53 protein-coding genes and 1 tRNA gene (1 of these 54 running past the window's edge) are annotated in these 56,333 nt (G+C 62.6%); 25 read left to right on the top strand and 29 right to left on the bottom strand.

All coding sequences use genetic code 11. The features are described 5' to 3' along the window. Both K7H91_RS15290 and K7H91_RS15285 read right to left on the bottom strand, forming a co-directional pair. Positions 1–363: the 5' portion of an RNA polymerase sigma factor gene (locus K7H91_RS15290; protein ID WP_330166013.1), read on the bottom strand. 204 nt of this gene lie to the left of the window's left edge; only the first 363 of its 567 coding nucleotides appear in the window; its start codon is at positions 361–363; its stop codon lies off the left edge, out of view. A 5-nt stretch (positions 364–368) separates the two neighbouring features. After that, positions 369–527 (bottom strand): NepR family anti-sigma factor, encoded by a 159-nt coding sequence (locus K7H91_RS15285; RefSeq protein WP_230721132.1) that lies wholly within the window; start codon positions 525–527, stop codon positions 369–371. A gap of 206 nt (positions 528–733) precedes the next feature. Here K7H91_RS15285 and K7H91_RS15280 point away from each other — a divergent pair, with 206 nt between their 5' ends. Then, on the top strand, positions 734–1,528 hold the full coding sequence (locus tag K7H91_RS15280) for a response regulator (RefSeq protein WP_230721128.1): 795 nt from the start codon (positions 734–736) through the stop codon (positions 1,526–1,528). A gap of 111 nt (positions 1,529–1,639) precedes the next feature. Next, a complete protein-coding gene (locus K7H91_RS15275) occupies positions 1,640–1,804 on the top strand; it encodes a DUF1328 domain-containing protein (protein WP_018064841.1) in 165 nt (54 codons plus the stop codon). Between the two features lie 123 nt (positions 1,805–1,927). Here K7H91_RS15275 and K7H91_RS15270 read toward each other — a convergent pair whose 3' ends face one another. Continuing rightward, entirely contained in the window at positions 1,928–2,128 is a 201-nt protein-coding gene (locus K7H91_RS15270) for a CsbD family protein (protein WP_230721127.1), read from the bottom strand. Positions 2,129–2,405: 277 nt separating this feature from the next. Between K7H91_RS15270 and K7H91_RS15265 the strand changes: the two genes are divergently transcribed. Continuing rightward, positions 2,406–4,130: a CHASE domain-containing protein gene (locus tag K7H91_RS15265; RefSeq protein WP_230721126.1), complete on the top strand. Its 1,725-nt coding sequence runs from the start codon at positions 2,406–2,408 to the stop codon at positions 4,128–4,130. A 56-nt stretch (positions 4,131–4,186) separates the two neighbouring features. On the opposite strand, the gene K7H91_RS15260 is transcribed toward K7H91_RS15265, so the two are convergent. Continuing rightward, positions 4,187–4,271 (bottom strand) — tRNA-Leu (locus tag K7H91_RS15260). A gap of 171 nt (positions 4,272–4,442) precedes the next feature. On the opposite strand from K7H91_RS15260, the gene K7H91_RS15255 reads away from it, so the two are divergent. Further along, positions 4,443–5,024, top strand: a complete 582-nt coding sequence (locus tag K7H91_RS15255) for a YqaA family protein (protein WP_230721125.1) — start codon at positions 4,443–4,445, stop codon at positions 5,022–5,024. Between the two features lie 39 nt (positions 5,025–5,063). Then, positions 5,064–5,567 (top strand): disulfide bond formation protein B, encoded by a 504-nt coding sequence (locus K7H91_RS15250; RefSeq protein ID WP_230721124.1) that lies wholly within the window; start codon positions 5,064–5,066, stop codon positions 5,565–5,567. Between the two features lie 15 nt (positions 5,568–5,582). On the opposite strand, the gene K7H91_RS15245 is transcribed toward K7H91_RS15250, so the two are convergent. After that, entirely contained in the window at positions 5,583–6,575 is a 993-nt protein-coding gene (locus tag K7H91_RS15245; protein WP_230721123.1) for a KpsF/GutQ family sugar-phosphate isomerase, read from the bottom strand. Between the two features lie 55 nt (positions 6,576–6,630). Continuing rightward, the gene (locus tag K7H91_RS15240; RefSeq protein ID WP_230721131.1) at positions 6,631–7,845 is read right to left on the bottom strand and encodes a ubiquinone biosynthesis hydroxylase; all 1,215 of its coding nucleotides are present in this window, start codon (positions 7,843–7,845) and stop codon (positions 6,631–6,633) included. A 99-nt stretch (positions 7,846–7,944) separates the two neighbouring features. Between K7H91_RS15240 and tesB the strand changes: the two genes are divergently transcribed. From tesB to K7H91_RS15225, 3 genes are all read left to right on the top strand, one after another. After that, entirely contained in the window at positions 7,945–8,841 is an 897-nt protein-coding gene (tesB, locus tag K7H91_RS15235; RefSeq protein ID WP_230721122.1) for an acyl-CoA thioesterase II, read from the top strand. A 332-nt stretch (positions 8,842–9,173) separates the two neighbouring features. Then, complete coding sequence (locus K7H91_RS15230; RefSeq protein WP_018064835.1) at positions 9,174–9,524, top strand: P-II family nitrogen regulator; 351 nt, start codon at positions 9,174–9,176, stop codon at positions 9,522–9,524. 22 nt (positions 9,525–9,546) lie between these two features. Further along, complete coding sequence (locus tag K7H91_RS15225; RefSeq protein ID WP_230721121.1) at positions 9,547–10,881, top strand: ammonium transporter; 1,335 nt, start codon at positions 9,547–9,549, stop codon at positions 10,879–10,881. 662 nt (positions 10,882–11,543) lie between these two features. Here the strand turns inward: K7H91_RS15225 and K7H91_RS15220 are convergent. Both K7H91_RS15220 and K7H91_RS15215 read right to left on the bottom strand, forming a co-directional pair. Continuing rightward, positions 11,544–12,101 (bottom strand): HNH endonuclease, encoded by a 558-nt coding sequence (locus K7H91_RS15220; protein ID WP_230721120.1) that lies wholly within the window; start codon positions 12,099–12,101, stop codon positions 11,544–11,546. Positions 12,102–12,216: 115 nt separating this feature from the next. Further along, positions 12,217–12,861, bottom strand: a complete 645-nt coding sequence (locus K7H91_RS15215) for a DNA-3-methyladenine glycosylase family protein (RefSeq protein WP_230721119.1) — start codon at positions 12,859–12,861, stop codon at positions 12,217–12,219. A gap of 40 nt (positions 12,862–12,901) precedes the next feature. Here K7H91_RS15215 and gluQRS point away from each other — a divergent pair, with 40 nt between their 5' ends. Then, positions 12,902–13,780 carry a tRNA glutamyl-Q(34) synthetase GluQRS gene (gluQRS, locus tag K7H91_RS15210; RefSeq protein WP_230721118.1) on the top strand — a complete coding sequence of 293 codons (879 nt, stop codon included), beginning with the start codon at positions 12,902–12,904 and terminating at the stop codon, positions 13,778–13,780. Here the strand turns inward: gluQRS and K7H91_RS15205 are convergent. Beyond that, positions 13,745–14,659: a YihY/virulence factor BrkB family protein gene (locus tag K7H91_RS15205; RefSeq protein ID WP_230721117.1), complete on the bottom strand. Its 915-nt coding sequence runs from the start codon at positions 14,657–14,659 to the stop codon at positions 13,745–13,747. The two genes, gluQRS and K7H91_RS15205, sit on opposite strands and share 36 nt — an antisense overlap. A gap of 81 nt (positions 14,660–14,740) precedes the next feature. On the opposite strand from K7H91_RS15205, the gene K7H91_RS15200 reads away from it, so the two are divergent. From K7H91_RS15200 to K7H91_RS15185, 4 genes are all read left to right on the top strand, one after another. Further along, the gene (locus tag K7H91_RS15200) at positions 14,741–15,574 is read left to right on the top strand and encodes an SDR family oxidoreductase (RefSeq protein ID WP_230721116.1); all 834 of its coding nucleotides are present in this window, start codon (positions 14,741–14,743) and stop codon (positions 15,572–15,574) included. A gap of 11 nt (positions 15,575–15,585) precedes the next feature. Beyond that, on the top strand, positions 15,586–16,095 hold the full coding sequence (locus K7H91_RS15195) for an O-acetyl-ADP-ribose deacetylase (RefSeq protein WP_230721130.1): 510 nt from the start codon (positions 15,586–15,588) through the stop codon (positions 16,093–16,095). 140 nt (positions 16,096–16,235) lie between these two features. Beyond that, positions 16,236–16,433, top strand: a complete 198-nt coding sequence (locus K7H91_RS15190) for a twin transmembrane helix small protein (RefSeq protein WP_018064827.1) — start codon at positions 16,236–16,238, stop codon at positions 16,431–16,433. Positions 16,434–16,527: 94 nt separating this feature from the next. Continuing rightward, entirely contained in the window at positions 16,528–17,094 is a 567-nt protein-coding gene (locus K7H91_RS15185) for a cob(I)yrinic acid a,c-diamide adenosyltransferase (protein ID WP_230721115.1), read from the top strand. Between the two features lie 14 nt (positions 17,095–17,108). On the opposite strand, the gene K7H91_RS15180 is transcribed toward K7H91_RS15185, so the two are convergent. Beyond that, complete coding sequence (locus K7H91_RS15180) at positions 17,109–17,285, bottom strand: hypothetical protein (RefSeq protein WP_230721114.1); 177 nt, start codon at positions 17,283–17,285, stop codon at positions 17,109–17,111. Here K7H91_RS15180 and K7H91_RS15175 point away from each other — a divergent pair. From K7H91_RS15175 to K7H91_RS15165, 3 genes are all read left to right on the top strand, one after another. Further along, complete coding sequence (locus K7H91_RS15175) at positions 17,284–18,033, top strand: electron transfer flavoprotein subunit beta/FixA family protein (RefSeq protein ID WP_230721113.1); 750 nt, start codon at positions 17,284–17,286, stop codon at positions 18,031–18,033. The genes K7H91_RS15180 and K7H91_RS15175 overlap by 2 nt on opposite strands. 14 nt (positions 18,034–18,047) lie before the next feature. Next, the gene (locus K7H91_RS15170; protein WP_230721112.1) at positions 18,048–18,977 is read left to right on the top strand and encodes an electron transfer flavoprotein subunit alpha/FixB family protein; all 930 of its coding nucleotides are present in this window, start codon (positions 18,048–18,050) and stop codon (positions 18,975–18,977) included. Positions 18,978–19,059: 82 nt separating this feature from the next. Beyond that, complete coding sequence (locus tag K7H91_RS15165; RefSeq protein WP_230721111.1) at positions 19,060–19,482, top strand: secondary thiamine-phosphate synthase enzyme YjbQ; 423 nt, start codon at positions 19,060–19,062, stop codon at positions 19,480–19,482. A 42-nt stretch (positions 19,483–19,524) separates the two neighbouring features. Here the strand turns inward: K7H91_RS15165 and K7H91_RS15160 are convergent, their stop codons facing one another. Both K7H91_RS15160 and K7H91_RS15155 read right to left on the bottom strand, forming a co-directional pair. Then, positions 19,525–20,232 carry a DUF1062 domain-containing protein gene (locus tag K7H91_RS15160; protein WP_330166012.1) on the bottom strand — a complete coding sequence of 236 codons (708 nt, stop codon included), beginning with the start codon at positions 20,230–20,232 and terminating at the stop codon, positions 19,525–19,527. A 292-nt stretch (positions 20,233–20,524) separates the two neighbouring features. Further along, the gene (locus K7H91_RS15155) at positions 20,525–21,379 is read right to left on the bottom strand and encodes an SDR family oxidoreductase (RefSeq protein ID WP_230721110.1); all 855 of its coding nucleotides are present in this window, start codon (positions 21,377–21,379) and stop codon (positions 20,525–20,527) included. A 261-nt stretch (positions 21,380–21,640) separates the two neighbouring features. Here K7H91_RS15155 and ampH point away from each other — a divergent pair, with 261 nt between their 5' ends. Continuing rightward, entirely contained in the window at positions 21,641–22,744 is a 1,104-nt protein-coding gene (ampH, locus tag K7H91_RS15150) for a D-alanyl-D-alanine-carboxypeptidase/endopeptidase AmpH (RefSeq protein ID WP_230721109.1), read from the top strand. Between the two features lie 51 nt (positions 22,745–22,795). On the opposite strand, the gene K7H91_RS15145 is transcribed toward ampH, so the two are convergent. From K7H91_RS15145 to K7H91_RS15095, 11 genes are all read right to left on the bottom strand, one after another. Further along, a complete protein-coding gene (locus K7H91_RS15145; RefSeq protein ID WP_230721108.1) occupies positions 22,796–23,890 on the bottom strand; it encodes an ABC transporter ATP-binding protein in 1,095 nt (364 codons plus the stop codon). Between the two features lie 11 nt (positions 23,891–23,901). Continuing rightward, complete coding sequence (locus K7H91_RS15140; RefSeq protein ID WP_230721107.1) at positions 23,902–24,783, bottom strand: carbohydrate ABC transporter permease; 882 nt, start codon at positions 24,781–24,783, stop codon at positions 23,902–23,904. A 3-nt stretch (positions 24,784–24,786) separates the two neighbouring features. Continuing rightward, positions 24,787–25,857: a carbohydrate ABC transporter permease gene (locus K7H91_RS15135; protein ID WP_230721106.1), complete on the bottom strand. Its 1,071-nt coding sequence runs from the start codon at positions 25,855–25,857 to the stop codon at positions 24,787–24,789. Between the two features lie 313 nt (positions 25,858–26,170). After that, positions 26,171–27,436, bottom strand: a complete 1,266-nt coding sequence (locus tag K7H91_RS15130; protein ID WP_230721105.1) for an ABC transporter substrate-binding protein — start codon at positions 27,434–27,436, stop codon at positions 26,171–26,173. 402 nt (positions 27,437–27,838) lie between these two features. Next, positions 27,839–28,819 carry an aldo/keto reductase gene (locus tag K7H91_RS15125; protein WP_230721104.1) on the bottom strand — a complete coding sequence of 327 codons (981 nt, stop codon included), beginning with the start codon at positions 28,817–28,819 and terminating at the stop codon, positions 27,839–27,841. A gap of 97 nt (positions 28,820–28,916) precedes the next feature. Beyond that, a complete protein-coding gene (locus K7H91_RS15120) occupies positions 28,917–29,798 on the bottom strand; it encodes an aldo/keto reductase (RefSeq protein ID WP_230721103.1) in 882 nt (293 codons plus the stop codon). Positions 29,799–29,957: 159 nt separating this feature from the next. Next, positions 29,958–31,079 (bottom strand): transporter substrate-binding domain-containing protein, encoded by a 1,122-nt coding sequence (locus K7H91_RS15115; protein ID WP_230721102.1) that lies wholly within the window; start codon positions 31,077–31,079, stop codon positions 29,958–29,960. 20 nt (positions 31,080–31,099) lie between these two features. Then, positions 31,100–32,251 (bottom strand): calcium:proton antiporter, encoded by a 1,152-nt coding sequence (locus K7H91_RS15110; RefSeq protein WP_230721101.1) that lies wholly within the window; start codon positions 32,249–32,251, stop codon positions 31,100–31,102. Positions 32,252–32,428: 177 nt separating this feature from the next. Continuing rightward, complete coding sequence (locus K7H91_RS15105) at positions 32,429–36,595, bottom strand: translocation/assembly module TamB domain-containing protein (RefSeq protein ID WP_230721100.1); 4,167 nt, start codon at positions 36,593–36,595, stop codon at positions 32,429–32,431. Between the two features lie 104 nt (positions 36,596–36,699). Then, positions 36,700–38,622, bottom strand: coding sequence for an autotransporter assembly complex protein TamA (locus tag K7H91_RS15100; RefSeq protein WP_230721099.1), 1,923 nt, complete (start codon positions 38,620–38,622; stop codon positions 36,700–36,702). A 209-nt stretch (positions 38,623–38,831) separates the two neighbouring features. Next, on the bottom strand, positions 38,832–39,113 hold the full coding sequence (locus K7H91_RS15095) for a glycine zipper domain-containing protein (RefSeq protein ID WP_230721098.1): 282 nt from the start codon (positions 39,111–39,113) through the stop codon (positions 38,832–38,834). 414 nt (positions 39,114–39,527) lie between these two features. Between K7H91_RS15095 and hemA the strand changes: the two genes are divergently transcribed. Together hemA and K7H91_RS15085 are read left to right on the top strand one after the other, a co-directional pair. Next, entirely contained in the window at positions 39,528–40,742 is a 1,215-nt protein-coding gene (gene hemA, locus K7H91_RS15090; protein ID WP_230721097.1) for a 5-aminolevulinate synthase, read from the top strand. 122 nt (positions 40,743–40,864) lie between these two features. Continuing rightward, positions 40,865–41,980 carry a serine hydrolase domain-containing protein gene (locus tag K7H91_RS15085; RefSeq protein WP_230721096.1) on the top strand — a complete coding sequence of 372 codons (1,116 nt, stop codon included), beginning with the start codon at positions 40,865–40,867 and terminating at the stop codon, positions 41,978–41,980. On the opposite strand, the gene dxr is transcribed toward K7H91_RS15085, so the two are convergent. Then, positions 41,970–43,133, bottom strand: a complete 1,164-nt coding sequence (gene dxr / locus K7H91_RS15080) for a 1-deoxy-D-xylulose-5-phosphate reductoisomerase (RefSeq protein ID WP_230721095.1) — start codon at positions 43,131–43,133, stop codon at positions 41,970–41,972. The genes K7H91_RS15085 and dxr overlap by 11 nt on opposite strands. 196 nt (positions 43,134–43,329) lie before the next feature. On the opposite strand from dxr, the gene K7H91_RS15075 reads away from it, so the two are divergent. Next, on the top strand, positions 43,330–44,211 hold the full coding sequence (locus K7H91_RS15075) for a 3-hydroxybutyryl-CoA dehydrogenase (protein ID WP_230721094.1): 882 nt from the start codon (positions 43,330–43,332) through the stop codon (positions 44,209–44,211). Between the two features lie 4 nt (positions 44,212–44,215). Here the strand turns inward: K7H91_RS15075 and cueR are convergent, their stop codons facing one another. Next, the gene (cueR, locus tag K7H91_RS15070) at positions 44,216–44,614 is read right to left on the bottom strand and encodes a Cu(I)-responsive transcriptional regulator (protein WP_230721093.1); all 399 of its coding nucleotides are present in this window, start codon (positions 44,612–44,614) and stop codon (positions 44,216–44,218) included. 126 nt (positions 44,615–44,740) lie between these two features. Here cueR and K7H91_RS15065 point away from each other — a divergent pair, with 126 nt between their 5' ends. After that, positions 44,741–45,145 (top strand): GFA family protein, encoded by a 405-nt coding sequence (locus K7H91_RS15065; RefSeq protein ID WP_230721092.1) that lies wholly within the window; start codon positions 44,741–44,743, stop codon positions 45,143–45,145. Between the two features lie 4 nt (positions 45,146–45,149). Here K7H91_RS15065 and K7H91_RS15060 read toward each other — a convergent pair whose 3' ends face one another. Both K7H91_RS15060 and K7H91_RS15055 read right to left on the bottom strand, forming a co-directional pair. Continuing rightward, positions 45,150–46,019 (bottom strand): NAD(P)-dependent oxidoreductase, encoded by an 870-nt coding sequence (locus K7H91_RS15060; protein ID WP_230721091.1) that lies wholly within the window; start codon positions 46,017–46,019, stop codon positions 45,150–45,152. Position 46,020: 1 nt separating this feature from the next. Further along, positions 46,021–47,604 (bottom strand): peptide chain release factor 3, encoded by a 1,584-nt coding sequence (locus K7H91_RS15055; protein ID WP_230721090.1) that lies wholly within the window; start codon positions 47,602–47,604, stop codon positions 46,021–46,023. Between the two features lie 331 nt (positions 47,605–47,935). Between K7H91_RS15055 and dut the strand changes: the two genes are divergently transcribed. From dut to cysK, 3 genes are all read left to right on the top strand, one after another. Next, a complete protein-coding gene (dut, locus tag K7H91_RS15050) occupies positions 47,936–48,394 on the top strand; it encodes a dUTP diphosphatase (RefSeq protein ID WP_230721089.1) in 459 nt (152 codons plus the stop codon). Between the two features lie 102 nt (positions 48,395–48,496). Next, positions 48,497–49,765: an MgtC/SapB family protein gene (locus K7H91_RS15045; protein ID WP_230721088.1), complete on the top strand. Its 1,269-nt coding sequence runs from the start codon at positions 48,497–48,499 to the stop codon at positions 49,763–49,765. A gap of 157 nt (positions 49,766–49,922) precedes the next feature. After that, a complete protein-coding gene (cysK, locus tag K7H91_RS15040; RefSeq protein WP_230721087.1) occupies positions 49,923–50,891 on the top strand; it encodes a cysteine synthase A in 969 nt (322 codons plus the stop codon). Positions 50,892–50,974: 83 nt separating this feature from the next. Here cysK and K7H91_RS15035 read toward each other — a convergent pair whose 3' ends face one another. Continuing rightward, positions 50,975–51,883: a response regulator gene (locus K7H91_RS15035; protein ID WP_230721086.1), complete on the bottom strand. Its 909-nt coding sequence runs from the start codon at positions 51,881–51,883 to the stop codon at positions 50,975–50,977. Continuing rightward, positions 51,876–55,250: an ATP-binding protein gene (locus K7H91_RS15030; RefSeq protein ID WP_230721085.1), complete on the bottom strand. Its 3,375-nt coding sequence runs from the start codon at positions 55,248–55,250 to the stop codon at positions 51,876–51,878. Before K7H91_RS15030 ends, K7H91_RS15035 begins: the two co-directional genes overlap by 8 nt. Before the next feature lie 165 nt (positions 55,251–55,415). On the opposite strand from K7H91_RS15030, the gene K7H91_RS15025 reads away from it, so the two are divergent. Next, positions 55,416–56,234, top strand: a complete 819-nt coding sequence (locus K7H91_RS15025) for an aspartyl/asparaginyl beta-hydroxylase domain-containing protein (protein ID WP_230721084.1) — start codon at positions 55,416–55,418, stop codon at positions 56,232–56,234. Positions 56,235–56,333: the final 99 nt, after the last annotated feature.

Genomic DNA, 56,333 nt, shown 5'->3' with positions numbered 1-56,333 from the left:
CGCCTCGCGCTGGTCGCTCGGCAGCTTGTTCAGCGCTTCGCGGAAGTCCCGAAGGTCCATCGCGCCATATTGCGCGGGATGGGTGGAAAGCCGCTCGGTGAAGACATTGTCGGAATCCTGAATCTCACGACCGCTCTTGCGCATCTGGCTGTAGAACTCGTTGCGCAGGATGGTGAACAGCCAGGCCTTGATATTGGTGCCCTCGGCAAAGCTGTCCTGCTTGGCCCAGGCCTTCATGATCGTGTCCTGAACCAGATCGTCGGCGAGGTCCTGATGGCCGCAGAGCGAGACGGCGAAGGCGCGCAGGCTGGGCACCGTCTTCAGCATATCCCGCTTGAAACTCGTATCTTCGACTGTTGCCACGGCGGTTACCCCTTTTTTCTGGGCGTGGATGCGGCCTCGGCCGCGTCCAGACGCTCGAGAAGATCGAGAAACCGATCTGGGATTTCCTCCTGTTCGACAGCATTGTAGAGAGCCTTGAGGCGTCTGCTGATCGCCTCCTCGGGACTCTTGGCCGTACCGGGCATGTTCGAACCTTGTTCAAGGTCGCTATTGTTCTTCACCAGTTTTCGCCTCGTTCCATTCCACCGATTCCATTCAAGCCAAAAACGCGGCCCAAAATAAAATGTTCCGCTCTTCGGGAACTTTTTTTCGTCTCCCGCATTCTTGCTTCTTGAGGAATGCTCTAAAAGAGATACCCGCAACGACCTATCGAGGCAGGAGACTACCAGACATGTCGCTTTCAACACGTATCGCCGCCCATCTTCCCTACCTTAGGCGTTACGCACGTGCCGTTACAGGCTCCCAGACATCGGGCGACGCCTATGTTGCCGCCGTACTCGAAACGCTGATTGAAGACGTTTCGCTCTTTCCGGAGGACGGCGACGATAAGGTCTCGCTTTATAAACTCTTCTCTCAGCTTTTCAGTTCCACAACGATCGAAATCGAGGAAATCGAATCGCCCTTTTCCTGGGAAAAGCGCGCCGCGGCCAATCTCATGGCGCTGCCGGCCAAACCCCGCCAGGCCTTTCTGCTGATCTCGCTCGAAAACTTTTCCCATGAGGAAACGGCTCAGATTCTGGACGTCGAGAGCGACAGCGTTTCCAACCTCATCGATGAGGCTTCTTCGGAAATCGCGCGTCAGGTGGCGACCGATATCATGATCATCGAGGACGAGCCGCTGATCGCCATGGATATCGAGCAGATGGTGGAAAGTCTGGGCCACCGCGTCACCGGCATTGCGCGCACCCACGCCGAAGCCGTGGACCTGTTTAAATCCTCGCGCCCGCGCATGGTGCTCGCCGATATCCAGCTCGCCGACGGCAGCTCGGGCATCGACGCGGTCAACGATATTCTGGCGGCCGAATCGCTGCCGGTGATCTTCATCACCGCCTTCCCGGAAAGGCTTCTGACGGGCGAACGTCCGGAGCCGACCTTCCTGGTCACCAAGCCCTTCAATCCCGACATGGTCAAGGCGCTGATCAGCCAGGCGCTGTTCTTCCAGGAACATCACGAACAGGCGGCATAAGCCTTAAAACTTCCGTAAGCATGAGGGCGGCTTCGGTCGCCCTTTTTCTTTGGAACCGGAACTCCGGTGGCGCCTGGGCGTTTTCCTTCTACAAACACAAGGAGAATTTCCATGCTTTACTATGCCGTTGTTTTCCTGGTGATAGCCCTGGTCGCTGCCGCGCTTGGTTTCGGCGGCATCGCCGGCGCTTCAGCAGGTATCGCGCAGATTCTGTTCTTTCTGTTTCTGCTGTTCTTCGCCGTCGCGGTCATCGTGAACTTCGCGCGCAGCCGCTAACAACAGAGTTTCCTCCCCAAAGCGGGCCGCCTGATGGCGGTCCGTTTTTTGTTGTCTTTTCCGGACAGAAAAAAGGGCGGGAGCGCTTCAGCGCTCCCGCCCGAAAACTTTTCAGTCACGTTATCAGTTTGAACTGTTCATCCAGTTATCGACGTCGCGTTCGGCCTCGTCGCGCTCCTTGCCGTAGCGCTCCTGAATCTTGCCCACGAGTTTTTCGCGGTTGCCGGCAACGACATCGAGGTCGTCATTGGTCAGCTTGCCCCAACGGGCCTGCACTTCGCCGGTGAACTGCTTCCAGTTGCCTTCGATACGGTCCCAATTCATAAGCCTGCTCCTTTCAGCTTAGCTTTTCTATGTCCGGTAAACGCGTCACCCGTTCGGGGTGTTCCATCCCTCGCACGAAGATTGACAACCCTTCGAAAATTAGGAATGTACGGAAGCAGGCACTGAGTGCCGGTGCGCACAAGCAAAATGAAACAAATGCTTCATCGGTCACGTGCTTCTTTCGGCACATTTACGCAAACAACCGAAGTCGTTTCACTTTCCTGGCGCGTATGGGTGAAATTGGCCGGCCGTAAGCCGGTCGGGCTGTGAAGAAGACATGCGATTCGACAAGGCAGACAACGGCACTGTTTCGACCATCAGCCGCATCCTTCCCGCGCTGGTGTTTCTGGTGGTCGCCATTATCGGCATCGGCATGTCGTTTTCGATCTACCGGGCGTCCGAGGTCGAGCGCCGCGCCAAGTTCGAGGTCGTGGCGGGCGACGCCACTGACCGGATCGTCAACCGTTTCTATCAGCACATGTCGCTCCTGGAGGCGACCAAGGCGTTTTTCGAGGCGACGGACGGCAATATCGACCGTCCTGCTTTCCGCACCTATGTCGGCGGTCTGGATACCGAAGGGCGCTATGACGGCATCCAGGGCATCGGCTTTGCCCGGATGGTCTATGCCGGGAACGAGGGCCGCGCCGAGGACATGATCAGCCGCGCCTATGGCGAGAACCACCCGATATGGCCCGAGACCGACCAGGACTACCGCGCCGCGATCGTGATGATCGAACCGGACAATGAGCGCAACCGCGCCGCCATCGGCTACGACATGTACAGCGAACCCGTGCGCCGCGACGCCATGGCCAAGGCCTTTGCCACCGATACGCCGCGCGCCAGCGGGCCGGTGGAGCTGGTGCAGGAAATCACCGAAGACAAGCAGGCCGGCTTTCTGCTCTATTTGCCGTTCAAGATGGATCGCGGCGAGAACAATGCGGACGGCAATCTGCCGCTTTCCGGGTTTATCTATGCGCCGTTTCGCGCCGGCGATCTCTATCGCGCGGTTATGAACGCCTCGCCGGCGCTGCCCGTGGCCATCCACGCCTACGACAAGGATGCGCCCGAAATTCCCTTGTTCGAATCCGCGACCTATGATGCCGCTTTGGAGCGTAGCGCGCTCACCTCGTCCCGCGAGGTCGATATTGCCGGCAGGACGTGGGTGCTGGAGATGACGCCGAGCGCGGCATTCGAAAAGGCCGCCTTCGATATCACGCCCTTTGTCGTCGGCTGCGTGGCGCTGCTTCTGGCGGTTGCCCTCGCCCTTGCCGCGCAGTGGCAGATCAAGGCGCTGGCCGCGGCCCGCGAGGTTCAGCGCGTAACCGAGAAATCCCTGCAGGAGCGCGAGCTGATGCTGCAGGAGATGAAGCACCGGATCAAGAATTCGATTGCCCGCATGCTCGCGATCGCCCGCCAGACGGCCCACCATTCGGAAAATCTCGAGCAGTTCGTGGAATCCTATTCCGCCCGACTTCAGGCCATGTCGACGGCGCAGGACGTGCTGACCCGTTCGCGCTGGCAGCGCGCCGACCTGAAGGAGTTGCTGAACAAGGAACTGGAACAGGTGTTCGGCAATGGCGAATCGCATTACGAGGTCTACGGCCCGAGTGCGGAGATCGACGAGAAGGCGACCCAGGCCTTCAGCCTCACCTTCCATGAACTGGCCACCAACGCGCTCAAATATGGCGGCATGTCGGGCGACGGCGCGGGACTGAAGGTCTCGTGGAGCTTTCAGGGCACAGGCGCCGAGCGCAAGCTGAAGCTGATCTGGGAGGAAACCGGCGCAGGACCCGTCGCGCCCCCGGAACGCAAGGGCTTCGGCACCCGCCTGATCGACGCCAACATCATCGGCGAGCTGAACGGCACGATCGACCGCCAGTACGGCGAGGATGGCCTGAAGATCGAGATCACCTTCCCGAACCCCACCAAGCGGACAGCGCCGCGCCGCTCCCGCTGGCGCCGCACCCGCCGCGCGCGGCTGGCGGAAAAGAAGGGCGAGTGAGCCGCTGCGCGGGACCGATTGGTGCCGCGTTTCGAATTAGCGATGTGCGGGAAAGATGGTGCCCCTTGCCGGAATCGAACCAGCACTCCTTTCGGAACCTGATTTTGAGTCAGGCGCGTCTACCAGTTCCGCCAAAGGGGCCCTTTGCCTCGTCTGAAGGCAGGCATGGCGGAATATAAGGAGATCGGGCCGGGCGTCAACACGCTTCTGACGCCGGGCATGCACAAATTTGAGCCATGCGGCTCTTGAGTGATGGACATGGCGGGCCGGAGACAGCATTCTCCGGCGACGCAAATCAACCCCGGACGTTCCATGCTGCGCAGACTTTACAACTGGACGCTTTCGCTTGCCGCCAATCGCAATGCCGAACGCGTTCTTTTCGGGATATCATTCGCCGAAAGCTCGTTCTTTCCGATCCCGCCGGATGTGCTGTTGATCCCGATGGTGATCGCCCGGCCGGCAAAGTGGTTCCGGATCGCGCTGATTTGCACGCTGGCATCGATACTCGGCGCGATCGCCGGCTATCTGATCGGCATGTTCCTGTTCGAGCAGGTTGCCCGCCCGATCCTCGATTTCTACGGCAAGCAGGATTCGTTCGACCGGGTGGCCGAATGGTACAACACATGGGGCGGCTGGGGCGTGCTTTTTGCCGCCATCACGCCCTTCCCCTACAAGGTGCTGACGCTGTTTTCCGGCGCCACGGGCCTCAACTTCGGCATCTTCCTTCTGGTCAGCGTGATCGGGCGGTCGTTCCGGTTCTTTCTGATCGCCTGGCTGCTCAATCGTTACGGCCCGCCGATCCGTGATTTCATCGAGAAATATCTCGGTCTTCTTTTCACCCTATTCGTCGTTCTTCTGGCGGGCGGGTTCTATCTGGTCAAATATGTGTTCTAGAGCATTTCGCGCGCTTGCGGCGCGCTTCAAGAGGGTTATATGTCCGCGCGTTCTTTCTCCCGCATTCCGATCAGCCTGACGCTGTCGACGCTCGCCATGGCCGTCACGGTCGGGACGGCGCTCGGCTTCGAGCATCTCGGCGGTTACATTCCCTGCCATCTCTGCCTTCTGGAGCGCAACCCCTATTATATCGGCGTGCCGGTCGGCATTCTCGGCCTTCTTGCCTGGCGCTTCGGCATGCCGCGCCTTGTCGCGCGGCTGGCGCTCCTCGTCATTGCCGCGCTGATGGTCTGGGGCATGGTCATGGGCGTCTATCACGCCGGCGTTGAATGGCACTGGTGGGCCGGGCCGTCCGATTGCTCAGGCTCGATGGCCGGTGTCACCACGAACGCCATGGACCTGCTCGGCGATCTCAACAGCGTCACCGGCCCGAAATGCGACGAGGCGGCGCTGCGCGTGCTCGGCCTGTCCTTCGCTGGCTGGAACGTGGTCGCAAGCCTGGCGATCGCGGCAATCGCGCTCTGGGGCGCACGCGGGAAATAAGCCGGGCAGATTGACTCAGGCCGCGCCGATCCGCAGGAAATCGTGGAAGTGGACGATGCCGAGCGGGCGGTTGTTGTCGTCGACCACCATCAGCGCGGAAATATTGTGCTTTTGCAAAAGCGCCATGGCGGCGGAGACCAGCATGGTCTTTCCGACCGTCTTCGGCGCCGCGGTCATCACGTCTTCCACCGCGAGCTTGCTCATGTCGCGGGCAAGATTGCGGGCGAGATCGCCATCGGTGATGATGCCGGCGAGTCGTCCATCCTCCGTCAGCACGCCGACGCAGCCGAAACGGCGCTGCGACAGCACCATGATCGCCTCCGGCAGCGGCGTGCCCGCGGGCACCAGCGGCACCTCATCCCCGACATGCATGATATCGGCGACATGGGAGAGCAGCGCGCCGAGCTTGCCGCCCGGATGATAGATCTTGAAATCGACCGCGGAAAAGCCGCGCGCCTCCAGAAGCGCGATCGCCAGCGCATCGCCCAGCGCGAGCTGCATCGTGGTGGAGGTCGTGGGCGCAAGCCCGTGCGGACAGGCCTCTTCCGCCTTCGGCAGGTCGAGCACGATATCCGCTGCCAGCGCCAGCGAGGATTGGCGGCCCGAGGTGATCGCGATCAACGGAATGGCAAAACGCCGCGTATAGGCGACCAGGGCAGTCAGCTCGCTGCTTTCCCCGCTCCATGACAAGGCGAGCACGGCATCCTTCTGGGAAATCATGCCCATGTCGCCGTGATTGGCTTCGGCGGGATGCACGAAGAAGGCCGGCGTGCCGGTGGAGGCGAAGGTGGCGGCGATCTTGGTGCCGACATGGCCGCTCTTGCCGACCCCCGAGACGATCACATGCCCCGCCGTCTGCCTGAGCAGCGCCACGGCCTTTTCGAACGGCTCGGCCAGCCCGTTGCCGAGCGCCGCCGACAGGGCCTCCAGTCCCTTGCGTTCAAACTCAAGCGTCCTCAGCCCCGAAAGGGCCGCCTCGCCCAAAGCATTTTCATTCACATCCGCCATGCCACGCTGTTAGCGCCTTTGCTTGGTACAATCAATACTATGGCTGAAGGCGCGCTCAGAGCGGTTCGCCCGCCAGCAGCTTCGGCAGGTCTCGAGCCGTCCGGCCCGAGGCTTCCTCGATGAAATAGCGCTTCAGCCGGGGCATGCGATCGACCACGCCGAGGCCGAAATCGCGCGCCATGCGCAACGGGCCGATATCGTTGGAAAACAGCCGGTTCAGCACATCGGTGGTCATGCCCATGCGCACCGTGTCGAACCGCCGCCAGCGCTGATAGCGCTCCAGCGTGTCGAGCGCGCCGATATCGAGGCCATTGCGATCCGCCTCGACGATGGTCTGGGCAAGGGCCGCGACATCCTTGAAGCCGAGATTGAGACCCTGGCCCGAAATCGGATGGATGCCGTGGGCTGCGTCGCCTGCCAGCGCCAGCCGCGGCGCGATGAACGAGCGCGACAGCGTGAGGCCCAGCGGGAAGGCGCGCCTGCCGCCGGCCAGCGTGAGTTTGCCGAGATGATGCCCGAAGCGGCGCTCCAGCTCGGCCTCGAACACCATGTCGTCGCTGTCGACGAGACGTTGGGCGTCTTCCGTGCGCTCTGTCCAGACCAGCGAGGAGCGGTTGCCGGTGAGCGGCAGAATGGCGAAGGGGCCCGCCGGCAGGAAATGCTCTTCCGCCCGGCCGTTATGCGGGCGCTCATGGGCGACGGTGGTGACGATGCCGGACTGGCCATAGTCGAATTTGACCGTCTTGATGCCGGCCATGTCGCGCAGCCTCGAGCGCACGCCGTCGCAGGCAACCACCAGCCGCGTCGCGATCTCCTCGCCGTCGGCAAGGGTGAGTTTCGCATGGCCGCCCTCGGCCGAAAAATCGGTTACGGCGGCGTCGTGGCGGATCGTGATGCCGAGCGTGTCTGCCGCGCGGCGCAACGCCCTGACCATGGCGACATTCGGGATCATGTAGGCGAAGGGGTCGCTCGCCTCACCGCGTTCGCCGAAGGTGAGGAACACCGGCTTGACCGGTTCGCCGGTCTCCGAATCGGTCACGATCATCTCGTTGATCGGCTGGGCGTGGTCCTTGATCTCGTCCCACAGGTCCAGCGTTTTCAGCATGTTGATCGCGGCTGCGATAATGGCCGAGGCGCGCTCGTCCTTTTCCCACACATGTTCCGGGGCCGCCTCCATCAGCTCGATCTCGAGATGGGGCGCCGCTTTCTTGACCGCGACCGCGACCGAGAGCCCGACATAGCCGCCGCCTACGATGACGATATCCTTCATGTCCCGATCCTTCCTGCGTCTCGCCATATCTCGCTCCTTCTCAGCAAAGCTGTTATAGGCCATTGCGATACTCATGGGATATATAGGGACCGCGTTCAAATGTCACAGCCCGGTAATGACCACGGCGGCAAGGCGCTCGCCGCTCTTCTCGATCTCGAGCGGCTCGAGGAGAACCTCTATCGCGGCCAGAGCCCTGCCACCACCTGGCAGCGCGTCTTTGGCGGTCAGGTCGTTGCCCAGTCGTTGGTGGCGACCCAGAGAACGGCTCCCGAAGGGCATCTCGTCCACTCGCTCCACGGCTATTTCATGCGTCCCGGCGATACCGAGGTGCCGATCATCTTCCAGGTCGAGCGGCTGCGCGATGGACGGAGTTTTTCGACACGCAGCGTGCGCGCGATCCAGCACGGTCAGCCGATTTTCATCATGACCGCCTCGTTTCAAACGGAAGAGGAAGGCTTTCAGCATCAGGATGCCATGCCGGATGTGCCGTCTCCCGAAGAACTGGCCTCGAGCGACATCATCAATGATTCGAAGAACGCGCCCGCGCCGGTGCGCAATTACTGGATGCGCGAGCGGCCGATCGAGATCCGTCCCGTCGATCTCGAAAATTTTCTCTGGCGCAAGAAGCCAGGCGGCCGGCAGAATATCTGGATCCGGGCCAACGGTCCGTCGCCGCACGGGCGTGACTATCAGGCGGCCTTTCTGGCCTATATGTCGGACATGACCCTGCTGGACGCCACGCTCTATCCGCATCAGAGCTCGGTCTTTTCAGACCATGTCCAGGCGGCAAGCCTTGACCACGCGGTCTGGTTTCACCGGCCGTTCGATATCGAGGACTGGCTGCTCTATTCGCAGGAAAGCCCTTCGGCGAGCGGCAGTCGGGGCTTTGCCCATGGCCGCATCTTCAGCCGCGACGGCACGCTGGTCGCTTCCGTCGCCCAGGAAGGCCTGATCCGCATACGCGATCGCGCGCGGCCGTTTTACAACAAGCCGTGACCGGGCGCGATCGACGCCGGAGCGGTTGAAAGTGCCCATATTGCGCGCATGCTGGGCCTTCTGATTGACGGCCTGAAGCGGCGCGGCTGATCCCCATTCCGGCATTTGCATAAAAAAAAGGCAATTGCCAAAAATAACGCACGGAATCGCCGCAACTTTGTGGCGGGCATTTCGTCGCACATATATCCCTGAAAATATCCCATTAATATCAATAATTTGTGACGTCAGTTCCAAACTGGCACGGTCTTTGTATGTCTGCGATAGGCCGCTGACGAATTTCTATTCGAGGGCGGTAAGGAGAACCGGCTTTTCGAAGCTGCGGGTAACAAAGGATGGGAAACCAGATGAAAATTGTGATGGCCATCATAAAGCCGTTCAAGCTGGATGAGGTGCGTGAGGCCCTCACCGCCGTCGGCATTCAGGGCCTGACCGTGACCGAAGTGAAAGGTTACGGCCGGCAGAAGGGGCACACCGAGATCTATCGCGGTACCGAATATGCCGTCAGCTTTCTTCCCAAGCTGAAGATCGAAGTCGCGGTCGCCGCCGATGTGGTCGAAAAGGCTGTCGAGGCGATCGCCTCCTCCGCCAAGACCGGACAGATCGGCGACGGCAAGATCTTTGTCTATTCCATCGAACAGGCCGTGCGCATCCGCACCGGCGAAACCGATTCCGAAGCGCTGTAAATCAGCAGGGGGTAATCAGTCTATGTCTTCCAAACTCAAATATATTGCGGGTTTTGCTGCCCTTGCCGCAGCGACCGCCGCCTTTCCTGCCTTCGCTCAGGAAGAGGCCGCAGAGGCCGTGGTTGAAGTGGCTTCGGGCGCGCCCGCCGCTGATACGGTCGTGATCTTCAACACCTTGCTGTTCCTCATCGGCGGCTTCCTGGTCATGTGGATGGCTGCAGGTTTCGCCATGCTGGAAATGGGCCTGGTGCGCAAGAAGAACGCTTCGATGCAGGGCCTGAAGAACATCGCCCTTTATTCCGTCGGCGGCATCATGTTCTGGTTCACCGGCTATAACCTGATGTATACCGGCGTCGACGGCGGTTTCATGGGCTCTTTCGGCCCCTATGTCTTCCCGGGCCCCGGCATGGATGACGGCGCTGCCGGCTATTCCGTCGCCTCCGACTGGTTCTTCCAGATGGTGTTCTGCGCCACGACCGCCTCGATCGTGTCCGGTACCGTTGCCGAGCGCATCAAGTTCTGGCCGTTCATCATCTTTACCGTCATCCTGACCGGTATTCTCTACCCGATCACCGGTTCCTGGCAGTGGGGCGGCGGCTGGCTTTCCGAAATGGGCTTCTCCGACTTTGCCGGTTCGACGCTGGTTCACTCGGTCGGCGGCTGGGCCGCTCTTGCCGGCGCGCTTGTTCTCGGGGCACGTACGGGCAAATATGCCGCTGACGGCTCGGTTCATCCGATGCCGGGCTCCAACATCCCGCTCGCCGTTCTCGGTACCTTCATCCTGTGGCTCGGCTGGTTCGGCTTCAACGGCGCTTCGCAGCTTGCCATCGGCTCGATTGCGGATGCCGGCGATGTCTCCAAGATCTTCGTCAACACCAACCTGGCCGCTGCGGCCGGCGCCGTTGTCACGATGATCCTGCTGCAGATCGTCTACAAGCGGGTCGACGTCACTATGGTGCTGAACGGCGCGCTGGCCGGTCTGGTCTCGATCACGGCCGAACCGCTGACGCCTTCCGTTCCGGCGGCCCTGTTCATCGGCGGTATCGGCGGCGTCATCGTCGTCGTCTTCGTCCCGCTGCTCGACAAGCTGAAGATCGACGATGTTGTCGGTGCGATCCCGGTTCACCTGATCGCCGGTATCTGGGGCACGTTCATCGTACCGCTGACCAATGACGGCACGTCCTTCGGCACCCAGATTGTCGGTATCGTCGCCATCGGCGCCTTCACCTTCATCGCGTCGTTCGTCATCTGGTTCATTCTCAAGGCAATCATGGGCATCCGTGTTTCGCCTGAGGAAGAAGAGATGGGTCTCGACAAGTCCGAGGTTGGCGTCGAAGCCTATCCGGAATTCATGTAATCCCAGCCGGGGCCGCCGTGCGGCGGCTCCAGACGATTTCAGGATGCATCGCAGAACCCGCCGGCCAGTCCGGCGGGTTCATTATTTTGTGGCGAGGCGAAATCCGCAGATATCCACGAAGCGTCACGAAACCTGACGATCGGGAGGCGCGCTGCTGCGAGGAGCCGATCGGTATTTTTTGACCGCATGATCGGCCCGAGCGGGAACTTTCCAGACCGCGGTTCCGTTCAGAACGAATGCGCCGGCTGCGATCGATGATCAAAACTTGTTATTGTCGTGGATGGGTGATTGCGTTTGTGGCGTGTGCCGGCTAGGGGAAATACCAAAAAAAGTCCAGGGGACAGGCAGGCGCTGGCTCTGCCGAGTTGGAAACACCGCAAGTTTTGGACTGAATGTGAAAAATCTCAGACTCTTCAAATGTTCCTGTCATCACCCTTTGCGGTTTGGAACGAAAAATTGTTCTTATTGCTTCAGGCCCACGCCGTTCTACAATCGCATTCCGTTTTGGGCAGCACTTCTGCTCGTCATTGCTGTGCTTTCCATGCAGCTTTTCGGTTTCGGTTTTGACGAAACGCTGAGCGCAGCCGAATCTGATGCTTCGGCAACCCAGAACATGGCTGGAGGCCTCTGAAACTGGATTTGCCGACGCGCAAGGCGCCTTGTTACGGTTCCAGTTCGCTGTCCCAGTAGAGATAGTCCAGCCAGCTTTCATGCAGATAGTTCGGTGGGAACTGCCGGCCGTTATTGTGCAGGTCCTGCACCGTCGGCTGGAAGGGTTTGTGGAAGGGGATCATGCCGGCCTGTTTGGGCAGACGGGATCCCTTTTTCAGATTGCACGGCGAGCAGGCCGCGACCACGTTTTCCCACGTGGTTTCGCCGCCGCGACAGCGCGGGATCACGTGGTCGAAGGTCAGTTCTTCGCGGCTGCCGCAATACTGGCACTGAAAGCGGTCCCGCAAGAAAACGTTGAAGCGGGTGAAGGCCGGGTGGCGCGAGGGTTTGATATAGGTCTTCAGGCACACCACGCTCGGCAGCCGCATCGAGAAGCTGGGCGACGACACGGCCTGATCATACTCGGCTATGATGTTCACACGGTCGAGGAATACGGCCTTGATCGCGTCCTGCCAGGACCAGAGCGACAAGGGGTAATAACTCAGCGGCCTGTAGTCGGCGTTCAGAACGAGCGCCGGCAAGGCCTGAGGCGAGACTGCAATCGTCAAGTTGCTCTCCTGATCGATTCGGCATCTGTCTCCTGTATATTAGGCTCGTTGTTACAGTATTGTGAAGCCTGATTAATCACCCCGTCTGTTTCGACTGCCAAATGCCGCAAAAACCTTATCCCACCGGGACGACGTCTCTTTTTGTCATCTGCGCGTAATGCGCCCAGAGAATTCGGGCGGCCACCGAACGATAGGGCCGCCAGTCCCGCGCAAGCGACCTGAGCGTCGCGGCATCGGGCCGTTCATTGAGCCCGAACGCGTCCGCTGCGGCAATGCGCAGGGCCAGATCGCCGGCCGGAAAGATGTCGACATGGCCAGCGCAGAACATCAGATAAACTTCCGCCGTCCAGACGCCGATGCCGCGATAGGCCGTCAGAAGCGCCATCGCCTCGTCCGCCGGCAGGGCGTCAACGGCGGCGAGATCGAGCGCGCCCTCGGCAATCGCCCTTGCGATGCCGTCGAGCGTCGCCTGCTTGGCGCGCGTCAGGCCGATGCCGGCATGGGCCTCGGGCGAAAGCGCCAGATAGGTCTCGGCCGTCAGCGGGTCGCAGGCGGCGCGAAGCCGCGCGAAAATCGCAGCGGCCGCCTGTTTGGAAATCATCTGGCCGGCCACCACCTCCGAAAGCCCGGCAAAACCCGAAGGCAGCAGGCGAAGCGGAATTTCGGGGCAGGTTGCGGCAAGGCCGGCAAGCAGGGGCGCATCCGCGCAAAGGTCCGCGAGCGCCGTTTGCAGGTCATCGCCATTGCGCAGCCGCTCCATCCGCCTTGCTCCTTTCCTTGAAAACCGGATAGTTCATCGCATGAAACACGTTACGGATCGACCCGTTTTCCGCTTCGCGCCGAGCTTGAACGGCTACCTGCATCTCGGCCACGCCTTGTCCGCCTTCGAAAACCAGCGGCGGGCAAAGGCTGTGGGCGGCAGGCTGCTGCTCAGGATCGAGGATATCGACCAGACCCGCGCGACGCCGGAGCTTGAGGCGGCGCTGATCGAGGACCTCGACTGGCTCGGCATCGCCTTCGAGCCCCCGCTCTTCCGCCAGTCGGAGCATTTTTCCGATTATCAGGCGATGCTTGACCGGCTGATCGTCGCGGGACTGGCCTATCCGGCCTTCATGACCCGCGGCGAGGTGCGCCGGCTGGTCGAGGCCTTTGAGGCGGAGGGAAGCGCCTGGCCGCGCGATCCCGATGGCGCGCCGCTCTATCCGGCCGCCGACCGGCTGCGCGGTGAGGAAGAGCGCCAGATGCTGCTTGCCTCAGGCAAGCGCCATGCCTGGCGGCTCGATATGGAAGCGGCGGTGGCCCGAATCGGCAAGCCGCTCTGCTGGCGCGAGGAAACGGAGGGCGGGGCCATCGATATTCCGGCCGATCCCGCGGTCTGGGGCGATGTGGTGCTGTCGCGTTCGGATGCGCCGTCGAGCTATCATCTTTCGGTGGTCACCGATGATGCGGCGCAGGGCATCACCCATGTGGTGCGCGGCCTCGACCTCTATCACGCCACCGCGATCCACCGCCTGCTACAGGAACTTCTGGGGCTTCCCGCGCCGGTCTATCATCACCACCGGCTGATTCTGGGACCCGACGGGCGCAAGCTATCCAAATCGAACGGCGATACCGCGCTCCGGCAGTTGCGCGCCGAAGGGCGGTCAGTGGCTGATATCCGTGTCCTTTGCGGGATCTGAATGCTTGGCCCTGCGCGAGCGGTGGCGGCTCCAGGGCGCGTGCTTGATCACCTTGTATTTCAAAAGCGCCGCGTTCACCTCCGCGCCTAAAAGCAGGATCACGCCGATCGAATAGAGAAACACCAGCAGGATCATCGGCGTGGCAAGCCCGGCATAGGTGGCGCTGTATTGCGCGAAGGTGCCGAGATAATAGGCGAAGCCGGAGGCGAAGATCGCCCAGAACACCAGCGTCAGAATGATGCCGGGGAGCACGTCGACCAGCCGGCGGCGGCCGGCCGCCAGAAACAGGTGCGCGATCACCAGCCCGAACATCAGCAACAGGAAGGTGCCCACGAGGCGGGCATTGGCAAGCGTCGTCAACCCGTTCTCCAGCCAGGGAAACCAGCGCTCGGCAAAGTGCAGCGCGATCGGCACCACCACGAACATGATGCTCAGAAAGGCGAAGATAATCGAGGCCAGAAGCACGAAGCCGAGGCTCTTGATCCTGAGCCACCACCACGTCCGGGTTTCCTCCACGCGGTAGGCGCGGTTGAGCGAAAGCCTGACGGCTTCCACGCCATTGGAGGCGAAATAGGCGGCGGCCAGCACCGAAACCGTCAGCAGTCCGCCGCGCGGCACGGTCAGCACCTGGCGGATCTGGTTGGAAACGGGCTCGGCGATCTCCTTCGGCCATGCGCCGACAATGGTGTTGATCGCGATGTCGGCGAACTGGTCGGCGCCGAGAAAGCCCGCCAGCGTGGTGCCGAAAATCAGGAACGGAAACAACGCAAGCAATGTGGAGAGCGCCACATGGCTCGCCATGGCCCAGCCGTCGTCCTCGCTGAAGTGGTAGAGCGCGTCATAGGCCACCTTGAAGGTCGTGCGGATCGGCTTTCTCATTATTGCTCCAAAAGGCGTTTCGCGGTCGGCTCGCGATCCTTATATAGGAAAGACAACGCATTCGTGTACCGGAGTATCTCATTGGCCGAGCAATCCACGATTATCATCACCGGCTGTTCCAGCGGCATCGGGGCCTGGTGCGCCCGCGCGCTGGCAAAGGATGGCTGGCGGGTATTCGCCACGGCGCGGAAGCCGGAGGATATCGCCGCCCTTGAAGCCGACGGCCTCGAGGCCCTCTATCTCGATTACACGGATCAGGCCTCGATCACCGCCCTTGTGGAGGCGGTGGCGGAGCGCACCGGCGGGCGCATCGATGGGCTGTTCAACAATGGCGCCTATGGCCAGCCGGGGGCCGTGGAGGATGTCTCCACCGATGTGCTGCGCGCGCAGTTCGAGGCCAATTTCTTCGGCTGGCACGAGTTGACGCGGCAGGTCGTGCCGTTCATGCGCGCCCAGGGCCATGGCCGCATCGTGCAGTGCTCCTCGATCCTCGGCCTGTTGCCCTATCGTTATCGCGGGCCGTATTCGGCTTCGAAATATGCGCTGGAGGCGATGTCGCTGACGCTGCGCATGGAGCTGGAGGGCACCGGCATCTTCGTGAGCCTGATCGAGCCGGGGCCGATCGCATCGCGCTTCACCGCCAATGCGCTGAAACATATCCACGACAATATCGATCTTGAAGGTTCCCATCACGCGGCCGAGTACAGGAAACAGCTTGCCCGCCTTGATGGTTCGGGACCGCCCAACAAAAGCCGGCTGGAACCGGACGCCGTCCACGCCGTTCTGCTTAAGGCGCTGACGGCCAAAAGGCCGCGCCCGCATTATCCGGTCACCACGCCGGCAAAGCAGGGTATGATCCTGAAGCGCATCATGCCCTCCGACTGGTTCTACCGGCTGATGGGACGGCTAAGCTGAGGCAGGACGATATTGGAAGGATTACCGTAGAACAGGGCGATATCACGGCTTACGACGTCGATGCGATCGTCAACGCGGCCAATGCCTCGCTGCTCGGCGGCGGCGGGGTGGATGGCGCTATCCACCGCGCGGCGGGGCCCGGGCTTCTGGCCGAATGCCGGACGGTCGGCGGCTGTCAAACCGGAGAGGCGAAGATCACCGGCGGCTATGATCTGAAGGCGCGCCATGTGATCCACACCGTCGGACCGGTTTGGCACGGCGGCGGTGATGGCGAGGCCGAAAAGCTGCGGCTCTGTTACCGAAATTCGCTGGAACTGGCCGCGGCGCATGCCTGCCGGACGATCGCCTTTCCGGCGATTTCCACCGGCGTCTACGGTTTTCCGGCCGAGAGCGCCGCGCGCATCGCGGTTGCGAGCGTCGTCAGCGGGCTTCAACGCCTGCCGTCCATCGAGACGGTCTTTCTGGTTGCCTTCAGCGCGGATGCCGCGCGCCTGCTCAGCGATGCGTTGCAGGCGCACTGAGCCGGCCCTTGCAAGCGCGGCTGTTTTGTCGTCTGATGGCACCGGTTTCCGAAGCATTCCGCTGTCAGCATCGGAATGCGGCAAGACAAAGAGATGGAGCGGGTCAGCGCTTTTGATGTGACCACGCTCCGGGAGAGAAAATGTCCACGGTATTCGTTTTCGCCACTGTCATCGTGATGCTGCTGGTGGTGTTCTTCCTGGCCCGCGGGCTCATCAACATGATGCTCGGCGGCAGTCCCCAGCATTCCAACAAGATGATGCAGGCCCGCGTCGCGTTCCAGGCGCTTGCCATCATCCTGATCATGATCACGCTTTGGTTGATGCAATCCGGTCATTGATTTCGCCCGGCAGGTCAAAATTACGTTGCACGGCCTTGCCTTTTGCAACCGGTTTCGCTCAATAGCGGCTGACTGAAAGAACTGCGACACAATCATGGTCAAACTGAACAAGATCTACACTCGCACCGGCGATGACGGCACCACCGGGCTCGCGGCCGGGCCGCGCCGAAAAAAAGCCGATGTCCGGATGGCGGCGATCGGCGATGTCGACGAGACCAACGCCGCGATCGGCCTTGCCCGGCTGCAGGAGGCCGGCGAATATGACGCGGCGCTCGCCCGCATCCAGAACGACCTGTTCGATCTCGGCGCCGATCTGGCAACGCCGGAGACTGGCGAGGCGCTCGGCTACGAGCCGCTCAGGATCGTCGACGCCCAGGTGGCGTGGCTTGAGGCCGAGATCGACCGTCTGAACGATGCGCTGTCGCCGCTGACCTCGTTCATTCTGCCGGGCGGCAGCGCGCTTGCGGCGCATCTGCACATGGCGCGCACGGTCTGCCGGCGCGCGGAGCGGGCGATGACGCGGCTTGCGGAGACGGAAGCCGTCTCGCAGCCGGCACTGCAATATATCAATCGCCTCTCCGACCTGCTGTTCGTCGCGGCCCGCCATGCCAATGGCCAGGGAGAGCGCGATGTGCTGTGGGTGCCCGGAAAAAACCGCTGATTGCGCGGCCGAGGTCAAATTGCAGTGAAGTTTTTTTGCGAAAGACGGGAAAACAAACTATCCATGTCGCCGATTGGCAAGCGACTATACCACAAAGTCAGCATGGTCCCTTGCATGAAGCCGGCGGCGGTGCCGGAGAGAAGATTTTGCGCGTTCGGCCGGTAACGGCCGTGAGTTTGGAGGATGAACATGAAAATTCTGGTCCCGGTCAAACGGGTTGTCGATTACAACGTCAAGATCCGCGTCAAGCCGGATGGCACCGGCGTCGAGCTCGCCAATGTCAAGATGTCGATGAACCCGTTCGATGAAATCGCGGTGGAAGAGGCGCTCAGGCTGAAGGAAGCCGGCAAGGCGGAAGAAGTCGTTGCCGTCTCGATCGGCCCGGCCAAGGCGGAAGAGACGCTGCGCACCGCGCTCGCCATGGGCGCCGACCGCGCCATCCTGATCGCCACCGACGAGACGGTCGAGCCGCTGGCGGTCGCCAAGCTGCTGAAGAAGGTGGCCGAGGAAGAAGCGCCGCAGCTCGTCATTCTCGGCAAGCAGGCGATCGATGACGACAGTAACCAGACCGGCCAGATGCTGGCTGCCCTTCTTGACTGGAGCCAGGCCACCTTTGCCTCCAAGCTGGAGCTCGGCGAGGGCGATGCGAAAGTCACCCGCGAAATCGATGGCGGCTTGCAGACGATCTCGGTCAAGCTGCCGGCGATCGTGACCACCGATCTGCGCCTCAACGAGCCGCGCTATGCCTCGCTGCCGAACATCATGAAGGCCAAGAAGAAGCCGCTCGACAAGAAGACGCCCGCCGATTACGGCATCGATTGCGCCCGCCGGCTGGAAGTGCTGAAGACCGAGGAACCCGCCGCGCGCAAGGCCGGGATCAAGGTCGCATCCGCCGCCGAACTGGTGGACAAGCTGAAAAACGAAGCCGGCGTATTGTAAGGGGAGCCCGCGACATGACCATACTTCTTCTCGCCGAACATGACGGTAGCGCCGTTTCCGAACAGACCGCGAAGGCCGTCACCGCCGCTGCCGCGATCGGCGGCGATATCCATGTGCTGGTGGCGGGCCAGGGCTGCGCCGCCGCCGCCGAAGAGGCGGGCAAAATCGCCGGCGTCTCCAAGGTCCTCATTGCCGAAAGCGATGCGCTGGCCGAGGCTCTCGCCGAGCCGCTGGCGGCCACGATCCTCGATCTCGCCGGCGGCTATGACGTGATCATCGCCGCCGCGACGGCGATCGGTAAGAATGTGATGCCGCGCGTGGCGGCGCTTCTTGACGTGATGCAGGTGTCCGAAATCATCGAGGTGATCGCGCCCGACACGTTCAAGCGCCCGACCTATGCCGGCAACGCCATCGAGACGGTGAAATCGCATGATGCCAAGAAGGTGATCACCGTGCGCACGGCAAGCTTCTCCGCCGCCGAAATGACGGGTTCCGCGCCGGTCGAGACGGCATCTGCCGCGGCCGATCCGGGGCTTTCGAGCTTCGTCGAAAACGCGATCTCGGCCTCCGAACGGCCGGAACTGACGTCCGCGAAGATCATCATTTCCGGCGGTCGCGCCCTTGGCTCCTCGGAAAAATTCCAGGAGGTCATCCTGCCGGTGGCGGACAAGCTGGGTGCGGCCGTCGGCGCCTCGCGCGCCGCCGTCGATGCCGGCTTTGCGCCGAACGACTGGCAGGTCGGCCAGACCGGCAAGGTGGTCGCCCCCGATCTCTACATCGCCTGCGGCATTTCCGGCGCGATCCAGCATCTGGCCGGCATGAAGGATTCGAAGGTGATCGTCGCGATCAACAAGGACGAGGAAGCGCCGATCTTCCAGGTTGCCGATTACGGCATTGTCGGGGACCTGTTCACGGTATTGCCGGAGCTTGAAAAGGCGCTCTGAGGCGCGATCTTGCGGTTTATCCCCGGCCTGAAGGCCGGGGATTTCGACGGGGGCCGCCCGTTGCGAAAACGCGGAGGACATCATGCCCCAGACCAGCCTGACCATCGAGACAAGTGGCCAGGGCCTCTACGAGTTTACCGAGGACGCCGCGCGGTTCGTGCGCAACGAGGCGATGAACGAGGGACTGCTGACGGTGTTCGTGCGCCACACCTCCTGCTCGTTGCTGATCCAGGAAAACGCGGACCCTGACGTCCAACGTGACCTGAAGGCCTATTTCTCGCGGATCGCGCCGCCGGCCAATGACCCCTCGATGGATTATCTCGTCCATCGCCTTGAAGGTCCGGACGATATGCCGGCCCATATCAAATCGGCGCTGACCCAGGTTTCGGTCTCCATCCCGGTTTTCGACGGCCGCATGGTGCTCGGCACGTGGCAGGGCATCTACCTGTTCGAACACCGCGACCGCCCCCACCGCCGCGAGCTGGTGCTGCACCTGTCTCCCTGACGGTAAAGAGTCGTCCCCGCGCTTTGCGCCATCCTCGGGCGGCTACATTGCGGTTCCGGTTACCATTGCAGACCAATAACGGGGGTCCCTTTCTTCCCCGGCGAGTGACAACGTGACGACGGTGCCCGACCGGACACGGTGACGCAAAATGTCATCGCGATGGGCGCTCGCTTGAAGCAATCCGCGATCGGCGAGGGCTTTCACGCGGGTGCGCGACAGTCCGAGTTCGTTCGCCAGCAACCGGTCGAGGCGCAGGCTCGCGGGGAGAGACGCCACCATTTCGATTGCGACGGTCGAGAAATCGCCGGCATTGATGATCACGGCCTTTTCGACATGAACCTCTGGAAATTCATCAATGCGCTGGGCCTTTCGTCTGACCGCGCTGATATTGAAGGCCTCGGATCTGACCCAATCGGGATCATTGCTTTTCAACGCCTCCAGAATGGCGGGGTTGATGTCGCGAACGCTCTGGCGTTCGAAGATTGGCCGGTTCCATGTTCTGTCGCATGTCAGGCATTTGTAGATAAGCCAGGCGTCAAGCTTTCGGCCATTGGCATTGAGGCGGATTTTTCCGCTGGGCTGAAAGGGTTTGACGTCCCGGCATCCGCTGCAGGTAATCCAGGGCTGGGGCGCTTTCAGCGGCGTGATGGTCCATCGGACCCGTAATTCCTTGCACATAAGTTCTTGGTCTTCCGTTCGGAAGTCCACCAAGAGGTGCATGAGAAAACCCGTGCGGGCGCGGCATGGCAAACTGTATGGGTGACTGAAGAGCTGGCGCAGCTATGCTGCGCATGGCGCATTTCAACAATGCCAAACCGGTCTCTTGCAGCCACCTGACGGACATAAGATACAGCCGGCAGCGTCATGCTGCTCAGCCGCACAGGTGAAACTGGATCGAGACCGGTATTACTTAGGCAAAGTCTACCCCAACGCGTCATTGCTCTTCGGTAATCTGCATAGCAGACGGACTATTTCAGCACGAGCACGGGTTTTGCGTCCGCACTGAAACAATGGGCGATGATGTTTTTGCGCAACACGGAGATTATCCGCCGACAAGCTCCCCACCATTGGGGTGGAGCACCTGGCCGCTAATATAGGAAGAATCCTCGCAGGCGAGGAACAGCAGGCTGGGCGCGACCTCGTTTGGCTGACCCGGGCGCCCGAGCGGCGCGCTCTTTCCGAATGATTCGACCTTCTCCTTGGGGAAGGAGGCCGGGATCAGCGGGGTCCAGATCGGGCCGGGCGCAACGCCGTTGACGCGAATGTTCTCGGAAGCGAGATTGCCGGACAGCGCCCGGATCAGCGACAGCAGCGCGCCCTTGGTCGAGGAATAGTCGATGAGCAGCGACTGGCCGCGATAGGCGGTGACAGACGTCACCAGAATGATCGACGCGCCGGACTTCAGATGCGGCCGCGCGGCCTTCAACAGGTGGAATGCGCCGAAAATATTGGTCTTGAAGGTGCGGGTGAGCTGCTCCTCGGTAATATCGGCGATGTCATCCTGGGCGTGCTGTTCGGCGGCGTTGTTGACCACCACGTCGAGCCTGCCGAACCGTTCGATGGTCTTGCCGACCAGTTTCTCGGAGGTTTTCGGATCGCCGATATCGCCGGCGAAAAGAAAGGCCTCTCCGCCCTCTTCCTTGACCTGTTTCAGCGTGATCTCGGCATCCTCGTCCTCCTCCTTGTAATGGATGGCGAGCTTCGCGCCCTCGCGGGCGAACAGGATGGACGTCGCCCGCCCGATGCCGGAATCGCCGCCGGTGATGATGACGACCTTGTCCTTCAGCCGGTCGGAGCCCGCAAAGCGCGGCATATAGTCGGGCTGCGGGTGCATTTCCTCTTCCGAACCGGGTTGGCGGTCCTGAACCTGTCCTACGGGTGCTTTCGTGCCGGCCATGAGCCTGTCCTTCCGTTTGCAAATCTCGCGCGGCCTCCGCGCCTGTCTTCCTGCTAAAGCGATAAGGCGGGCATCTTGTTCCGGCCACCGGGACACGGGCCTTTGAAAACTGCCGGATGCGCGGCGGGCGCGCCCCGCGCGGTTTTCCGGCATTTCGTCGCGAAGTGTGTTAGCTTGAGCTTATCAGCCTGATGGGGGAGGGGCTCCGGGACGGATCCTCTGCGACAGCGCGCCTTTTGAAAAAATAAGATTGGAACTCAAATGAGATACGCCTTTGCAGCAATCGCACTTCTGGCGGCAACGCCCGCCGCCGCCAGCGATCCGATACTTGATGAGGCCGTCGAGTTTACGGGTCAGATCTTCCACCTCGACACCGGCGTGCCGGGCCTCGTCATCGCGGCGGTTCGCGGCGGCGAGAGCGTCGTCTTCGGCTTCGGCGAGATCGCCAAGGGCAGCGGGCGGGAGCCGGATGGCGACACCAAGATTGGCGTCGGGTCGGTGACCAAGACCTTTACCGGCCTCTCCCTCGCAACGCTTGCCGCGGATGGCGCCGTCTCGCTCACCGACCCCGTCGGCGCGCATGCGCGCGTAGTCGATGCGCTGCCTGCGATGGACGGCCGGGAAATCCGGCTGATCGACCTTGCCACCCATTCGAGCGGCCTGCCGCGCGAACTCGTCGAGGTCGAAGGCGTCGAAAGATACAGCGATGAATCCTTCGCCGCCAATCTTTCGGCCGATCCGCTGTTGTTCGCGCCGGGCAGCGGCATCGCCTATTCCAACGTCGGCTTCGACGTGCTGGCGATGGCGCTTGCCGACATTGGCGGGCAAGACTATGCGGCTCTGCTCAAAGCCGGCGTTCTTGACCGGATCGGTCTCATGTCGACGAGCTACGACCGGCTCACGGGCGAAAACGCCATGACCGGTTATGACTGGAACGGCAATGAAATCGACCCTGGCGAACCGATCGAAAACCGCCAGGGGGCGTCTGGCCTCTACACCACGGCCAACGACATGGTGCGGTACCTGCAATGGAATCTCGACCGTTTCGGAAAGGATGACGCCGAAGTCCGCGCCATCAGCCATGCGGCCTGGCTGATGCGCGACGGCCTGAACCCGGTCATCGGCATGGATGAATCGGGCCATATGAACGCCATGGGGCTTGGATGGGTGATCATGATGCCGGAAGGTGATCGCCCGCTCATCATCCAGAAGGCCGGCGGCACCAATGGCGTGTTCAGTTACGTCGCCTTTGCGCCGTCGCGCGGCGTTGGCGTGTTCATCGCCATCAATCAGTTCAATTTTTCCGCGGGCATGGAAATGGCGCACTTGGTCAACGCTCTCATCGGCAGGCTCGCGCCGCGCTGAGCCGAGCCGGCGGGAAGGCGAATTTCGCATTCCCGACGCCCTGGCGCTCGCTCAGGCTGAAGTCTCGCGGGCCTCGCTTTCCACCGGAAACAGATGCGCCTTTTCCGGATCGAAGACCAGCGTGATCTCGCTGCCGGTCGCAAGCGGGCGATCTTCGGCGAGCGCTGCGACAATGCGGCCGCCGCGGGTGAGCTCGACATTGATCACGGTTTCGGTGCCGAGCCGTTCCACCAGCGTGACCTTGCCGTGCAGCCCGCCCGCCGTGCCGCTTTCCACGACATCGAGATACTGCGGACGGAGACCCAGCCGGGCCGTGGTCCTGCCGGCGAAGTCGAAGCGTGTCTTCGGAATGGTGACCGGGTCGAGCGCCTCCGACCTGACGGTGATGCCTTCGCCGGTGGCCTCGACGATATCGACATCCATGAAATTCATCGAGGGCGAGCCGATGAAGCCGGCGACGAACAGGTTGGCGGGCTCGTGGTAAAGCTCCATCGGCGTGCCGACCTGCTGGACCACGCCATCCTTCAGCACCACGATCCGGTCGGCGAGCGTCATCGCCTCGACCTGGTCGTGGGTCACGTAGATCATGGTGGCGTCGAGCTGGTTGTGCAGCTTGCCGATCTCCATGCGCATGTCCATCCGGAGCGCCGCATCGAGATTGGAGAGCGGCTCATCGAACAGGAACACCGCCGGATTGCGCACGATCGCGCGGCCGATCGCCACGCGCTGGCGCTGGCCTCCGGAAAGCTGCGAGGGACGGCGGTCGAGGAGGTGCTCCATCTGCAGGATGCGCGCGGCACGGCTCACCGCCTCTTCCTTCTCCTTCTTCGGCACGCCGGCGATCGTCAGCCCGAAGGCGACGTTTTCGCGCACCGACATGTGCGGGAAGATCGCATAGGTCTGGAACACCATGGCGATGCCGCGCTCCTTCGGCTGCAGGTCGTTGACCGTCCTTCCGCCAATCTCGAGCGTGCCGCCGGTGATGTCCTCCAGCCCCGCGATCATTCTGAGCAGCGTGGACTTGCCGCAGCCCGAGGGGCCGACGAACACGACGAACTCGCCATCCTTGATATCGAGATCGACGCCCTTGATGACCTCGACCTTGCCGTAGGATTTGCGGACCGATTTGAGCGACAGTTCTGCCATTTCATTCTCCCTCAGCCCTTCACGCCGGTCGACGCGATCGATGCGATGAATGCGCGTTGCAGCACCAGATAGAACGCCAGCACGGGCACGGTGATCAGCGACAGATAGGCCATGACCTCGCCCCACGGCACGTTGAGCTGGAAGAAATAGCCGAGCCCGACCATGATCGGCCGGTGGGCCTCGTCCTGCACCACGATCAGCGGCCAGAGATATTGTTCATTGTACATTTTCAATGCCTTCAGGATGGCGGCGGTGGCGATCACCGGTCCGGAGAGCGGCATCACCACCCGGCGGTAGATCTGCCACCAGCTCGCTCCTTCCGCGCGCGCGGCCTCGATCAGCTCGCGCGGCAGATCCTTGAAATACTGCACGAACAGGAAGATCGTCAGCGCATCGGCGATCCAGGGAATGATCTGGACGCGGTAGGTGTTGAGCCAGCCCCAGGAAAATCCATCGAGGCCGATCCAGGGCAGGCGCGAGACGAATAGAAGCAGCGGGATCGCGATGGTCTCGAACGGAATGATCAGTGTGGCGAGCACGATTGACAGCACCACCGCATTGCCGCGCCACCGGACGAAGGTGAAGGAAAACGCCCCGAGCGAGCAGAGGAACAGCGAGGCCAGCACCGTGATCGTGGTCACCATCACCGAATTGAACACGAACAGCCCGATCGGCGCGCGACGGAACGCGCCGGCATAATTCTCGAGGCTGATATCGCCGACCGGCAGGAAGGCGCGCAGCGAGGACGTGTCGTTCAGAAGCTGGTTGTCGGGCTTCAGCGACGACATCACCATGAACAGGAGCGGCAGCAGGAACACCAGCGCCACCAGCACCAGGACCAGATAGCGGACGGCGAGCCTGAGACCGTGATTGTCGTAAGTGATCGCGGCCATGGCTCAGTTCCTTTCCCGCGTGAAATAGCGCTGCGCCAGCGAGATCGCGAGCACCAGCACGAACAGCACGACCGAGATGGTGGAGCCGCCGGAAATATCCTGCCGCCCATAGCCGCGCTCGACGGCCTGGAACACCAGCGTCTGGGTGCTGTCGAGCGGTCCGCCCTTGGTCATCACGTCGATCTGGGCGAACACGGCGAAGGCCTGCATGGTGATCACCACCAGCACCAGCACGGCGGTGTTGCGCAGCCCCGGCCAGGTGACGTAGCGGAAGGTCTGCCATTTCGACGACCCCTCGATCGCGGCTGCCTCGTAGAGCGTCGGCGGTATGGTCTGGAGACCGGCAAGCCAGATCACCATGTGGAAGCCGACCGCCTGCCAGATCGACATCGCGATGATCGAGCCGAGCGCGGTATGGGTATTGCCGAGCCAGTCCACCGGCTGGAACAGGCCGAAGGTCAGGCCGGATAACAGCGCGTTCAAAAGCCCGTCATTGCCGTCATAGATAAACCGCCAGAGCAGCGACACGACCACGATCGAGACCACGACCGGCATGAAGAACACGGCCCGGAACACATTGACGCCGCGTAATCGCTGGTTGATCAGAAGCGCGAGCCCCAGCGCCAGCCCGGCCTGCACGGGCGCGGTGACCGCGACGAAGATCAGCGTGTTGACCAGCGCGCGCATGAACACCACGTCGCGCGCCACCACCACATAGGCGGTGTTTCCGGCATGGACGCGGAACCATTCGCGCATGCCGCGATATTGCGGGTAATCGTCGGAACGGGTGAGGGAGCGCACGCGCGGATATTCGAGATTGCCGTCCTTGTCGCGCGCCAATGAGCCGTCATCGGCGATTTCCGGTTCCAGCTTGATGACATTGAGGCCCAGCAGGTCGCGATAGTTCTCCGCGCCGACATAGCGGGTCGGGTTTGGCGAGATCAGCCGCTGGTCGGTGAGCGAGAATGCGATCGCCAGAAAGAACGGAAGGATGATGAACAGGCCGATGAGCAGGATTGAAGGGGCCGCAAACGCCCACCCGGCCCCGTTGTTTTCCGTCAGTTTCCGGCTCATGTGTCTGTCCTGTCTTTCGCCCCGGGCGTGCTTGATTTCCCAACATCATTCGCTCTATGTCGGACGACAAACGCCCGCCATTTACTCCGCGTCACCCTCGGGCTTGACCCGAGGGTCCAGGCGGCAATCTCCGTCGTGGGAATGGATCCTCGGGTCAAGCCCGAGGATGACCCGGAGAGGAGGAGGGGCATCGCACAGCCGCTGTTCTGCAAATTCACCAAAATCGTCTCGTCCCGGAAGGGGGAGATTGGTTGGAGCAAGCCACCTCCCAGGCAAACCAAAAGGGCCGGCCGAAGCCGGCCCCTTGTCCCCCTTAACCGCCGTGGCCGTAGCCCTGGTTGCGGTCGATGTCGGTGTCGATCTCGTCGACCGCGCCATCGAGCGTATCGGCGACGTCCGCGCCATTGGCGATATCGGCGATCGCCTTCTGGAACACGCTGGTCTCCACCACATAGCCGGGCGTGACCGGACGCAGCGTTCCCTGCGCATCCGACAGGCCGTAGAACACGGCAAGCGGTGCGCCTTCCTTGTAGAAGTCCGACATATCGGCGGCAGCCTGCGTGGCCGGCACGAGACCGATACCGTTGGAGAAATCCGCCAGATACTGGTCCTGAATCGCGAATTCGATAAAGGCCGCCGCCCCCTCGGGATGTTCGGAAGATTCCGAGATGCCGAGCTGCCAGCTCGCCGCGCCGATCTTCGGTCCCTCGCCGAAATCGGGGGCGGGCAGGAAGACCACGTCATCAAAGGCGTCGAGCTTGGCGCGCGCCGTCCAGTTTCCGTTCCAGTCGATGGCGTAGTCGCCGTTGATGAAGCCGCTCTGATGGTCGGCCGGGTCCTGGCTCGGTCCGGGCGCGAGGCCGCGCTCGAACAGCGACTGCCACCATTCGCCAAAGGCAATCGCCGCCTCGCCGTTCAGCACGCCCTCGGCGCTCTGGTAGTCGGAGCGGTCGATAAGGTCGCCGCCGAAGGATTGCAGGAAGGGCAGGAAGGCATAGGTGTACCACTCGCCCGCATCCGCCATGCCGAGGTTCAGCGGATATTCGAAATCGCCGCTCTCCTTCAGCTTGACGAGAATGTCGTCGAATTCCTCCGCTGTCCACGGCTCTTCCAGCGTCGGCTTGCGGATGTCGTATTTGTCGAGATAGGACTGGCGGGTCATCATCGCCAGCGCCGCGTCCCACAGGCCGACGGAATAGATCTGGCCGTCCCATTCGCCGATCGCGCCCGGCAGGAAGCCGTCGAGCTTGGCCTTGTCGATCGGCAGCGGCTGCATGTAGCCGGACCATGCCCAGTTCGGCATGATCGGGCCATCGACATCGATAATATCCGGCAGATTGCCAGCGAGTGCGGCGGCCGTCACGGAGTCGTTGTAGGAATTCTCGGGGAAGCTTTCGAGCACCACCTCCCAGTCATCCTGGCTTTCGTTGAAGTCGGAAACGATGTTTTTCAGAATACTCGATTCCGTCTCGTTGCCGGCGCCGTGATACCACATCGTCAGTTCCGTGGCGGCATAACCGGTCGCGGGCAGCGCCGTGGTCGCCATCAGCGAGGCCAGGATGAAAGCTGTCTTCTGCATGTTATCTCCTCCGATAAACTGCGCTCAGGCGGAATTGCCTGAAGGCGCGGCGGCGTGGCCACCGCAGTGAACGTTTTTCGGGAGGGCATGCCGCGCAAGCGGCGGGCGGGACTGTTCCCCGGCCGAAGCCGGAACCCACGAGGGAAGAGGTGGCGGGGGCCTTCCGGCGCACAGACGAACGGTAAAACGTTCCGCGCGCGCGTCATGTCATGACACCCTCCCCGTGCCAGGACAAAGCCACCCCGCCAGTGTCCTGCCGGAGGCGGGACACATCTGATGGTTAACGGTTTACTAACACGAAAGTTCCCCCGGGCTCAACCGGCGGGCGCAATCACTTTCGCCACCGGTCTTCGGCGCGGCCTGACCGGTGCCAGAAACCGGAGGCAACGACGCGGGGGGACATTATTTGAAACCCATGACGCGGTGGGGGATATAGGGCGCCTCAAGCCGCGAAATCTCATCATCGGTAAGAGACAGTTCCAGCGCGCCCGCGGCATCATCCAGGTGATGCGGCTTGGAGGCGCCGATGATCGGCGCGGAGACGACCTTTTTCGACAGCACCCAGGCAAGCGCCACCTCAGCCATCGGCACGCTGCGTTCCTTGGCGATCGCCTCGACGGCCTCAACCACCTTGCGGTCGGCCTCGGCGGTTTCGGCAAACAGGGACTTGCCGAATTCGTCGGTCTCGGTGCGGTTGGTTGCGGTGTCGAAGGGCCGGGTCAGGCGGCCGCGCGCCATCGGGCTCCACGGAATGACGCCGATGCCCTCGGCCTCACACAACGGCAGCATCTCCCGCTCTTCCTCGCGATAGAGCAGGTTGACGTAGTTCTGCATGGTCGAAAACCGCGTCCAGCCATTGGCCTTCTGGGTGGCGAGCATGGTGGCGAACTGCCAGGCATGCATGGAGGAGGCGCCGATATAGCGCGCCTTGCCGGCCTTCACCACGTCGTGGAGCGCTTCCAGCGTTTCCTCGATCGGGACGTCGTAGTCGAAACGGTGGATCTGGTAGAGGTCGACATAATCGGTGCCGAGCCTGCGCAGCGAATTGTCGATTTCCTGCATGATCGCCTTGCGCGAAAGGCCCGCGCCGTTGGGGCCCTCATGCATCCTGCCGTGAACCTTGGTGGCCAGCACGACCTCCTCGCGCCGGGCGAAGTCCTTCAGCGCGCGGCCGACGATCTCCTCCGAGGTGCCGGCGGAATAGACATTGGCGGTGTCAAAGAAGTTGATCCCGTCCTCCACCGCCTTGCGGATGAAGGGTCGGCTTTCCTCTTCGCCAAGCGACCATGGGTGGCTGCCCTTGTCGGGCGCGCCATAGGTCATGCAGCCAAGGCAAAGGCGGGAGACATCGAGGCCGGTGCGGCCGAGCTTGACGTATTTCATGGCAGGAAATCCCCTTTTTCGTCAGGGTTGACGATATTTCCGCCGCCGGCAAGGCGAAAATGCAGCCGGCGGCGCTGTGGCTTTTCGAGGTCGCGGATCAGGCCGCCTTTTCGAAGGCCTTCTTGCCCTCGGAATCAAGGGCTGCAAACTCCTCGTCCGACAGCGTGATGTTTGCCGCCGCGACATTCTCCTCCAGATGCTTGACCTTGGAGGTGCCGGGGATCGGCAGCATGACCGGGCTGCGCTTAAGCACCCAGGCAAGCGCGATCTGGCTCGGCGCCGCGTCGTGCTTTTTGGCGATCTCATCCAGCAGCGAGCCCGGGTTGGCGAGGTCGCCGGCGGCCAGCGGGAACCACGGAATGAAGCCGATATTGTTTGCCGCGCAGTAGTCCAGAACGTCTTCGCTGGTGCGGTCAACAAGGTTGTAGCGGTTCTGAACGGTGGCGACGGGGAAGATTTTGTTGGCGGCCTCGATTTCGGCGACCGACACCTCGGATAGACCGGCATGGGCGATCAGGCCCTCATCGAGAAACTCTTTGATCGCGCCGAACTGTTCGTCGGCGGGCACCTTGTCGTCGATGCGGTGAAGCTGCCAGAGGTCGATCTGTTCGACGCCCAGATTGCGCAGGCTCTTGTGAACCTGCTGGCGCAAATATTCCGGCCGGCCAACCGGAATCCAGACATTCGGCCCGGTGCGGGTCAGCCCGCCCTTGGTGGCGATCCTTACCTCGTTATAGGGATGGAGCGCTTCCTTGATCAGCCATTCGGAGATGTCGGGACCGTAGCTGTCGGCGGTATCGATGAAATCGACGCCGAGTTCCGGCAGGCGCTTCAGGGTGGCCAGCGCGCCTTGGCGGTCATCCGGCTCGCCCCAGATGCCCTTTCCGGTGATCCGCATGGCGCCATAGCCGAGGCGATTGACCTTCAGCTTGCCGCCGATGGAAAATGTGCCGGCCTTGTCGGCGATTTTGTCAGCCATCGTTGTCTCCCGTAATGGAAAATGAATTGCGCAGGCCCGCGGGAAGGCGGTCTGCTGTGCATGAGGGATTTCAATTTTCCATCTGACTTGGGACAGGCCGAATGCGATTTCAAGGCGGCGGTTTCTCACGCGGCAAGCGCCGCCGCCTCGGAATCCTCGTTAACGCTCATTGCCGAAATACTGCTGCGCCAGGTTGCGCACCACGCCGTCTTCCTGCAGCGCCAGAAGGCGCACCGTGATCGGCTGGATCAGCGTGTCCTGGCCATAGGGCAGGGCGAAGCCGAACTTGTCGGGGGCGAAGATACGGCCGACGACATCGAGGCCGAGTTCGGGATTTTGCGCCTTGTAATATTCCAGCACCGGCGCATCGCCGACGATCGCGTCGATCTCGGCGCCGCGCAGCGCCGCGACGGCGTCGTCCATGCCGGTATAGGTGATGAAATCGACGCCGTTGCGGCGCATCCGGTTTTCGGCGGTCGACCCCCTGAAGACGCCGACGGTGCGGCCCGGCAGGTCATCGGGCCCGGTAATGCTGCCGGTGATCGCGATGCTGGTCATCACGCTGGTGACCGATGAGGTGATGTAGGCAACGACGGCAATGCCGATGATCAGCCAGAAGGCCGAGAAAATCTTGCCGTACCAGCCGAAAAGCTTGGCGCGGCCCGGAAGCGTGCCCCTGGTCACCACCAGCATCACGGCATAGAAACTTTCGGCTATGCCTTCGCGCCAGCGCCTGGGAAAATTCTTGTCGAAATGGCGGTCGAATACTGTCAGCCCGATCGTGCCGAGCAGGATGAACACGAGCAGCCAGGCGTAGTATCGCAGGTAACCGGCCTCGGCGAGACCGTTCCAGACATTCACAAGGGAAGACGTGGTCCGGTTATCGATCATGATGCGCAGACCGGAATCGAACCAGGGCTGGGTGAAATCGACCAGTTCCGCGCGCTCCTCGGTAATCGAAATCGCGCCGACCGCCACATCGACCTCTCTCGCCGCCGTCGCCGCGAGCAGGTCGGCGACGGTTTCATATTCGACATAGGTCGGATCGATGTTGAAGCCTTCCTCGATCTCCCGCCAGAGTTCGCTCGCCATGCCCGTTATGGTGCCGTCGTCCTGCCTGGTGATGAACGGCGGCAGCACGCGGTAGCCGACCCTGATCTGCAGCGGTTCGCCGGTCTGCTGGCTGAAGGAGGGAATGGCCGATCCGCACACTGCGACAAACAACACTGAAAAAAGAAGGCCCCAACGGTAGCGTTTCAGGCATTGGCTTGCTTTTGACATCTGTCGGGCGGTCCTTTCGGTTATCCCCTGTAGATCAGGAGAAGGAAGGCAACGAAGAGCAGGAAATGCACCGCGCCCTGCAACAGGTTGGTGCGCCCGCTGGAAAATGTGACAATGCTGACGACAAGGATCAGCACCAGAAGCAGCGCGTCCGTCGGCGCGAGGCCGAGCTGCAGGTTGAGGCCGAGCGCGCTGGAGACCGCGAGCATGATCGGAACGGTCAGCCCGATCGTGGCGAGCACCGATCCGAGGAATATATTCACGGAGGATTGCAGACGCTTGTTCAACGCGGCCTTGACCCCGCCGATGCCTTCCGGCGTGGTGACCAGGATGGCCATCAGCACCCCGCCGATCACGCCGGGCGCGCCGCGGGTCTCGATGATATAGTCGACCGGCTTGGCGAGCTGCTCGACGAGATAGACCACCGGCAGGATGTAGCAAAACAACAGGATGACGCTCAGCCAGAGCGGCCCCGAAGGCTTTTTGTGTTCTTCGGTGGGCGCCCCGTCTTCTTCCGGCTGGGCGAAATAGCCGCGATGCCGCCCGGTCTGCATCATCAGGAAAATCAGATAGAGCCCCGCCGCCATCAGGCCGAGCATCACCTTTTGCAGGTCGCTCAGGGTCGGCCCTTCGGTGGAGCGGGTGAAGTTGGGCAGGATCAGGCTGAACACGGCGAGCGGAATGATCACGCCCAGATAGGCGTTGGCGCCCTGCAGGTTGAAGGTCAGCTCGCGATGGCGCAGCGCGCCGAGCAGCAGCGAAATGCCCAACATGCCACCCATGATGATCATCACCACCGAAAACAGCGTATCACGCACCAAGGCGGGGTTGTTCTCACCGTTCAGCATTACCGCGGTGATGCTCAAAACTTCGATGCCGGTGATCGACAACGTCAGCACCAGCGTGCCGAAGGGCTCACCCAGCCGCCCGGAAATCGCCTCCGCGTGACGCACGACGCCGACGGCGGATGCCAGGATCACGAAAAAGAACCAGGCGAGCAGAAAGGTGAGCTTCAGCGGATGGCCCATGTCGTGAAACAGCCTGTCTTCGAACAGGAGGGCGATGATGCTGGTGATAATGGCAATCCCGAGCACGCGCTCGCGTCTGACGAAGGCGATAAGGGAGGGCTGCCCCGCTGCTTCGGGCGCGCTATGCTCGCTGGTCAAGGGCATGCCTCCTGATATCGGACGGTGCCGTCGCCTTGAGACGGCTCTACCTATCCGATTGCCATGTTATCGCCATCTTTTCAACTGCCGACGGATAGCATGGCAACGGGCGAACAGCACCCGATGCTTCACATTCACTGTGTTGACGCACCCGGACGTTCGAAACCGCCTCTTGCCTGACGTCTAGTATTCCTTTTCGTAAAAGATGCCGCCGGAAGCCTCGCCCCGCGATCCGGCGGCTCCCTTCAGGATAAAGTTGCGGCCGATATCGATGTTGACACTCGCCCGCGTGCCGGTATCCCGGCTCTGCTCGATTTCGAGATAGGTGTTGCTGTTGAGGTACTTTCCGACGCTGACGGCAGTGTTGCCGGTGGAGTCCGTGGTCAGGTCGAGATTGTCGACGCCGAGCACGTCGCGGATCGAGCCGAACAGCGACTGATCGGTCCCGCCCGTCAACTGAATGACGGCATCGGCGAGCTGGGCGATCTGAAGCGCCGAGAGCTGGGATGAGGACTGGTTGAACAGCAACTGCGCCAGGATTTCGTCATCCGGCAGCGCCGGCGTCGAACTCAGCTTCACCTGCGGGTCGTTGGCCACGCCTTCAAGGGCGATGGTGATAGCGGTGGCGCCGGCATTGGTGTTGGCCCTCAGATCGATCATCGGGATCAACGCGCCGCCGAAGGTGATCCGCCCTTGCGTGAAATCAAGCCGCCGGTTGAGGATCGAAAGCCGGCCGCGAATCAGGTCGAAACCGCCGCTGACAACCGGGTTCTGGGTCGTGCCGGTGATCCGCACATTGCCGCCAAGCTCGGCATCGACGCCGCGCCCGCGCACGAAGATCGCGTTCGGGGCCGAGATGGTGAGATCGAGCGCCATGGTGGTGCGCGCTTCGCTGGCCTGAGGCGGAGAAAGTTCCTCCGCCTGCCTGAGCACGGCCTTCGACGCGTCCTGATGCACGATGTCGATCTGCGATATCGACGCCGGCAGCCGGTCGGGGATCACGATCGCCGTGCGGGCAAGCGTCAACCGTCCGGCAAGCGTCGGCTGGGTCAGGATCGGTCCTTCCAGCGTCAATGTTCCGTTTGCCGTGGTCGTCAGCAATCGTCCGTCATTGATGACCGCATTGTCGGCCACGAGCTTGAGCGATGCGGGAAAGCCGCCGGTCAGTCCGACGCTGCCGCTGATCGTGAGCGTACCGCCGGCGGCAAGTCTGCCGGTGATGCCGTCGATCTGCACCCGGTCCCCGGACAGCGCGATGCGCCCGCCGATATCGTTGAGCGAAATGCCGCGCCTGATGTCGGTCAGCGCGCTGATGGCGAGGTCGACGCCGCCGGAATAGCTCGGGCTCGTCAGCGTGCCGCCCACCGTCATATTGACATCCGCATTGCCGGAAATGGCGAAACCGGAATTTGCGGCAAGTGCAGCGGCGATCTGCATCGGCAGGCGACCATTGATCGACAGGTTCAGCGGCCTGTTGCCGGTGAGCCCGACCGAGCCGGTCGCGCGCGCGTTGATGCCCTGCGCATTGGTGATCGTGGTGTCGGTCGTAACCTGACTGCCGTCATAGCGGCCGGTGGTGGTGACGTTGAATGGCTGCCCGCCAAGCGCGCTCGTCTGGGCCAGATTGCCGTTGTCGAGGCGGAGATTGTAGTCGGCCGTGGGGTTCGCCGTGGTGCCTCCCGCCGTTATCGTGCCCGATATCGTGCCGCTGGCGCCGAGCGAGGGAACGAACTGATTGGCGATCGCGGCGGAAACGCCGTTGATGTTGGCCGTAAGATTCAGCCTGTCGCCGACGCTGCCGCTCAGGGCCACAGTGCCGCCGCCGATCCCGATTCTGAGGCTTTCGATATTCGTCGTGCCGTTGGCCATGGTGATCCGCCCGGGTTCGAGCAGTCGAAGGCCGAGGCCCATCGGCGAGCCTTCCAGGCGCTTGAGGTCGACCGTGAGCGTATCTCCCCGGTTCACTGCCGCTTCCAGCGATACCGGCTGTCCGTCATAGCGGGCAGCAAGGTCGAAATTTGTGGTCGTGTCCTGGTTGCTGGCCGAAAGCGTGATATCGGTAATAGTCTGTCCGGCAACGGCGACGGAACCGAGCGTGATCTTGCCGCTGGCCTTCAGCGCGGCGACATCGGCGACCGTCATGTCGGCGTCGAGATTTCTTGCGGTTACGCCGTTGGTGGTGATGCTGTCGCTTCTGGCGTCGATCGATAGGCCCAGCCTGTCATTGGCGTTGTCGAGCTCGACGCGGCCGGAGATCGCGCCTTCGGCCTTTTGGCCGGCAAGGCCGGCGAGCAGTTTCAGATCCGGGAAATCGAAGCTGATGCCGCCGGCGGGCTGGAACTTGCTGTTGAGGATGATGTCGCCGGAAAGCGTGTTTTTGCCCACCGCGCCATCAATGCCCGCGATCTCGATCTGGCCGTCATTGGAGGTGACATTTGCCGACAGCGAAAGCGGTGCGCCGGCATAGCTGCCCTTTGCGGTAAGCGCGCCGGAGGGGGCCGACATGTCCGCCTTGCCCTTGATCGTCGCCACAAAGTCCTTGAGCGTCTCGCCGGTGATGTCGAGACTGTCCGCTTTGACCGTGGCGTCGATTTCGGGTGCGGTCAGGTCGCCGCCGATCGTGGCGTCAAGCACGGTCGACCCCTTGACCTGCGGCGCGAGCCGTCCGAGTTCGGCGACCGTCGCCTTCAGCGTCGCGTCGATCGTCCCCCCGGTGACGCGGACATCGCCGCCGGCGGTCAGCAGTCCGTTTTCCACCTTGAGATTGGAGAGCGCCACGGCGCCGGACGCGGTCGAGAGGAAGAAATCGCTCTCGATCCGGGTCATGTCGTCGATCAGGCCGGCGGCCGCGTCGGGAAGCGCGTCGGCGAGCACGAACAGTCTGGCGTGGCCGGTCGCTTCCTGCGACCCAAGATCATAATCGACATTGGCGGTGGCGCCGATGCTGCCGCTTTCGAGCGCGATATCGTCGAGCTTCACGCTTCCTTTCGCGAGCGTCACCCGCGTCTTGAGCGAAAGCGGCGCCTCGATCATCCGGTCGAGGCTTTCGTCGCGGAACGCAAGGCTTTCAACCGTAAGCCCGGCATTGAAAGCGCCGGTGCGGGTTTCAAGGTTGAAGCCCTTGCCGTTTGCCGCCAGCGAAACGCCGCTTGTCGAGACTTGCGGCAGGGAGAGCTGCGAGAGCGTGACCGAAGCCGAGAGGTCCGCGCTTTCGGCTGCCCCGTGCAAGCTGAGGCTGGCGTTCTCCAAGGAGAGCGAAAGCGTGCCGTCATCGCCCATCGCCATGGAAAACGGCACGGAACCGTCATTGACGCCGTCAAGCGTGACGTCGAGGTCGTTTTCGCCCTTGGGATCATAGGCGCCTGAGGCGTTAAGCACGAAACTGCCGGTCTCGACCCGGCCCTTGCCGATCGCGATCCGCCCGCCGGGATAAAGCGTTGCCTGAACGTCGATGCCGGTCTGGCCCTCGACCAATGACTGGAATTCCGGCGGCGTCAGCGCGGCGAATTCGCCCTGGCCGGTCACGGTGACGGTGCGCTCGTCCCTGTCGTTCAACTGATGACGGATATCGATCTCGCCGAGCTTCTCGCCGGAGAGCGCGGCCGTCAGCCGTCCCTTCCAGTCCGAAAGCGGCCCGTCGCCATCAATCGCGATGTTGAGCGCCGGCGTGCCGGGCAGCTTCAGCAGGGTCGCGACCATGCCGCCTTCCGGCTCGTTCACCTCGGCGGTGATGTCGAGGAGGTTCTCGTCCGGCGCATAATCGATATCGGCCTTCACATAAGTGCCGGCGCGGGCGCGATGTTCGATGTCGAGCGCGGTCGAGATCCGGTCGGTAACGGCGCTTACATGGCCGGAGGCGGAAAGCGGATAGGCCTCGCCGGCCACGGCTTCGGCGATGTCGATCTCAGGGAAATCGAATTTTTCGATATCGATGCCGATCGGCAGGGAAAAGCCGCCGCTCGACGGCGTCTTCTCCGGCGCTGGCTTGCCGGGAACGGGGAGACGGGAAAGCGAAACCGTGCGCGCCGACAAGTTTTCTGCGGCAAAGCGTCCCCTGAACAGCGCCATCGGCGACCAGTCGAGCGCGATGCCCTCGACTGTGGCATAGGGGCCCTTGATATCGGAGACGGTAACACTGTCGACGGTGAAATTGCCGGTCAGCGGCGCGCTGACCCTGCCCACATGAACGGCGAAATCCGGGGAGGCGATCCGTTTGGTGATCTGGCGGACGGCGAAATTCGCGCCGGCATCGGTATAGCCGATCAGGATGACGGCGGCGGCGACAATCACGATCACCAAAGCCAAAAGGCTTGCCACCACCTGAAACAGTCGTTTGAAGAACACCGCCATGAAACTCCTCGGGCGCAATTTTCCTTAAGCATTTAGAGCGATTTGCGCGTTTTTCCAATCATGCCATGAAAGGCATGAATGCATCGTCAATTGCAAGGAGGTGACTAAAAACTCTGTCCGATACCGGCATAGATGCCGTAATGGTCGCCGCCGGGATAGCGGTTGAGCGGAACGGCGACATCGAGGCGGATCGGGCCGAAGCCGGTCAGATACCGCACCCCGATGCCGGCGCCGGCGCGGATATCGGAAAAGTCGGGGAACTGGTCGGCGGAAACATCGGCTGCATCGATGAACGGCACGACCTGGATGTTCTCGGTCACGCCGATGCGGGCCTCCAGCGTCGCCTCGACATAGGAGCGGCCGCCGGTTTCATCGCCATTGGCGAGCCGCGGCGAGATCGACTTATAGGCATAGCCGCGCACGCTGCCGCCGCCGCCGGCATAGAACCGGTCGTTTGCGGGAATGTCCTTGAGGTCGCCGCCGCCGACGATGGTGCCGGCCCCGACGCGCGCGGCAAGCGTAAACCGGTCATCCTCGCCCACCGAAAAATAGGTGGAGCCGACGGCATCGAAGGACGAGAAGAAATTGCCGCCCAGGAAATCATAGGAAGGCTCTGCCGTGGTGATCAGGTAGATGCCCTCGGTCGGGTTCAGCGGGTCGTTCCTCGTGTCGCGGTCGAAGCCGATCGGCGCGGAGAAGGTCAGGTAGTCCTCGGTGCCGAAGGCGTCCTTGATGTGGGAATAGTCGAGCGTCAGGCCGGCGCTGATCGTGTTGTACTCGTTCTGCTCATAGGTGTAGCTGACGCTGCCGGCGACGGATTTCGCGTTATAGGCGTCCGGGTTCTCCGTCGCGGTCAGCAGGCTTGCTGTAAACATGCCGGACGGGTGGAACAGGCCGGGCTTGGTGAAGGTGATGCCGCCGGCGAGATCGAGCGAGTTGACGCCGTAATCGTCCGACGCTCCGATCCGCGACACGCCGGCTTCAAGCCGCAGTCCCTCGGCCTGGCCGAACAGGTTGCGGTGGCCCCAATAGCCTTCCAGCCCCAGGCCGTCGATCGAGGATACGGTTGCGCCAAAGCCAAAGTAACGAAACTTGCCGTCGCGCACCGTGATTGTCGTCGGAAGCTGGCCGTCATCGTCCAGCGCGCTCGCGGTGGTGATCGTCACCGAATCGAACGTGTTCAGCGAGCGCAGCCGGTTGGCGGCGGCGGTGAGCTGCTCGGGCGAATACTGCTCGCCGGGCTTCAGTCGCGAATAGCGCCGGATGAAATCGGGCTCGACGGCTTCTGAGCCTTTCACCGCGATCGACCCCAGATCGGCGACTGGTCCGTCCTCGGCGCGGATGTCGACATCGACTGTGGAGTTGGCGTGATCGGCGATCACTTCGCGCCGGGTGATGGTCGCAAACGGATGACCCTGGTCCTTGAGCTCGGTGGTGATCTCGCGGGCGGCCGCAAGGATGGTTGTCGAATAGGCCGGCTTCCCGGCCACGAGATCGAGCTTTGCGGGGTTGAAGCTTGCCGGCGCGCCTTCGAGGTTAATCCGCGCGAAGGTGAACATCGGCCCGGCCTCGATCGAGACGTTTACGGGCACCGGGTCCTCACGCCCGAAATCGGGCAGGCCGACGATATCCTCGATCGACTGTCCGTTGACGGTGATGTTCACCAGACCGCCATAATAGGCCTTCTCGAACAGCGAGCCGACGAGAATCTGCAGGTCATCGCGCGCCTTCACCAGCACGCCGAGATCGCCGTCGACGGGCTGGCGCTCGTCGCTGACCAGCGCCGAGCGTCTGCGCAGGAAGCTTTCCAGCTCGCTGTCGCCGCCGGTCACGCTGAAGGTGACGGTATAGTGGACGGGGTCCTGGATGGAGGAGATGTCAACTTCCTCCTCGCCCCAGAGATGGATGCCGAACAGGCTGAACGCCTGTGCCTCGCCGCCGGCGGCGAAGATCGCAACGAATATCGCCGGCAGCAGCTTGAGCGCGCGGGATATTCCTGAACTTTGCCGTTTTGAACGGGGTACCATCTTCAACTCGAACCGGATCGCTAAAAATTACATATGCGATAAAATATTAGCAGGTTTCCAAATGCATAGCCCAAGAAAACCGAAAACCCGGCAACAGCATTAACCGTTGGTTACGGTCGCTGTATGTCGGGTCTCGTTTGCCATGGACAATCGCCGCAATTGACGCGCCTTGGCGGGGCCGCCTCCTTTTGAGGCGGCGGCCCTGTTTCTTACCGGTAGCCGGGGGGGCAATCGTCGGTGTATTCGCGACCGTAGCGGTCACGATAGTAGCACTTGCCGGGCTGGTTCTCGACCGCGCGGCCAACAAGAGCACCGGCGCCAGCGCCAATCGCGCCGCCAACGAGCGCGCCGCCGAGGCCGCCGCCGTCAATCGCCGTGCCGACCAGGGCGCCGGTGCCGGCGCCGATGGCCGCACCTTCCTGGGTGGGCGTGCAGGCCGTTGCCGCAAGCGAAGCAACGCCGATCACAATTCCTGCAAAAATCTTTTTCATGATTCCCTCATCACCTTTTGCGCTTTGGTTCCGCCGCGATCCGACCGCTCCATTGTCCCGGACCTGATCGCCGCCGTCCCTCACATGCAGCCTGCGGCCGCTCTTCCAACACATACCCGAATAGCGTTCCGGCGAAAAGCAAAAAGGTCTTGCGCCGGCCTATTACGCCTTAGGTAGATGGTTAATGTCCGGGGAATTGATATGTTCCATATTTCTGAAAAATCCGAATCTGTGCGGCAAATTGACCCTGATCAAGTTTTGCCGAGGCGGTTGCGCGTAGGTAAAGTTTGGAATAGTTCAAACTAAGGGCTGATTGTCGCAGGACAGGAAACAGGCCGCGATGCGGGTTGACGGGGAGCGATCTTCGTCGAAACTTGTCAAAAACAACAAGGCCGGTGGTGGAGCATCTGGGTAATGGATTTCGAAGCATTCTTCAAAAACGAGCTGGCGGAACTGCATGATGAGGGCCGCTACCGCGTTTTCGCCGAACTGAAGCGCCATCGCGGCGAATTCCCGCGCGCCTCCCGGTTCAAGGATGGCGCCGCCTCCAACGTCACCGTCTGGTGTTCCAACGATTATCTCGGCATGGGCCAGTGTCCCACCGTGATCGCCGCCATGCAGGAGGCGATCGAGGCTTGCGGGGCAGGGGCCGGCGGCACCCGCAATATTTCCGGCACCAATTACTACCACGTCCAGCTTGAGCAGGAACTGGCCGATCTCCACCACAAGGAAGCAGCCCTGATCTTCACCTCGGGCTATGTCTCCAACTGGGCGACGCTCGGCACGCTGGGCGAAAAGATTCCAGGCCTGATCATCTTCTCCGACGCGCTCAACCACGCCTCGATGATCGAGGGCATCCGCCACGGCAAATCGGCACGGGCGATCTTCCGCCACAATGACCTGAACGATCTCGAGGCCAAGCTGAAGGCCGCCGATCCGGATGCGCCGAAGCTGATCGCCTTCGAATCGGTCTATTCGATGGATGGCGACATCGCTCCCATCAAGGAAATCTGCGATCTCGCCGACAAATACGGCGCGATGACCTATCTCGACGAGGTCCATGCCGTCGGCATGTATGGCCCGCGCGGCGGCGGCGTTGCCGAACGCGAGGGGCTGATGGACAGGATCACGATTATCGAGGGCACGCTCGGCAAGGCCTTCGGCGTCATGGGCGGCTATATCACCGGGTCGAAGGCGGTCGTCGATTTCATCCGCTCCTTCGCCTCGGGCTTCATCTTCACCACCGCGCTGCCGCCGGCGCTTGCCGCCGGTGCCGTCGCATCGATCCGTCACCTCAAGGTCAGCCAGATCGAGCGGACCCGCCATCGCGAACGGGTCGATACGCTGCGCGCCAAGCTCGACCGCCAGGGCATTCCGCATATGCCGAATCCGAGCCATATCGTGCCGGTGATGGTGGGCGACGCCTCCAAGTGCAAGTGGATTTCGGACATTCTGCTCGACGATTTCGGCGTCTATGTCCAGCCGATCAACTATCCGACCGTGCCGCGCAAGACCGAGCGCCTGCGCTTCACGCCGACCCCGCTGCACACCGATGCCGACATGGACCACCTTGTTTCGGCGCTGCATTCGCTGTGGTCGCAGTGTGCTCTGGCGCGCGCCGTCGCCTGATGGCGGCAGCACCCGCGCCGGGACGATTTTTTCAGAAGCGGGCGGAACACGGCCCGCTTTTTTCTTGAAGTTTTCGGCCTCCGGCGTTCTGCTCTGGCAAAACCGTAGCGGAGACCTTCGTCATGACAATTGAAACACGTGTAAACGCGGCCATCGACATGGCCATCGGCGAGAAGCGAATCATGGGCGCCGTCGTCATGGTTGCGCGCGGCGATGAACTCATCTTTTCCCGCGCCGCCGGTCTCGCCGATCGCGAAAGCGGGCAACCTGTTGCCGCAGATACGATTTTCCGCCTTGCCTCCGTCACCAAGCCGATTGTCGCGACGACGGCTCTGGTGATGATGGAGAAGGGGTTGTTTTCGCTTGATGACAAAGTGAGCGATTATCTGCCCTGGTTTCAACCAACCGGCCCGGATGGCGCGCCCGCCGATATCCGCGTTCGTCACCTCCTCACCCATACGGCCGGACTGGATTATACCGGCGGCGCCGGCCAACTGCCGCCCGGCGAAACGGTGAATACGGGTCTCACCGATACCGATCTTACCTTCGAGCAGAATTTTTCCAGGCTGAACCATTTTCCGCTCGCCTTTGCGCCCGGCACGGCATGGGCCTATTCCGTGGCGATCGACATTCTCGGCGCGATGCTGTCTTCTGTCGCCGGGGTCGAGCTGGAAGCCGTTATCCGGCAACATGTGGCCGACCCGCTCGGCATGGACGACACGCGGTTTTCCGTCACCGACCCGCGACGGCTGGCAACGCCCTATGGGGACGGCACGCCCGAGCCGGAGCGCATGGGCACGCGCCATACGGTGCATGACGCAGACGGCATCGCCTTCACGTTCGAGCCGGCGCGCATCTTCAACCCCCGCGCCTACCAGTCCGGTGGCGCCGGGATGGCGGGGACGGCCGGCGATTTCCTGAGACTGTTGCAGGATCTTCTCCGTCCGCACGGTCTGTTGACGCCGGAGACCGCCAGGGCGGCGCTTTCCACGCAGACCGGGGCTCTGGCCGTTAGGCCAGGCAAGACATTCGGCTATGTCGGATCGGTTGTCGTCAATCCGGCTGAAGCCGGAACGGCCCTGCCGGAAGGGGCCGTGACCTGGGGCGGGGTCTACGGCAATTGCTGGGCTCTGGACCCGGCAACCGGCACGGCGGCCGTCATCATGACGAACACCGCTGTCGAAGGATGCAACGGTGCCTTCCCCGGAGAAATATGGCGGGCGCTTTTTAACGCCTGAGCAGGCTGGCTGCGCGCCGTCGCGCTTCGCTGTCGGCCTGGTAGACGTCATCGATCGTCGTCGCGGCGGGGAGATTGTCCATCTCCGCCATCACGGCTTCGGTGATTTCCGCCATTTCCAGAAAGCCGCAGCGGCCTTCGATGAAGGCTTCGAGCGCGACTTCCTTGGCGCCGTTCAGCACCGCGCCCTGCAGCCCGCCGCGCTCCATGGCACGCCGTGCAAGCTTCAGTGCCGGGAAGCGGGTCTCGTCGGGCGCTTCGAAATCCAGCCGCGCAAGCTTGGCGAAATCCAGCCTTTCCACCGAAAGCGGGCGGCGCTCGGGGTAGGCGAGCGCATAGCCGATGGCGGTGCGCATGTCGGGCGCGCCGAGCTGGGCGAGGATCGAGCCATCGGCGTAACCGACCATGGAATGGATGATAGACTGGGGGTGGACCACCACCTCCACCTGTCCGGGTGCAAGGTCGAACAGATGCTGCGCCTCGATCATTTCCAGCGCCTTGTTGAACATCGAAGCGCTGTCGATCGAGATTTTCAGACCCATCGACCAGTTGGGATGAGCGCGCGCGGTGGCCGCATCGACATGACGCATCTCGTCCAGCGACATCTGACGGAACGGGCCGCCGGATGCGGTGATGATCACCCGGTCGAGCGCGCGGCGCTGGTTTTCCTCAAACACCTGGAAGATCGCGGAATGCTCGCTGTCGACCGGGATCAGCATGCCGCCGCCGCGTTTCACCGCGTCCATGAACAGCGGACCGGCGGAAACCAGGCATTCCTTGTTGGCAAGCGCGATATCAGCGCCGGCGGCAGCCGCCTTCAGCGTCGGGGCGAGCCCGGCCGTGCCGACGATCGCGGCCATCACGATGTCATTGTTGCAGCTGGCCGCCTCATCGAGACCGCTGGCGCCCGAAGCGGCTTCGATGCCGGTGCCGGAAAGTTCTTGCTTCAGGTCGTCATAGCGGCTTTCATCAGCGGTGACAGCCATGGCGGCGCCGTGTTCGATCGCGAGCCGGGCGAGCGCCTCGACATTCGAATTACCGGTCACTGCGGTGATCTCGAAGGCGTCCCGTCCGCCAAGCTGGGCGATGACATCGAGCGTGTTGATACCGATGGAGCCGGTCGCGCCGAAGATTGCGATGCGTCGCGTCTGCATGTTTCCGCCTGTCGTTCCTGTCCGTCAGGCTCTAGCGGGTTTTTCGGGGCGACAACAGGGGGCGGGCGGATATTCCCGCGCTTTGTGGCGCGGTCGGGCGGTCCGCCGCAAGGCACTGGAAAAACCGCACCCGAGGCTTTATCAAAGTCCGGGGCCGCCTGCGGTGGCCGAAAGACGAGGAACGAGGGAGTGCGAGATGGCCGATACTATCAAGCGCGTCGGTGTGATCGGCGCCGGGGCCATGGGCTGCGGCGTCGCCCATGTCTGCGCAGTCGCCGGCTACGACGTCCACCTGATCGACGCCGGACAGCAGCAGATCGAGCGCGGGCTTGCCACCATCAACGGCAATCTGGCGCGACAGGTCACCTCCGGCAAGCTTAGCGATGACGACCGCAAGAAGGCGCTGAAGCTGATCACCGCCTCGTCCGACCTCCAGGACCTTGCCTCCGCCGATATCGTGATCGAGGCGATCACCGAGGACGAGGCGGAAAAGCGGGCGCTTTACGCGAAACTTTGCCCGATCCTGAAGCCGGAAACCCTGCTTGCCAGCAATACCTCGTCCTTTTCGATCACCCGGCTTGCCGCCGCCACCGATCGGCCGGAGCGGTTCATGGGCGTGCATTTCATGAACCCGGTGCCGGTGATGGAACTTGTGGAACTGGTGCGCGGCATCGCCACCGAGGAGGCGACCTTTGAAACGGCGCGGGAATTCGTGCGCGCGCTCGGCAAGACGCCGACCGTTTCGGAGGACTTCCCGGCCTTCATCGTCAACCGCATCCTGCTGCCGATGATCAACGAGGCGATCTATGTTCTTTATGAAGGCGTCGGGACCGTCGACCACATCGATACCGCGATGAAGCTCGGCGCCCGCCACCCGATGGGGCCGCTTGAGCTTGCCGATTTCATCGGTCTTGATACCTGCCTTTCGGGCATGCAGATGCTGCATGAAGGCTTGGCCGACAATAAATATCGCCCGTGTCCGCTGCTGGTGAAATATGTCGACGCCGGCTGGCTCGGCCGCAAATCCGGGCGCGGGTTCTACGATTATCGCGGCGAGGAGCCGGTGCCGACGCGGTAAGCCCTCATTTGCAGCAACTGCCCGAGGAAAGTTCCTCCAGGATCGGGCAGTCCGGCCGGTGGTCGCCATGGCAATGATCGGCGAGGTGCTGGAGGGTCGCCTTCAGGCCGGCGAGGCGTGCGAGCTTCTCGTCGATCTCCGCGATCTTGGCGGTCGCTAGCGCCTTCACTTCGGCGCTTTCGCGGGCGTCGTCGTCATAGAGCGACAGCAGCAGACGGCACTCCTCGACCGAAAAGCCGAGATCGCGCGAACGGTGAATGAAATTCAGCCGGTGGACATGGTTGGCGGAATAATCGCGATAGCCGTTCTCGGCCCGGTCTGCGACGACAAGGCCGATTTCCTCGTAATAGCGGATGGTCTTGGGCGGCAGTCCCGATTGTTTCGCAGCCTGTCCGATGTTCATGGCCAATTTCTCCGATCATCTGTTCAGCAGATGTGATGCCTGCTTCAAAATTCTTCAAGTCCGTGGCCGTTGTCTCGCCGCCTGTCTTCGTGCGACGGTGATGAACCTTCAAGAAACGGAGTTCGCATGAAGATCACCGGCGGATGCTATTGCGGCAAGGTCCGCTTCGAAGCCGAAATCGATCCGGACGCTGTGGTGATCTGCCATTGCACCGATTGTCAGCGCCTGAGCGGCTCGCCCTATCGCACCACCGCTCTCGTGCCCCGTGCCGATGTCGAGATCACATCCGGCGTAACCCGCAGCTATTGGAAAATGGCCGAGAGCGGACGCAAACGCGAGCAGTTTTTCTGCGAAGACTGCGGCTCGCCGCTGTTTACCGGCGGCGAAGGGGCCGATGAAGACGATTGGGGGATCCGCTGGGGCATGATCGACCAGCGCGATGTTTTGCCGCCGAAACGGCAGATCTGGTGTCGCTCGGCGGTTCCCTGGCTTGACGAGGTTACTGCGCTTCCGGGCAACGCAACTGAATAAGTCGTCAATCCTGCGACAGCGCCATCCGCAGCATCGCCGAGAGGTCTTCGTCGCCGCTGCCGCTTTCAAGGCAGGCCTTGTAGCTGGCAAGGGCCGCGTCGATCGCCGGCGTATCGACATCGTAGCTGTCGGCGACGCTTGCAAACAGTGTGGCATCCTTCACCGCGCCGTGCACGGGAAAACCCACGCTCCTGTCATGGCCGCGAATGCGCGGGGCGCGGGCCTTCAGCGCTGGCGTGCCGGCGGGGCTGGTCATCAGCATATCGAGCATCTTGTCGAGGCTGAGGCCGGCGCGTTTGCCGGTCATCAGCGCCTCGCGCAACACTTCCCAATAGCCGCAAAGCACCATGTTATTGACGATCTTGGCCGCTGCGCCGGTGCCGAGCGGGCCGGTGTGGTGAATGCGGTCGGAGAGCGTGTCGGCAACCGGCATGAAGCGTTCGAAATCGACATCCGCGCCGCCGATATAGAGCCCGGCCTTGCCGGAAATCACCAGTTCCGGACCGCCGGAGATCGGCGCGTCGATGGCGCTGCCGCCCTTGGCCTTGATGCCCGCCGAATAGCGCTTCAGCAAAGCGGGGCTGACGGTCGAGGTCTCAACCACCAGCTTGCCGGGAAGCGAGGTGGTCAGCAGTGCGTCGAGCACCGCCTCCACCGCCGCATCGTCGATCAGCGAGGTGAGAATGATATCGGCCTTGCGGGCGAGCGTTGCCGGGTTCAGCGCGACCTCGGCATGGGTCTCGGAGGCAAGCTCCATCGAAACGCCGCCGCGCGACCAGACCACCAGCGGAAAACCATAGGCGGAAAGCCGGCGCGCCATGGCGGTGCCCATGCGGCCCATGCCGCAAATGCCGATCGTCTCCTTGTCCGCCATGTCAGGCCGCCTTTGCCTGATGATATTCCTTGATCGCGATCATCCTGATCTCGGGCGCCCGCTCGCTTTCGTAATTCAGCGAGAAGCCGTCCTGCGCCATGAACACCGGATCGCCGTCGAGGTCGCGGGCGATGTCCCCGCGCCGGCCGGAGATGAATTTTTCCAGATCGGCGGTCTTCTCGGCCGAAATCCAGCGGCAGACGGAAAACCGCGCCATCTCGAACGACACCGGCAGGCCGTATTCCGCCTTCAGCCGCTCCTTCAGCACGTCGAGCTGCAGCGCGCCGACGACGCCCACGATCGCCGGCGAGCCGTCCTCGGGCGTGAACAACTGCACCACGCCTTCCTCGGCCATCTGCTGCAGGGCTTCCTTCAGCTTCTTGGCCTTCATCGCGTCTTCCAGCCGCACGCGGCGGAGGATTTCCGGCGCGAAATTCGGCACGCCCTGGAACACCAGCGCCTCGCCATCGGTCAGCGTGTCGCCGATGCGGAGCGCGCCGTGGTTCGGGATGCCGACGACATCGCCGGCATAGGCCGTATCGGCAAGCTGGCGCTGCGAGGCGAAGAAGAATTGCGGGGCGGTGAGGCCCATCTGCTTGCCGGTGCGGGCAAGCCGCGCCTTCATGCCGCGCGTCAGCGTGCCGGAGCACACGCGCACGAAGGCGATGCGGTCCCGGTGGTTCGGGTCCATATTGGCCTGGATCTTGAACACGAAGGCGCTCATCTTCGGATCCGTTGCCTCCACGGTGCGCTTGTCGGCCACCTGCGCGCGCGGCGCGGGCGCGAAATCGGAAAGCGCGTGGATCAGATCGCGCACGCCGTTGTTCCGCAGCGCCGAGCCGAAATAGACCGGCGTCATATGGCCTTCCAGAAACGCCTGCCGGTCGAAGGCGGGATAGCCGTCAATGGCAAGCTCGGCCATTTCCGCCCAGTCCTGACGCTCATGCTCCGGCAGCTTCTCCGACACGACTTCCGGGCCGTTCACCCTGATCAGTTCGGTCTGGCTGTCGCCATAGCGCACCGCGCTGTCCTTCAGGTGATAGGTGCCGGCGAAGCTCTTTCCCTGGCCGATCGGCCATGTCATCGGCACGGTGTCGAGCGCGAGCTTTTCCTGCACTTCCTCGAGGATTTCGAACGTGTCGCGGGCCTCGCGGTCCATCTTGTTGACGAAGGTGATGATCGGAATATCGCGCAGCCGGCAGACCTCGAACAGTTTCAGCGTCCGGGGCTCGATGCCCTTGGCGGCGTCAATCACCATGATCGCGGCATCCACCGCCGTCAGCGTGCGATAGGTGTCGTCGGCGAAGTCCTCGTGGCCGGGCGTGTCGAGCAGGTTGTAGACGGTGTTGTCATATTCGAAGGTCATCACCGAGGTGACCACCGAAATGCCGCGTTCGCGCTCGATCTTCATCCAGTCGGACCGGGTCTGGATGCGGTCCTTCTTCGCCTTCACCTCGCCGGCAAGCTGGATCGCGCCGCCGAACAGCAGCAGCTTTTCGGTGAGCGTGGTCTTCCCGGCATCGGGATGCGAGATGATCGCGAAGGTGCGGCGGCGGGCAACCGCCTCGGCAAGCGTTTCGGGCATCGGTCGAATATCCTGTTGATGGCGGCCTATGTAGCGATTTGGGCTACAAGATGCAATTGACCTGTCGGCCTCTGGTGGCGAAGGATGCGGGCGAGATAAACGCGGCGCGTGCGAGGCAACGTCACAACGGATTTGTGATGCTGCCTCTCCACCCTCTCTGGCGTCATCCTCGGGCTTGACCCGAGGATCCAAGCACATTTCCATGCGACGGGCGTTGGCGTGTCGCGGCTCGGTTTTTGATACAAGCCGCAGGCTCTGCTCGCGACAAAGGTGGTTAGATGCTCGGGTCGAGCCCGAGCATGACGGAGGAGAGGGGCAGGCCGCAAACACGATGGACACGGAAAAAAGAATGACGCTGAAGTTGAAACGCCTGGAACATGCCGAGGGCATCGAGCCGCCCGCCTACGAAACCTCCGGTTCCGCCGGCATGGATATCCGCGCCGCCGTCGACGCGCCGCTGACGCTTGCACCGGCCAAGCGGGCGCTGGTGCCGACCGGCTTCATCTTCGAAATTCCCCAAGGTTTCGAGGCCCAGATCCGCCCGCGCTCCGGCCTCGCCTTCAAGCACGGCATCACCTGCCTCAATACCCCCGGCACCATCGACAGCGATTATCGCGGCGAGGTGAAGGTGCTGCTCGTCAATCTCGGCGATGAAGCCTTCACCATCGAACGCGGCATGCGCATCGCCCAGGTCATCATCGCCCCGGTCACGCAGATGCCGGTGACCGTGGTCGACGATCTGACCGAGACCAAACGCGGCGCCGGCGGGTTTGGATCGACGGGCGTGTGAGGCGCGGTTTCCGGGCGTCTGTAAATCGGCGTATTTCCGCATTCTTGCCTGTGGTGTAGGCTTCCCGGAAAGCTGGCGCAACGCGGCACGGAGGCCTTGCCGATGGACATGATGGAGGCGTTTCAGCGGATTGGCCTGGCGCTGGCGATCGGGCTCTTGGCCGGGATCGAGCGCGGCTGGCAGGAGCGGGACCTTGCCGACGGGCAGCGGGTGGCGGGCATCCGCACCTTTGCGCTGGTCGGGCTTCTGGGCGGGCTGGCGGGCTATCTTGGCGTCGAGACCGGCCCGGCGGTGCCGGCGATGCTGGCGGCCGGGCTGACGATCGCCTTCGTCGTGTTCGAATACCGGGCGTCGGGCCCACGGCAGGATTTCAGCGTTACCAGCGTGGTCGCGGCGCTGGTCGTGTTCGCGCTCGGCATTGTTTCCGTCACGGGTGATATGCGGCTGGCGGCCGCCGGCGGGGTGGTCACCACCGTGCTGCTGGCCGCCCGCCACGCGCTCCACGGTTTTCTGAAGTCGATGACATGGGTGGAACTGCGTTCGGCGCTCGTGCTTTTGACGATGAGCTTCGTGGCGCTGCCGCTTCTGCCCAACCGCGCGATCGATCCATGGGGCGGGTTCAACCCGTTCTCCGTCTGGCTGATGACGGTGATGATTGCAGCACTTTCCTATGCCGGCTATGTGGCCATGCGCATTGGCGGGCCGGAGCGCGGCATTCTGTTTGCCGGCGCCACCGGCGGCATCGTGTCGTCAACGGCAACGACGCTCTCCTTCGCGCGCATTTCTGTCGGGCAGCCGGCGCTGTCGCGCAATCTCGCGGGCGCCGCATCCATCGCCGGCGGGCTTTCGCTGGTCCGCTGCTTCGTGATTGCCTCGGTCGTGGCGCCGGTTCTGATGGCGCCGCTGGCGGCCGCCCTTGCGCCGGGGCTTTGCGCCTTCATCCTTGCGAGTTTCATCCTGAGCCGCAGCAGGCCAAACGCCGGCGCGAAGTCCGAGCTTCAGCTTTCCAATCCGTTCGAGCTGCAATCGGTCTTGCGGTTCGGCGCGCTGCTGGGCGTCGTCGGCTTCGCCGCCAAGGTTCTGGTCGGTTTGCTCGGGCCGGCGAGTATCGTGTTCATCGCGCTCGTCTCCGGCATTCCCGATCTCGACGCCATCACGCTTTCGACAGCGCATCTGGCCGGAAACGCCGTTCCCGTCCATACCGCCGCGATCGCGGTGCTGACGGCGACAGTCGCCAATCTTGTCACCAAGGTGGTGCTGGCCTATGGCAGCGGCACGCGGGAATATGGCCGGTTGCTCGCCCTGGTGACGCTGGTGGCGATCGTGGTCGGCGGGGCCTGTTTCTGGCTCTACAGCGCGTTTTTGCAGTGACGGGCGGGCTGGCAGGCTGGACTTGAAATGAAATTCCTTCGTTGAGGCGATAATTGGAACTGCATTCCTCAAGTCCGGAGCGCATTGCCGGTTCGTGCCTCGCATTCGGTCGCCTTCGACCCTACCTAGATTGTAACGGATTCAAGGGAGCACAGTCATGGAACAGAACGGCAAGCCCGGACGCGGGAAGGTATACGGATCCATCCTCGAGACGATCGGCGATACGCCGCTCGTGCGTCTCGACAAACTGGCGAAGGAGCATGGCGTCAAGGCCAACCTGCTCGCCAAGCTCGAATTCTTCAACCCGATCGCCTCGGTGAAGGACCGTATCGGCTTCGCCATGATCGAGGCGCTGGAAAAGGCCGGAAAGATCACCCCCGGCAAATCCGTGCTGGTCGAGCCGACCTCGGGCAATACCGGCATCGCGCTCGCCTTCGCCGCTGCCGCCAAGGGCTACAGGCTGATCCTCACCATGCCGGAATCGATGTCGATCGAGCGCCGCAAGATGCTGGCGCTGCTCGGCGCGGAACTGGTGCTGACCGAGCCGCCGAAGGGCATGAAGGGCGCGGTCGCAAAGGCGGAGGAAATCGCCGCCGAGACCGAGAACGCGGTAATCCCGCAGCAGTTCGAAAACCCGGCCAATCCGGAAATCCACCGCAACACCACGGCCGAGGAAATCTGGAACGACACCAATGGCGATGTCGACATCTTCGTCTCCGGCATCGGCACGGGCGGCACCATCACCGGCGTCGGCCAGGTGCTGAAGGCGAAGAAGAAGGATGTGCATGTGGTGGCCGTGGAGCCCACCGCCTCGCCGGTGCTGTCCGGCGGTTCGCCGGCGCCGCACAAGATCCAGGGCATCGGCGCTGGCTTCGTGCCGGGCGTGCTCGATACCTCGGTCTATGACGAGATCGTGCAGGTCGAAAACGACGACGCCTTCGCGCTCGCCCGCGAAGTGGCCCGCCTTGAAGGCGTGCCGGTCGGCATTTCCTCCGGCGCCGCCCTGAAGGCGGCCATCGAGATTGGCTCACGCCCGGAGAACGAAGGCAAGACCATCGTCGTCATCATCCCGTCCTTCGCCGAACGCTATCTGTCGACGGCGCTGTTCGAGGGGCTCGGGCAGTAACGACGCTCCGGTTTTGATGAAAGGCGCGCGGTGGGAGCTGCGCGCCTTTTTATGTGCTGATTCCTCGGCCGAGACAGCCCCGCTCACATCCCGTGCAGCACATAGGCCGCCTTGACGGCCGCCGAGGCGCGGTTTTCGACGCCGAGCTTCACATAGATCGTTTCCAGATGCTTGTTCACCGTGCGGGTGGAAAGGCCGAGGATATCGCCGATATCGCGGTTGGTCTTGCCCTTGGCGATCCAGGCCAAAACCTCGGCCTCGCGCGCGGTCAGCGGAAATTCCTTGCGCAGCGCCTCGTCGTCGCTGACGGGGTTGGCGGGGGTGACGCGGAACAGATACTCGCTGGCCCCGGTCTTTTCCAGAAAGGCGAGCTGAAACAGCTTTTTGCCATTTTCGGTGATCGGAAGAATCGCCTCGGGGCTGGCCACCGGTTCGCCGCCTGCAAGCCGGCCGGCAAGCTGGCGCGAGACGAAGCCGAGGTCGGCGCCGGCGCCGACCGCGTCGTGGATCAGCCGGCTTGCCTGCGGCGTCATCCAGCGCAGTCCTCCCTCGGCATCGCAAGCCAGCAGGTGGCGGCCGGTCGCGTCCAGCGCCACCCGCGCGCTCTGGGTTGAGCGGGCATTGGCGAGATGGACGCGGATGCGGGCGCGCAGCTCGTCGATATTGATCGGCTTGGTGAGGTAGTCGACCCCGCCCGATTCCAGCGCGTGAACGATATGCTCGGTCTCCGAAAGCCCGGTCATGAAGATCACCGGCGCTTCGGCGGAGGGGCCGGCCTTCAGCCTGCGGCAGGCCTCGAAGCCGTCCATCTTGGGCATCACCGCATCCATCAGCACGATATCGGGCGTGATCCGCTCGACGATCGAAAGCGCGCTCGCGCCAGAGGTCGCGATCAGGACGGAATAGCCGGACGCCTCCAGCGCCTCGGTCAGGAAACTCAGAGCATCCGGGCTGTCATCGACGAGCAGCACGATTTCCTGTGGCTCAGCCATTCCCGTCCCCTTCGGTCGGCAGCGATCTCATGAAACGCAGGAAGCCGTCGAGATCGAAACGATCGACGAAACCCGTCGCCTCCTCGACAAACGGCTTGTGCGTGGCGGCATGCGCGGCGAGCTTGTCCTTGATGCCCCGGTGATAGCCGATCTCCGCCAGACGGATCAATTCCTCCCGCTCGGGTTTCGGGGGCGGAACGACCGGCTCCGGCGTTTTTTTCGAAGGTTTGGTCGGCTGAACAGCCGCCGCTTGCCGCCATGTCAGGCCGAGATGCATGCCGAGAACGTCCTTGAGCCGCTTGAGATTGACGGGCTTGGACAGCGTGTCGTTATGGCTGTCATCGCCGTGGCCGATCTCGGCATCATCGCCGATATTGGCGGAGAGCATGATGATCGGCCGCGTCACGCCGCGTTCGCGCAGCACCGTTGCCAGTTGCCAGCCGTTCATGCCGGGCATGCGGATGTCGAGCAGGAACAGGTCCGCCGGTTCGATTGCGGTCTGTTCGAGACAGGCCGCGCCGTTTTCGGCCAGCATCACGTTGAAGCCGAGCGGCTGCAGGATATCGGCCATCATCGCGCGGTGATCCTCATTGTCGTCGACAACCATGATCGTGCGGCGCGGACCATCATAGACGCCGGTGTCCGCGCCGGCTTGCGGGGGCGTCGGGCGGTCGACGGAGGCGAGCATCAGCCGCACCGAGAAGGTCGCGCCCTCACCGGGGCGGCTCTTGACCGTGATATCGCCGCCAAGCGTATTGACCAGAAGTTTGGTAATCGTCAGGCCGAGACCGAGGCCCGGCTTGTCGCGTGTGCCCCCGCGCTCGAACGGTTCGTAGATCCGGCCGAGATGCTTTTCGTCGATGCCGCTGCCGGTATCGGTCACGGTGAAGGTGGCCACCTGGCTGCGATAGCGGGCATCGAAGGTCACCGTGCCCGTATCGGTGAACTTCACCGCGTTCGACAGGAGATTGACCAGGATCTGGCGCAGGCGCTTTTCGTCGGTGCGGACATAGGCTGGCAGGTTCCGGTCGCGCCCGTGGCGAAAGGCGAGGCCCTTGGCGCGGGCCTGGGTCTCGAAGATATCGACGATCTGGTCGAGGAACTCGCCGAGATTTATCTCGTTGGAATAGACCTGCAGCCGGCCGGATTCGATCCGGGAAATATCGAGCAGCCCGTCGATCAGGCCGGAGAGATAGTCGGCGGAGCGCCGGATCGACTGGATCGCCGGCTGGCGGGCCTCGGGGATCGACGGGTCGCGCTCCAGCAACTGGGAATAGCCGGAGACGGCGTTGAGCGGCGTCCTGAGCTCGTGGGAGAGGCCGACGACATAGCGGCTCTTGGCGCGGTTGGCGGATTCGGCGGCCTCCTTGGCTGCCTGCAACGCCGCATCGGTTTTCTCGTGCGCCGCGATTTCCTTGAGCAGCAGCGTGGTCTGGCGCGAGGATTCTTCCTCGGCGACCTTGCGACTGTCCTGGGCCAGCACGAAGAACCAGGCGACCACGCCGGCAATCAGCGCAAAGACGAAGAACACGATCAGCGCGGTGTTGTAGACCACCACCTGGGTTTCCGGCGCCGCCCGCGCGGTCTGATAGGCGATCATCGCCAGGATCGCGCCGATCGCGGTGATCGACAGCGCGAGCGTTATGCCGTAGCGCCCGAGCCTTGTGGCAAGCTGGGCGACGATCCGCGCCGGCAGCAGCTTGTGGGCGACGGTACCAAGCTGCGCCTCGAACTTCGCGTTCGGCTTGCAGAGGTCGTGACAGCGGCTGTCGAGTGAACAGCACAGCGAGCAGATCGGCCCGGCATAGGCCGGACACCACGCCATATCCTCCGGCTCGAAGGCGTGTTCGCAGATCGAGCAGGTGATCGCCGTCTTTTCCTGCCAGCCCTTGCGCTGGCGGCGGGCGAGGTAGTAACGCCCGCCGGTGGCATAGGCGAGCGCCGGCGAGGCGATAAGCGCGACGAAAAGGGCGATGAACGGCGCGAAGGAGACCGCCAGCGCGCCGAACAGGCCGAAATGGGCGGCAAGGGCGATCGCGCCGGAGAGGAACATCGCCCCGAGACCGACGGGATTGATGTCGTAGAGATGGGCGCGCTTGAACTCGATGCCGGGCGGCGACAGGCCGAGCGGCTTGTTGATGAACAGATCGGCGGAAATCGTCGACAGCCAGGCCATGGCGACGATCGAGAACACGCTGAGCGAGGCCTCCAAGAGCCGGTAGATGCCGAGCTGCATCAAAAGCAGCGCGATCGCGACATTGAACACCAGCCACACCACCCGGCCCGGATGGCTGTGCGTCAGGCGCGAGAAGAAGTTCGACCAGGCGAGCGAGCCGGCATAGGCATTCATGACGTTGATCTTGAGCTGGGAGACAACCACGAAGGCGGCCATCAGCATCAGCGCCGCCGTCTGGTTCGGGATCATGTAGCCGAAAGCCGTCAGATACATATGGGCGGGATCGGCGGCCTCGCTTGCCGGCATGCCGGTGGAAAGCGCCAGCACCGCCAGAAACGACCCCGCCATCAGCTTCGGCACGCCGACCACCACCCAGCCGGGGCCAGCGAGGAAGATCGCGATCCGGTGGTGGAGCCTGGGCTTGCCGGTCGCGGGCAGAAAGCGCAGGAAGTCGACCTGCTCGCCGATCTGCGGCATCAACGCGAAGATCACGCCGGCCGCCGCCGCAAAGCCGGCCAGCGTGAACGGCGCGGCCATGCCCGGTTCCGCCGCGGCCGCGTTCAACCCGCCAAAGGCCCGCCACAACTCGAATTTCTCAAAATCCATGAAGGCGATGAAGATGAACGGGGCGATGTTGAGCACGATCCAGAACGGCTGGGTGATCAACTGGAACCGCGAGATCATCTGCACGCCATAGGTCACCAGCGGGATCACTACCACGGCGGAGATGATGTAGCTGATCCACAGCGGTATGCCGAAGGCAAGCTTCAGCGCGCCGGACATGATCGAGGCTTCGATCGCAAACAGGATGAAGGTGAAGCTGGCATAGATCAGCGAGGTGACCGTGGAGCCGATATAGCCGAAGGATGCGCCGCGCGTCAGAAGATCGATATCGACGCCGTGGCGGATCGCGTAGCGCGCGATCGGTAGGCCGGCGAGCAGCATCACGACGGAGGCGACGATCGCGGCATAAAACGCATTGGTGGTGCCGTAGGAGAGCGTGATCGTGCCGCCGATCGCTTCCAGCGCCAGAAACGAGATCGCGCCGATCGCGGTCTGCGAAATCCGGCTCGAGGAAAACCGCCGCGCGCTCTTGGCGGTGAAGCGCAGCGCGTAGTCTTCCAGCGTCTGGTTGGCGACCCAGCGATTATATTCGCGCCGGACCGGAATGATGCGTTGGCGTGGTGTCATCAATCGCTCGCAAGGAGAGGTGAGACAAATGTTTCGGCATCCCGTGCGCTTGGCAAGCAAAAACGCGTGGATATCGGCCTTCACTGCCGCACTTTTTCCTTTTTTGTTACAATGTTATGCTGCTGGCGTGCAGGAAGGACCGATGCACAGCATAAAGGGGGCGTCATGGCAAAAGCAGAGACTGAAACCGCCGATCACGGCCAGACCTTCGGCACCGAGGGCATCACCCCCATGGAACGGCCGAGCGCGGTGACCCGCTTCTTCATGGGCATCGTCAACTGTGCCGAAAAGCTCAATCTGAAATATGCCATCCACGGCAACCCGCCGGTCTATGATAACGCCACCTTCCCGTGGTCGAAGGAGATCGAGGCGGCAGCGCCCGCGATCCGCGCCGAACTCGACAAGATACTGCTGCGCCAGGCGGAACTGCCGAGCTTCCAGGACATCTCGACCGATGTGAAGACGATCTCCGACGACAACCACTGGAAGACCTTCTTCCTGCTCGGCTATGGGCTGAAATCGGAACAGAACATCAAGACCTGCCCGAAGACCTGGGAGGCGATGCAGAAGATACCCGGCCTCACCACGGTGATGTTCTCGATCTTCGAGCCCGGCAAGCACCTGCCGGCCCATCGTGGTCCCTATAACGGCGTGCTGCGCCTCCATCTCGGCATGATCGTGCCCGAGGCCGAGCCCGATCAGCTCGCCATCCGCGTCAAGGACCAGATCTGCCATTGGGAAGAGGGCAAGGTGCTGATCTTCGACGATGCCTATGAGCACGAGGCCTGGAACCACACCGACAAGACCCGCGTGGTGCTGTTTGTCGATTTCGTCAAGCCGACCCGTTTCCCGGCCAAATTGGTCAACTGGATGCTGATGAACCTCGCCGTGTTCACACCCTTCATCCGCGAGGGGCTGGATAACCACAAGGACTGGGAAAAGAAGTTCTACGCCGAGGCCGAGGCGCTTAGGAACCGGCCGTGAGGATAAGGGTTTGCTGGGCCTCGCCGCCCGGCAAACGATCTTCCCCCTTGAGGGCAGGGCTATTGCATATGGCGTAGCAGCTTGCTCCCAATACTCTCT

Source organism: Martelella mediterranea (assembly GCF_021021415.1).
Lineage (GTDB): Bacteria > Pseudomonadota > Alphaproteobacteria > Rhizobiales > Rhizobiaceae > Martelella > Martelella mediterranea_C.
The sequence above is the reverse complement of the archived record's forward strand: the minus strand, read 5'-3'. Positions and strand labels throughout refer to the sequence as shown.

Bases quoted from the DNA above. Each gene is read 5' to 3' on its own strand.
- K7H91_RS15205 (WP_230721117.1), bottom strand. From the start codon at position 14,659: ATGAGAAAGCCGATCCGCACGACCTTCAAGGTGGCCTATGACGCGCTC.
- K7H91_RS15025 (WP_230721084.1), top strand. From the start codon at position 55,416: ATGGCAAAAGCAGAGACTGAAACCGCCGATCACGGCCAGACCTTCGGC.
- K7H91_RS15170 (WP_230721112.1), top strand. From the start codon at position 18,048: ATGACCATACTTCTTCTCGCCGAACATGACGGTAGCGCCGTTTCCGAA.
- K7H91_RS15155 (WP_230721110.1), bottom strand. From the start codon at position 21,379: ATGGCCGGCACGAAAGCACCCGTAGGACAGGTTCAGGACCGCCAACCC.
- K7H91_RS15060 (WP_230721091.1), bottom strand. From the start codon at position 46,019: ATGGCGGACAAGGAGACGATCGGCATTTGCGGCATGGGCCGCATGGGC.
- K7H91_RS15270 (WP_230721127.1), bottom strand. From the start codon at position 2,128: ATGAATTGGGACCGTATCGAAGGCAACTGGAAGCAGTTCACCGGCGAA.
- K7H91_RS15145 (WP_230721108.1), bottom strand. From the start codon at position 23,890: ATGGCAGAACTGTCGCTCAAATCGGTCCGCAAATCCTACGGCAAGGTC.
- K7H91_RS15035 (WP_230721086.1), bottom strand. From the start codon at position 51,883: ATGGCTGAGCCACAGGAAATCGTGCTGCTCGTCGATGACAGCCCGGAT.
- gluQRS (WP_230721118.1), top strand. From the start codon at position 12,902: ATGAAACACGTTACGGATCGACCCGTTTTCCGCTTCGCGCCGAGCTTG.
- dut (WP_230721089.1), top strand. From the start codon at position 47,936: ATGGACACGGAAAAAAGAATGACGCTGAAGTTGAAACGCCTGGAACAT.
- K7H91_RS15265 (WP_230721126.1), top strand. From the start codon at position 2,406: ATGCGATTCGACAAGGCAGACAACGGCACTGTTTCGACCATCAGCCGC.
- K7H91_RS15280 (WP_230721128.1), top strand. From the start codon at position 734: ATGTCGCTTTCAACACGTATCGCCGCCCATCTTCCCTACCTTAGGCGT.
- K7H91_RS15175 (WP_230721113.1), top strand. From the start codon at position 17,284: ATGAAAATTCTGGTCCCGGTCAAACGGGTTGTCGATTACAACGTCAAG.
- K7H91_RS15055 (WP_230721090.1), bottom strand. From the start codon at position 47,604: ATGCCCGAAACGCTTGCCGAGGCGGTTGCCCGCCGCCGCACCTTCGCG.
- cueR (WP_230721093.1), bottom strand. From the start codon at position 44,614: ATGAACATCGGACAGGCTGCGAAACAATCGGGACTGCCGCCCAAGACC.
- K7H91_RS15165 (WP_230721111.1), top strand. From the start codon at position 19,060: ATGCCCCAGACCAGCCTGACCATCGAGACAAGTGGCCAGGGCCTCTAC.
- K7H91_RS15110 (WP_230721101.1), bottom strand. From the start codon at position 32,251: ATGCCCTTGACCAGCGAGCATAGCGCGCCCGAAGCAGCGGGGCAGCCC.
- K7H91_RS15285 (WP_230721132.1), bottom strand. From the start codon at position 527: ATGCCCGGTACGGCCAAGAGTCCCGAGGAGGCGATCAGCAGACGCCTC.
- K7H91_RS15180 (WP_230721114.1), bottom strand. From the start codon at position 17,285: ATGTTCATCCTCCAAACTCACGGCCGTTACCGGCCGAACGCGCAAAAT.
- K7H91_RS15225 (WP_230721121.1), top strand. From the start codon at position 9,547: ATGTCTTCCAAACTCAAATATATTGCGGGTTTTGCTGCCCTTGCCGCA.
- K7H91_RS15125 (WP_230721104.1), bottom strand. From the start codon at position 28,819: ATGAAATACGTCAAGCTCGGCCGCACCGGCCTCGATGTCTCCCGCCTT.
- K7H91_RS15100 (WP_230721099.1), bottom strand. From the start codon at position 38,622: ATGGTACCCCGTTCAAAACGGCAAAGTTCAGGAATATCCCGCGCGCTC.
- hemA (WP_230721097.1), top strand. From the start codon at position 39,528: ATGGATTTCGAAGCATTCTTCAAAAACGAGCTGGCGGAACTGCATGAT.
- K7H91_RS15135 (WP_230721106.1), bottom strand. From the start codon at position 25,857: ATGAGCCGGAAACTGACGGAAAACAACGGGGCCGGGTGGGCGTTTGCG.
- K7H91_RS15030 (WP_230721085.1), bottom strand. From the start codon at position 55,250: ATGACACCACGCCAACGCATCATTCCGGTCCGGCGCGAATATAATCGC.
- K7H91_RS15065 (WP_230721092.1), top strand. From the start codon at position 44,741: ATGAAGATCACCGGCGGATGCTATTGCGGCAAGGTCCGCTTCGAAGCC.
- K7H91_RS15190 (WP_018064827.1), top strand. From the start codon at position 16,236: ATGTCCACGGTATTCGTTTTCGCCACTGTCATCGTGATGCTGCTGGTG.
- K7H91_RS15120 (WP_230721103.1), bottom strand. From the start codon at position 29,798: ATGGCTGACAAAATCGCCGACAAGGCCGGCACATTTTCCATCGGCGGC.
- K7H91_RS15185 (WP_230721115.1), top strand. From the start codon at position 16,528: ATGGTCAAACTGAACAAGATCTACACTCGCACCGGCGATGACGGCACC.
- ampH (WP_230721109.1), top strand. From the start codon at position 21,641: ATGAGATACGCCTTTGCAGCAATCGCACTTCTGGCGGCAACGCCCGCC.
- cysK (WP_230721087.1), top strand. From the start codon at position 49,923: ATGGAACAGAACGGCAAGCCCGGACGCGGGAAGGTATACGGATCCATC.
- K7H91_RS15230 (WP_018064835.1), top strand. From the start codon at position 9,174: ATGGGAAACCAGATGAAAATTGTGATGGCCATCATAAAGCCGTTCAAG.
- K7H91_RS15275 (WP_018064841.1), top strand. From the start codon at position 1,640: ATGCTTTACTATGCCGTTGTTTTCCTGGTGATAGCCCTGGTCGCTGCC.
- K7H91_RS15140 (WP_230721107.1), bottom strand. From the start codon at position 24,783: ATGGCCGCGATCACTTACGACAATCACGGTCTCAGGCTCGCCGTCCGC.
- K7H91_RS15045 (WP_230721088.1), top strand. From the start codon at position 48,497: ATGGACATGATGGAGGCGTTTCAGCGGATTGGCCTGGCGCTGGCGATC.
- K7H91_RS15240 (WP_230721131.1), bottom strand. From the start codon at position 7,845: ATGAAGGATATCGTCATCGTAGGCGGCGGCTATGTCGGGCTCTCGGTC.
- K7H91_RS15130 (WP_230721105.1), bottom strand. From the start codon at position 27,436: ATGCAGAAGACAGCTTTCATCCTGGCCTCGCTGATGGCGACCACGGCG.
- K7H91_RS15075 (WP_230721094.1), top strand. From the start codon at position 43,330: ATGGCCGATACTATCAAGCGCGTCGGTGTGATCGGCGCCGGGGCCATG.
- K7H91_RS15255 (WP_230721125.1), top strand. From the start codon at position 4,443: ATGCTGCGCAGACTTTACAACTGGACGCTTTCGCTTGCCGCCAATCGC.
- K7H91_RS15215 (WP_230721119.1), bottom strand. From the start codon at position 12,861: ATGGAGCGGCTGCGCAATGGCGATGACCTGCAAACGGCGCTCGCGGAC.
- K7H91_RS15095 (WP_230721098.1), bottom strand. From the start codon at position 39,113: ATGAAAAAGATTTTTGCAGGAATTGTGATCGGCGTTGCTTCGCTTGCG.
- K7H91_RS15245 (WP_230721123.1), bottom strand. From the start codon at position 6,575: ATGGCGGATGTGAATGAAAATGCTTTGGGCGAGGCGGCCCTTTCGGGG.
- K7H91_RS15115 (WP_230721102.1), bottom strand. From the start codon at position 31,079: ATGTCAAAAGCAAGCCAATGCCTGAAACGCTACCGTTGGGGCCTTCTT.
- K7H91_RS15105 (WP_230721100.1), bottom strand. From the start codon at position 36,595: ATGGCGGTGTTCTTCAAACGACTGTTTCAGGTGGTGGCAAGCCTTTTG.
- K7H91_RS15085 (WP_230721096.1), top strand. From the start codon at position 40,865: ATGACAATTGAAACACGTGTAAACGCGGCCATCGACATGGCCATCGGC.
- tesB (WP_230721122.1), top strand. From the start codon at position 7,945: ATGTCACAGCCCGGTAATGACCACGGCGGCAAGGCGCTCGCCGCTCTT.
- dxr (WP_230721095.1), bottom strand. From the start codon at position 43,133: ATGCAGACGCGACGCATCGCAATCTTCGGCGCGACCGGCTCCATCGGT.
- K7H91_RS15250 (WP_230721124.1), top strand. From the start codon at position 5,064: ATGTCCGCGCGTTCTTTCTCCCGCATTCCGATCAGCCTGACGCTGTCG.